Origin of the sequence: Micromonospora sp. NPDC000663, assembly GCF_042898105.1 — a bacterium.
Taxonomy (GTDB): Bacteria; Actinomycetota; Actinomycetes; order Mycobacteriales; family Micromonosporaceae; genus Micromonospora.
Genome location: NZ_JBIAYR010000004.1, coordinates 115,344 through 171,448, shown reverse-complemented (window position 1 = coordinate 171,448; position 56,105 = coordinate 115,344). Strand labels below are relative to the sequence as shown.

The following is a 56,105-nucleotide window of genomic DNA, read 5'->3' as shown; positions in this document are numbered from 1 at the left end:
AGTGGGGCACGCCGTCGATGATCGAGGACGGCATCATCGGCGAGCTGCTGCTGGGCCGGCGGTACGGGCACGCCATCCACTTCTGGGACCTCGCGAAACGCCGACACGTGCAGCGGGTCGATCTCGGCGACCAGTACCAGATGCCGCTGGAGCTGCGCCCGGCGCACGACCCGTCGAGGTCGTACGGCTTCGTGGGGGTGGTGATCAGTGTCGAGGACCTGTCCGCCTCGGTCTGGCTGTGGCACCGCGACGGCGACGCCTGGGCGGTCACCAAGGTGATCGACATCCCGGCCGAGCCGGCCGACCCGGCGAACCTCCCCGACCTGCTCAAGCCGTTCGGCGCGGTGCCACCACTGGTGACCGACATCGACCTGTCGGTGGACGACAGGTTCCTTTACGTCTCCTGCTGGGGCACCGGCGAGCTGCGCCAGTACGACGTCAGCGACCCGCTGCACCCGGTGCAGACCGGCTCGGTGCGCCTCGGTGGGATCGTCCGCCGTACGGCGCACTCGTCCGCGCCCGACGAGGCCCTCGCCGGTGGACCGCAGATGGTCGAGGTGAGCAGGGACGGGCGACGGGTCTACGTCAGCAACTCCCTCTACGGCTCGTGGGACGACCAGTTCTACCCCGACGGGGTGGGTGCCTGGCTGGCGAAACTCGACGTGGACGTCGACGCCGGAGGGCTCACCCCCGATGCGCGGTTCTTCCCGCACGGCGAGGAGTTCCGGGGTCTGCGGGTGCACCAGACCCGGTTGCAGGGCGGGGACGCGTCCTCCGACTCGTACTGCTTTCCGTGACCGTCGCGACAGTGGCGACGCTCGCGGCGCTCGGCGCGTTCCACGGCCTGAACCCGGCGATGGGTTGGCTGTTCGCGGTCGCCCGGGGATTGCAGGAGCGCAGCAGGTCGGCCCTGCTGCGCTCGCTGCCGCCGATCGCGGCGGGGCACCTCGCGTCGGTGGGGATCGTCGCCGCGCTGGTGACGGCGACCCGGTCGGTGACGGCGAGCACCGCCCTGGCGGTGGCCGGCGGCGTGCTGCTTGTCGCGTTCGGGCTGTGGCGGCTGCTCTCCGAGCGCCACTTCCGGTGGGCCGGGATGCGGCTGTCCGCGGCGCAGCTCGCCGGCTGGTCGTTCCTCATGTCGTCGGCGCACGGCGCCGGGCTGATGCTCCTGCCGGTGCTGGTGGCCGAGCCGGTGCCCGGGGGTCACTCCGGGCACCTGGCCGCCGCGCCGGTGGGTGCGCTGTCCGGTCTCGCGGCGGCCGGGGTGCACACCGTGGCCATGCTCGGCACGGCCCTGGTCATCGCGATGCTGGTCTATCAGGTGTTCGGGGTCGGTGTGCTGCGTCGGGCCTGGTTCAACGTGGACCGGCTCTGGGCCGGGGTGCTGGTGGCAGCGGGGTTGGTGACGCTGATCCGGGCGTGACAGTCCATCGTGGAAGCGTCCGGACTGTGCTTTCATGTCGGCATGATCACTCCCACTCCCCTCATGCGCCTGGTGGCCGGTGTGTGGGGGTTTCAAGACCCTCGCGGTCGGCGTCGAACTCGGTCTGTTCACCCGGCTCGCCGGCGGCCGGACGATGACAGTCGAGCAGGCCTCCGCCGAGTTCGGGCTGCCGGACCGGCCGGCGGACCTGCTGCTGGCCGCCAGCGCCTCGCTGGGGCTGCTGGAGAAGTCCGGCGACGGCTACCGCAACACCGAGTTGGCCGAGCAGTTCCTGGTGGAGGGTCGCCCGTACTACTTCGGCGCGCAGGTCCGCTACTCGGACCTGCGCACCTACCTGCCCTGGCACCGGATCGGTGAGGCGCTGCGCACGGACCGGCCGCTGACCTGGGACCCGAAGGCCCAACAGTCGATGTTCGACACCGCCGACCCGGAGATGCTCGCGCAGTTCTGGGACGCGATGTTCTCCACGTCGAGCTTCACCGCCAGCGCGTTGGCCGACGCGTACGACTTCTCCGCGCACCGGCGGCTGCTCGACGTGGGCGGCGGGGCCGGCGCGTTCCCGATCGAGTTCTGCCGCCGCCTGCCGGAGTTGCGGGCGACCGTCCTGGACCTGCCGCACGTGTGCGTACGGGCGCGCGAGCGCATCGCGGAGGCCAACCTGAGCGGACGGATCGACGCGGTGGCCGGGGACTTCCTTGCCGACCCGGCGCTGCCCGACGGGCACGACGTCATCCTGCTCAGCATGATCCTGCACGACTGGGACGAGCCGACGAACCGGGCGCTGCTGGCCCGGTGCCATGCGGCACTGCCGCCGGGCGGGGCGATTGTCGTCTGCGAACTGCTGCTCAACGACGAACGCACCGGCCCACCGGAGGCCGCCCTGATGGGGATGAACATGCTCGTCGAGACCGAGGGCGGCCGGAACTATTCGGGCGCCGAGTACACCGCCTGGCTCACCGACGCCGGCTTCGTCGACGTGCGTACGGTGCCGTTCGACGCGCCCGGCGCCAACGGCGCGGTGGTCGCCCGCAGGCCCTGAATGCGGACGACACCCGGCCCCGGTGCGAACCGGGGGCCGGGTGTCGCGGCGCCGTGACGGCGCCGGCGTCCGATCGGCTACCCGTACGGGTCAGGCGCGAGCCTTGGCCGGCTGCTTCATGAAGTCCATGATCGCCTTGTTGACGTCGTCGGCGTGGGTCCACGGGATGCCGTGCGGCGCGCCCTGGAGCGTGATGAGCTGGCCGGTCGGCATCATCGGTCCGAGCCGCTGACCGGTCACCGGGTAGGGCAGCACCCGGTCCTGGTCACCCTGCACGATCAGCACCGGAATGTTGATCTTCGGCAGGTCCTGGCGGAAGTCCTCCTGCCAGGCGTCCACGCTGTCGTGGGTGCCCTTGGCGGAGGCCATGGCGCCGATCTGCCAGTGCGCCCGGTACGCCTCCTCGCTGACCCGCTTGCCCTTGTTCTGATCCGGGTTGAAGAACGCGTCACAGAACGACGTCAGGTACGCGAAGCGGTCCTTGATGATGGCGTCCTGGAAGCCCTTGAACAGGCTCCTTTCGACACCCTCCGGGTTGTCCTTGGCCTTGGCCAGCATGGGCTGCAACGGGCTGAGCAGCACCGCCCGGCTGACCCGCTGGGAGCCGTAGTTGCCCAGGTAGCGGACGACCTCACCGGTGCCCATCGAGTGACCGATCAGGGTCACGTCGTTGAGGTCCAGCTCGGTCATCAGCACGTCCAGGTCCGCGGCGAACGTGTTGTAGTCGTACCCGAACGTCGGCTGGGCGGAGTTGCCGAAACCGCGCCGATCGTAGGTGATCGTCCGGTATCCGGCGTTGAGCAGCGCCGTGGTCTCCTTCTCCCAGGTCGCCCCGTTGAACGGGAAACCATGGATCAGCACCACCGGCTTACCGGATCCGTGGTCCTCGTAGTACAGGTCGATGGGCGCGGAGTTTTCCGTACCCACGGTGATGAAAGGCATGTTCGTCTCCTGCTCCGGTTCGGGCTGTCGGACGCCTGCCGCTTTCCCGCCGGGTCGGCGGATATGCCGGTCATGGACGCCACCCACCCCTGTCGCCTGACGACCGGGCGCCCCTTCTCGCATCGGCCCTGCGACTGTGGTCACGGCAGGACGGAGGTGTGCCGATCGCGCCCGGACCGCCTACTCTCGGGGTCGTGAGTGATCCGCCCCGGCTCCGGGCCGTCAGCGACCTGCACGTCGGCCATCCGGAGAACCGGGCGTTCGTCCAGGAACTCCGCCCGGGCCACGACGACGACTGGCTGCTGGTGCCCGGCGACGTGGGCGAGCGGTTCGCCGACATCGAGTGGGCGCTGGCGGTGCTGAGCAGCCGGTTCGCGAAGGTCGTCTGGGCACCTGGCAACCACGAGTTGTGGACACCCCCGGGCGACCCGGTGGCGCTGCGCGGCGAGGCCCGCTACCGCGAACTGGTGGCGATGTGCAGGCGGTTGGGCGTCGTCACCCCGGAGGATCCCTATCCGGTGTGGGACGGCGTGGGCGGCCCGGCCACGATCGCCCCGCTCTTCGTGCTGTACGACTACACGTTCCGGGTGCCCGAGGCGCGCACCCAGCAGGAGTCGCTGGAGCTGGCGTACGAGGCAGGGGTGGTGTGCACCGACGAGGTGCTGCTGCACCCCGACCCGTACCCAAGCCGCGAGGCGTGGTGCGCCGCCCGGGTCACCCAGACCGAACGGCGGCTCGCCGAGCGTGACCCGGAGCTGCCGACCGTGCTTGTCAACCACTATCCGCTGGTGCGCGAGCCCACCGACGTGCTGCGGTACCCGCTGTTCGCGCAGTGGTGCGGCACGGTGCGCACCAGCGACTGGCACCTGCGGTTCGGGGCGTCCACAGTTGTCTACGGGCACCTGCACATCCCCCGCACCACGTTTCACGACGGGGTGCGCTTCGAGGAGGTCTCGCTGGGCTACCCGCGGGAGTGGCAGCAGCGGGGGCCGGTGCCGCGCGCGGTAAGGGTGATCGACCCGGCGGACGACCTGCGGCGGCGCTCGTCCGTCAGCGGCTGAGGTCGACGAGCGTCGCCTGTCGCGCCACGCCGGCCGGCCCCTGCGACGCGCGGGCGACACCGCGATGAGGGTACGCGCCAACGGCCGCCACCGGACCTCGGCCCGCCTCGATGCGGCCGGTCTCGACCGGGCCCATGCCCGAGTGAACAACCGATTTGGGCCAGGCAGGCTGGGCGCCCGCGCCGACATCACGGTCGGTCAGTCGGTGCCCTCGACGATGCGGAAGTCGCGCTCGACGCCGTCGGAGAGGGCGGCAAGCGCCTCCTGGTAGGCCGCACTCTCGTACGCCGCGACGGCCTGCTCGAAACTGTCGAACTCGATCAGGATGGTCCGCTCGGCGATGCCGGCGTCATGTGCCACGACCCGACCGCCACGGACCAGGACCCGACCGCCCCCGGCCGCAACGGCCGGACCGGCCAGCGCGTTGTAGGCAGCCAGCTTCTCCGGGTCTGAAATGGTGCGGTAGGCGCTGACCCAGTAGCCCTTGGGCATGGAACCTCCAGTGTTGGGGTGAGTAAATCTGTTGCCCGGGCGCCTGTCGACAGTACCGCCCACCGTGCTCACGCCATCGCGCTTGACACTCGACGTCAAGTACTTGACGATGGGCGTCAAGTAGCGGAGGAGGCAGCATGGCGCCAACCGACGAGGAACTGACCGAGCATCTCATCCGATTGATCGACATCCGCCTGCTCGACCCCCTCGAAATCCTGGTCGACGGCCACGACGCCATTGACCCGCTGCGCGCCGTCATCCGGGAGCGGGCCCGATCCTGGGCCACCACGATCGTCAGCGGCGACGACCGGGCCGCCGTCGGCGTGGTCATGCGCGCGATTTCCACCCTCTACCCGGGGGACGGACCGTTCGACCCACCCATCGACTGGTGGCGCAGCCCTCTCGGCCAGGCCGTCGCGCGACGGGTCGGCCACCCGACCGCCGAATCCGTGTCGTACGCGGTAGCCGGGGCCATGCTCGGCATCACCCGCCAGGGCGTCCACGACCTGGTCTCCCGCGACAAGCTCGCCCGCCACCCCGAAGGCGGCGTGCGCTCCGCCTCCGTACGCGACCGACTGCTCAACGAAGGAACCCGACGTGCCTGAGACCATTGTCGACTCCGGGTCCGTGCCCATCGCGATCCGCGACTTCGGCGGACCCGGACAACCGCTGCTGCTCCTTCACGGCGCCGGCGGCAACCTCGCCCAGATGGCCACCCTCGCCGAGCACCTGCGCTCGGCCCACCGGGTGGTCACCGTCGATCTGCGTGGTCACGGCCGGTCCGGGGACGGCCCGTGGCGCTGGGACGACGTACTGGCCGACCTGGCCACCGTCACCGATCACCTCGGCCTCACCTCCCCAGCGGTGGTCGGCGTCTCCCTCGGCGGCATGCTCGCCACCCTCTGGGCGCAGCGTCACCCGGAGTGCCCCGGTGCCGTCAGCTTCGACGGCAATCCGCCGCTGAACCGTCTGGACCAGCTCGCCGGGCTGGCCCCGGAGCAGGCCGAGACCGAGCTGGCCAAGCTGCGGGCCGTCTTCGACGGGATGGCCGCGATGCTTGCCGAACCGCTGACCGCCGAACAGGTGGCCGCCATGCTTGCGGGGCAGCGGGCCATGGCCCAGCGCTACGGCGCCGCCCCCGAAGACTGGGTGGCGGCCTTCGAGCGCAACCTCGTGCCCGGCGACGACGGCAGCAGCCGGCTGCGGCCCGCCCCGGACCTCACCCGGCAGCTCCGGGACGCCATGGACTCCCTCGACCTGATGCCCGCCTACCGTGACGCCCGCTGCCCGCTGCTGCTCGTCCTCGCCACCGAGGACCTGCCCGAACAACAGCCGTTCCACGGCCTGTACGAGGCGTACCGCAAGGCCACCGCCGAACGGCTTGCCACTGTGGACAACCCGTCTCTGCGGGTGCGGCACCTCGCCGGCGCCAGCCACGCGATGGTCGCCGAACGCCCACAGGAGCTCGCCACTCTCATCACCGACTTCCTCAGCCCGCACAACTGAGGGCGACCCGCAGGAGCCCGCCTCCTGGCGAAGGTCGAGACGGCGTGGCGGACGGAAGCCGACGCACGTCCGTCACCGGGTAAGCCCGACCAACGTCGCCAGTCGCGCCACGCCGGCCGGCGCCGGCTGCGCCCTAGCGACATCGGCGATGAGAGTACGCGCCAACGGCCGCCACCGAACCTCAGCCGGGGCGACACTGTCCGCGTCGACGAGCGCTCGCGCCGCCCCGCGCAGATCACCGGCGTGCAGGTAAATCCGCGCGGCGTCGAGCAGGTAGGCGCCCCGACACTCGGCCGACAACCGCCGCCACACCTCCCGCCGAACGATCGTCGTGTGCCGTGCCAGTGCGCTGTCGGCGTCACCCCGCTGCGCCGCCACCAGCACCCGAGCCATGTCGACGGCGACCGGCCCGAAGCTGGTGCCGCACGAGTCGTCGTACCCCCGCAGGTCGACGGCGACGCCCGCGGCCCGGTCGATCAGCTCGGTTGCGCGGCGGTGCTCGCCGCAGCCCGCGGCGGCCAGCGCGGCCTGGACCAGCAACGTCCCACCGACCGCCCACGCTCGACGGTCCCCCCGGCGCTCTCCCCCGCCCCGGTGATCAAGAGGTTCGCGTCGACTTTGATCTCCAAAAGTCCCGCAAACCTCTTGATCACTTAAGTGGAGTGCCGGTGGAAGAGTTCGGTCAGCCGCTGTGAGGGTCGCCGACAGGGCCAGGCGGTCCCGGCCCGACGCGCGCAGCGCCTGAGCCACTGCGACAGTCGCTGTCGCCGCGAAGACTGGATCGTCTTGGGCAGCAGCCATGGCGCGGTCGGCGGCCAGCCAGGCGAGGCCGGCCTCGTCGAGCTTGACCAGCAGCAGAGCGGTGATGCGGTACGCCTGCGTCAGCACCTCCGGCGACCCCGCGCCCTGGGCGGCGTCGAGCAGGTTCGGCACCGCCCGCACCAACTGCGGGTAGTGCGCGTGCTGGTAGGCCAACCAGGCATGCCCGACCTGCCGCCTCAGCTCGTGCATGTGTGGCGACGTCGGCGGGGTGTCGTAGCGGGCGAGCGCGGCCCGGATGTCGTCCACGCCAGCCGGCGCGCTCGCCGGGGTGCTGGGCGGCTGGCCGAGCAGCACCTCCGGATCGACCCGCAGGACGCGGGACAGTTCCTGGATCACCGAGTACCGGTCCAGAGGCCGGACGCCGCGCTCGATCTTGTCCACCCAGCTCTTCGACCTGCGTAGGCGATCGGCCAACATCTGCTGCGTCATCGACCGCCGCACCCGCCAGCCGGCCACCCGACGGCCGATCGGGAGGTCATCGCTGCTCACGCCGCCACCGCCGGTCCGGGACCGCACGGGTCATGTCGTCCACGGGTACGCGCTCCGCCTCGGCCTGAGCCAGAATGCGCTGCTTGGCAGCCTCCCGCTCGGCCGCCTCAGCCTGCCCACCCTTGCTCGCCGTCTCGTCACCGCGCATAGCCACCTCCATCAGGCCACCGGCGCGGCGTTCACGTTGGCTCGTCGCGTCCTATCTGGATGGCACGTGTATGAATTCAGGCTCTGCGAATTCGTGATGACGACTTCACCGCGAGTGACGGACGGGTGGGGACGTCCTTGCTAGGGTGAGTCGTCCCCGATACCGTCCCCAAGCCACAGTGAGCAGGAGACGCGATGCCGAACGACCGTCTTCGCAACGGGATGCTCAAGAATGGCCTGACTGCGACGGCGTTGGCCGAGACGGTCGGTGTCGACCCCAAGACTGTCGAGCGGTGGGTGACCCAGGCTCGTACCCCGTACCCGCGCTATCGCCACTCCATCGCCGAGCTGCTGAATGAGAGCGAGTCGTACCTCTGGCCGGACGCGCTACCGACGCAGCGGGCCGCGCAGATCAGCCAGTCAGAACTGGTCCACATCTACCCGCGTCGCGGAGCCGTTCCTACCGATCTCTGGCAGCGGCTTCTGGAGCAGGCCATCCGGCAGGTTGGTGTCCTGGTCTACGGAGGGCTGTTCCTGCCCGAGTTCAACCACCGCTGGATCGCGACCCTCCGCGAGAAGGCGTCGGCAGGAGCGCAGGTGGAGTTGCTGTTCGGCGATCCGGAGGGCGTGCACATCGCCGAACGCGGAGACGCCGAGGGCATCGGCCCGGCCATGTCCAACAAGATCCTGAACGCGTTGGCCTTCTACAAGGAGCTTCGGGATCTGGACAACGTGGGGATCTACTTCCACGACACCATCCTCTACAACTCTATCTACCGCTTCGACGACGAGATGCTGGTCAACACGCATCTCTACGGCACCCCGGCCGCATACTCGCCGGTGCTGCACCTGCGGCGCATCGGCGGCGGGGACCTCTTCGACAGCTACGTAGCCAGCTTCAACCGGGTACTCGGGCAGAAGCGGGCTGTGTGGCCTGAACACTGACGGGCTGAAGGCATGGCGCGGATCGAACACTTCAACAACCCGCACGCTCCGAAGCCGAACAGGATCGTCGTAGCGGTGACTGTCTTCGTCCAAGACCGCCAGGGCCAGGTGCTGCTCATCCAGCGAACCGATAATGACCTCTGGGCGTTGCCGGGCGGTGCTCAGGACTTCGGCGAGGCCATCACCGACACGGCCGTGCGGGAGACGCGCGAGGAGACCGGTATCGAGGTTGAAGTGGCCGAGATCGTCGGGATCTACTCCGACCCCAGGCACCTCGTGGAGTACAGCGACGGCGAGGTACGGCAGCAGTTCTCGATCTGCTTTCGCGCCCAGTACCTCTCCGGCGATCCGACGACCAGCGATGAGTCCTCGTCGGTGGTGTGGATAGCCCGTGACGAACTGAACCGGCTGCCGATGCACACGTCAATGCGGCTCAGGGTCGACCACGGATTCCAGCGACGTCCGGTCCCCTACATTGGCTGAGCTGACAAGCGACGTTCGGTCCTGCGTACGGCCTCTCGTAGCATCGGCTCAGCTCTCTGCCAAAACCGCGTCACGACGTCGTCCGGCCCGTAGCGCTGCCGGATCTCCGCCAGCCTCTCGTCCACGGTGAGGTCCTGGCCATCCGGGCCGGTCGTCATGTCCGCGTACCAGAGGGCATCTGAGACAGCCGTCTCTTCACGCGGGAACTCGCTGGCCAGAGCGTGTCCCAAACCGCGCTCATCTGCTTCGTGGACAGCGCAGGAGTGATGGGCGACCAGAGCCGCGATCCGATCTGGAAAACCCTGCTGCCGAACCCATCGGGCCCCGTCCAGCGCATGGAACCCCGTATCGGCGACGTCTGGGGCGTACCCGATGTCGTGCAGCCAGGCCGCCGCCGTCAGCAGCTCCGCATCGTCTCCCACCAGGCGCGCAAGCCCTTCCGCCTTCGCCACCACTGCCTGGACATGAAGCCAGCGACGGGGTAGGGCATCTTGGAGATGACGCTGAGACGTTGTCTCGGCTAATTGGGAGGAGGAACCCACACCAGAAGTCTAGAGCCCAAGCCCACCTCAACCTGCCCGCTAGCCTGACAGGGCTGACCTGGACGGAATCGCCACCTTGTACGCCAACATGGCGTCCTACGCCGCCGCCACGGCCCAATAACCGGCCCGAGCGACAACCTGCTCTTCAATATCCCGACCATTAGGCCTTCCCCCGGCGGCTGGGTGGATGGGGGCGAGTACCCACACGAGCCCTGCGCCCCCGCCCGTCACCCGCCAGGTCGCCACCTAATCAAAGCTGCGACCTCGGCGTATGTCTTGGCACCTACGGGTGCTGGCCGTCGTTTTGGTCGCTGTTGAAGCCCTGTTGGGGCGCTGACGCCCTGGCACACCCTGACCTCGATGCCGGTCGGGCGACCCTGAATATTAAAGATCAACCATCTCGGCATCGCTCTGACCTAGACTCCTCAAGGGCCCAGCACGCTGGTCTTGCGCCCCGTTAGGGTTAGGGGAGGTTAAGGCGCCACTTTGCGTCACGCCGGTAGCCAAGAAGATGCTGCGGGATCTCCTCGTTCTCTAGATTTATCGGCTCTCCATTTCGAGTCCGTACTGCATTCACTAAGTTGGTCGATTCAAGCCGCAAGGGAAGCCCCGTCTCTCGCCTCGCTGCCAGCAAGCGTCCGACCCAGCAAGCGACAGCATGGAGCGGTGTCGGATGGCGGACAGGATGATCACATGCGGATTAGGGACTGGTATAAAGCCCTGACGTGAACGGCGATCGAGCGGAAGGACCTGCCGGTGCCACAGTCGGCCAGTGAGCAGCAACGCGGATCAGCAGGCCGCGTAGAGCAGCTACTCGCGCTGACACGGAAAATTATGTCCACCGAGAGTAGGCTCCGGGAAGCTCGACTGGTGAAGTCCCTGACCACAGTCGGACTTGCGCTGGGCCCCGGCCTGTTCCTTAGCCTCCTTATTCCGATAATTGCTACCTACGGCGAATTCGACATGGGTGAGATCTTTCGCCCCCTGATTCCGGTGATGATCGTCGCCACCGCTGGAACCATAGCGGCCACAATCTATCAGGATAATACAAGACTCCCCTCAGTGGGAGAACTGAGGCTGGAACTGTCACTACTTCGCGAACAAAGACGGCTTCGCGCCGCCGAAATGACACTCGACTCACGCTATGCGAGGAGCAGCTACAAGGACGAGATTACCGGCGACGTCGAATCGTTCCGGAGGGAAAGCAGACGCTACCGTCGAATTCACAACGGAATGCAATCGGTGATCATTGTCGGCTCTCTCGCAACAACGACGGTTTCTGGGATCGCGCTCGATAGCAGCCCTCTCCAATGGGTGGTCGTTGGAAGCAGTTTCTCGGTCGGACTCGCGGCGGGTTTCACTGGATACTTCAAGTATCGAGAGAGGGGCTTCTATCTTCAGCAAACCGCCGATGCCATTGAACAGGAGTACCTGGCCTCTGAGCTCTCGATCTTCCGCTACAAGAATTTGACCGAGAGCGAGTCGCTAGCAGCGTTTGTTGAGGAAGCTGAGCGACTAAAATCAGAGCAACGTAAGCGCGAGCAAAGCTTGGACCAGCCCTCGGGTCATGGTCGCGATGCTTTGTCAACTGGCTGAACTCACCCCCCCTCCCCCGACGGCTTGCCGGTACCGTCGCTGTCCAGCCTGCGAATCTCCCTGGAGACATGCGTCCGCTGGCGGCCGAAGAGAGCGTCGGGTGAGGACGGCAGCGCTGCACAATCATCTGCAACAGCAGCTCGGCTGCGTGCTCGCTCGCTGGGACGACGTGCTGCACTCCGCCGGCCAGAGGCTTCCGGGCACTCGTGTAAGGGTCTTCGTCACTATAGTGGCAGAGCCTGCCAGGTAGCCCAGCCAAGGAGTCCGACATGCCTCCAGAGGACGTTAGCGAGGAAGCACCGCCCGGGAGCGAATTTCCCGACATCGACCTTGAAGGCGAGCCGCTTAAGAAACTGGAGCGGATGGCAGCTCTCGCGGTCGGCCTCCTTGCTGGCGGCGCAGGAGGGTGGGCAGTCTTAAATACAGAGAACCAAGTTGGATCTGCATCCCTGGTTGTCATCGGTGCTGCTTTCCTGTTGATAGCCGTTCAAGGAACGCCACTCGCCCGATTCAGCAATGGCTCAAACAGCATCGAGCTCCGGAAACGGCGGGCTCGTGCTCAAATGGTGGTCGAGCGGGCACAGCAGGAAGAGGATCCGGACGTGGCGGCAGCCGTCACTGAAGCTGCCTCTATAATTGAGCCTACCCTGCTCCAGCACCCGCATTTCAGAGCGGATCTATATTTATCCCGCCTAGAGGTAGCAGTCAAAGCATTGGGGCTCGGCGTAGCCCGGACGACACGAGACCAGTACATTTACGACTTCATAGCGTTCACTGGTCCAGCAGATAACGAGTCTTCGGTGGCTATAAGTGTAAAGTATCGCGATAGTGGCCCATTGCGCCTAGCGGGAATGGAACGATTTCTTGCCCGAAACGGCAATCGAAATATTCTACCGATGCTTGTGGTCACTAACGCCGAGATAGAGCCATCCCTACAAGAGCATGCAAAAGAATCATACCCGTTGCTGCGTATCGTCAAGTGGTCGGATGGCACCGACACACCCTCGCTCTCCCAAGCAATTCGCGACCTCTTGTCGTGACACTGCGCCGGTAGAGGCGCGGAGCGCCCGGAGGGTACCTGGCCAGCCTCGACTCCCAGGGCTTGACGGGTGAAGCGGCCGCCGGTCGGCGTCCGGCGGCCGCCCCACGCCCGGTCAGCTGGCGTACACCTCCAGTGCCGCCAGTTGCCCGGCCGGCCAGCCGGTGTTACTGGTAACGGTGATCCGCACATAGCGAGCCTGCGCAGCACCGAACGTCAACGACACCGAGTTACCCGTGGACGGGTCGAACGTCCGCCCCGCCGCGCCAATGAGCGTCCCGAAGCTCGAACCGTCCGTGCTGCCCGTGACGGCGACCGTCTGCGTCCGAGCACCCCACGCCGATGACGGTGGCAGTTTGAGCACCACCCGTCCGACAGTGCGGGTCGCGCCCAGGTCGACCTGCACCCACTGGGGAAACGCGTTGTTGGCGCTCTCCCAGTAGCTGTTCGCGTCGCCGTCGCCACGTTGCCCGAGCCGTAGCTCTGGACATGGCTGCTCTCGCTGGTGGACCGCCCTCGGGCCAGGTCGGCGTTGGCCGGGGCGTCGGTGGTGGCGGTGACAGCGTTCGAGGCCGCCGAGGTGTTGCCGGCGGCGTCGCGCGCGGTGACGGTGAAGGTGTACGCGGTGGACGGGCTGAGTCCGCTCACGGTCGCCGTGGTGCCCGTGACAGTGCTGACCGCTGTGCCGCCCTGGCGTACCTGGTAGCCGGTCACGCCGTTGTCGTCGGTCGACGCCGCCCAGGCCAGGGACACGGTGCTCGCCGTCCGGCCGGTCACCGTGAGGCCGCTCGGGGCGGTCGGCGGGTTGTCCGTGGTGCCGCTGGCGGCGTACACCTCGACCTGGGAGAGCTGGCCCGCCGCCCAGCCGGTGTTGCCGGCGATGCTCAGCCGGATGTGGCGGGCCGTGGTGGTCGTCAGCGTGCGGGTGACGGTGTTGCCGGTCGCCGGGTCGAAGGCGAAGGCGGAGGCCGCGGCGATTGTCGAGAAGGAGCTGCCGTCGACGCTGCCCTGCACGGTGATGGTCTGGGTACGGGCTCCCCAGCCGGCGGGCAGCCGCACCACGAGTTTGTTGACCTGGTGGCTGGCGCCGAGGTCGACCTGCCACCAGTGCGGGAACGAGCCGCCGCCGCTCTCCCAGTAGGTGCCGGCGTCGGAGTCCACCGCGTTCGACGCCGGGAACGGGCCGTTCTGGCTGCTCGCCGAGGTGGATCGGCCGGCGGCCAGGTTCCCGGTGGCCGGCGGCGGGGTGCCGAGCGTCGGCGACGTCGGGCGTACGGCGGTGAGCGCGAGCTGCCCCTTGAGCATCCGCCCGCCGTCGGCGGTGATCCGCAGGTAGTAGTCCGAGGAGCAGGCCACCCCGTCCTCGTCCAGGGCCCGGATGTTCGCGCCGGCCGGGGTGGTGGCCTGGGTCTCGGACGTCTTGGCGATCTGGTTGCCCTCGTTGAACTCGTCGAACATGGACACGTACAGGCCCTGGGAGCCGAGCCGGACCATGTTGTAGATGTGCCGCCAGTAGAAGTCGCCGTGTTTGCGGTGCCCGCCGGCGAGGTCACCGGGCATCACGCAGGGCAGGTAGTCGATGCCGCGCGCCGCACAGTCGGCCATGTCGCCGACGTTGACGTTGTTGTAGTACGAGTCCAGTTCCTCCACGGTCCTGGCCCGGTAGACCATCCACGGGGAGATCGCGTGGAACGCGTGGTAGACGTCGAGGAAGCCGGGGCGGGAGTCCTCGATGCCCTGCCGCCAGCAGGTGGGCACTCCGCCGATGACGTAGCAGCCCTGCGCCTTGAACCAGTTGATGACCTCCAGGCACGGCCCCGGGGTGAAGGGACGGCTGGGCTCGCTGAAGCCGAACCCCCAGATGCAGACGACCGGCTTGCCGTTCTGCCGGGCGTACGCGCCAGAGGCGGTGTGCGCGGACATCTTCGTCGTCCAGTCGGTCTTGATGTCCGTCTGGAAGCTCAGCCAGTCGGTGACGTCGTACATGATGTAGAACTTGCGGCCGTAGCGCTCGGCTGCCGCGCGGACCTTCTGCGTCATGGCGTCGCGCGTCGGGCCCTCGTCGCCCGTCGGGTTGAACCGTTGCAGGGCGGCGGTGTCGCAGCCGTACTCCTGCATCCAGCGGAAGTGCGTGTCCACCGTCTGCTGGTCGTAGGACGAGAAGAGGGTGGCCGGCGAGCCGTTGCCGAGGTTGGGGTACGCGGTGGGATAGCTGCGCGTGTACTCCCGCATGTCCGGCCAGGACACGATCGTGGTGTTGGCAGGCGAGGGCGGCTGGAACCGGTCGCGGCTCCAGTGCCACCAGCCGCCGATCGGTGCCGAGTCACCGGGGCAGCTGAACCAGCCCTGGTATCCGACGGTCACCTTGCCGACCACGTCCCCGGGAGGGCTGGCCGCGTGCGCGGGGCGGGCGAGGAGATCGGTGGTGGAGGCGGCGGCCAGGGCGGACCCCGCCAGCACCGACGTGACGAACCTGCGGCGGGAGACCGCCATGACTACCACTCCTTCGGGACGGAAGGCATTGACGGCCATCGTGGCAGCAGCGACCACCGCCCCGCAAGAGTGAGACTGATCGATGAAATTATCCGCCATACACTCGGAAGTAGTCGAGCGCCCCGCCCTTCGGTGTCGCGGGGCGGGGCACCCGATCACGTCGAGAAGCCGCGGAACAGCACTGACGCCAGGGCGAGCGCCAACGCCAGGTTGAACACGGTGGCGCTGGCGAACACCGCGACCGGACGCCAGCCGGCCTCCCGCAGGGACGCCACCCGGACCTCCAGGCCGATGCTGACGAAGGCCAGGATGAGGAACCAGACACGCAGGTCGTTGACGATGGCGATGGTGGCCTTGCCGTCCGCGCCCGCCGTGTCGAGGTACCAGGTGGCGATGACCGAGGCCGCGATGAAGCCCAGGACGAACTTGGGGAAACGCCGCCACAGCTCGCCGAGGCCCGGTCGGGCGGCGCCGGGCCGCCGCTCCACCCGCAGCGTGAAGTACGCGGTGAGCGCCACCGCCACCACACCCATCAGGGCGTTCTGGGTGACCTTGACGATGCTGGCGATCTGGAGGGCCTCCTCGCCGGCGAGCGCCCCGGCGGCGGTGACCGCGGCTGTGGTGTCGATGTTGCCGCCGATCCAGGCGCCCGCCACCGCGTCGGAGAGCCCGAGCACGTCGGCCAGCCAGGGCAGGATGAAGATGGACGGCAACGCGAAGACGATGACCAGACTCGCCGTGTAGGCCAACTGCTCCCGGCGGGCCCGGACCGCGCCGGCGGCGGCGATCGCGGCGCTCACCCCGCAGATCGACACCGCCGAAGCGAGCAACGCGCGCAGCTTGTCATCGAGCCCGAAGCGGCCGGCCAGCCACCAGGTGAACAGGAAGACCCCGCTGATCAGCAGGACCGCCTGGGCGATGGCCGGGCCCGCGGCGCTGGCGATGACGGCCAGGTTGATCGACGCCCCGAGCAGCACCAGACCGGTCTTGATGAAGAACTCGGTCCGGAACGCGGCGGCGATCCGGTCCCGCCAGCCGAGCAGCGTGACGGCGACGTTGCCGAGCAGGCCCAGCAGGATGGCGTAGACCGGATACTCGATCGCGGCCCCGATGTCCTCGACGGCGGTGCCGTCGGCCCAGGCGGGGACGTTCTGCTCCAGGTAGCGGGTGAGCGCGGCGAGACCGACAACGATCACCAGGCCCACGGCCGTCCAGGCCCAGAACCTGCCGTCGCGCACCACCACCGCAGCGGCGGGGTCGTCGGTGGCCGGTGGCCCACTGTCGGGGGACGTCTCGACAGCGTCGGTGGCGCGGGTCGTGTCGTCGGCCCGGGTCGCGTCGGCGGTCATCAGGGCACCAGCCCGGCGGGGATGGCACCGAGCAGGACAAGGGCCAGCAGGGCCAGGCCGAGGATGGTCGCCACCCAGTCCTCGTTGAACGCGAGCCGGGACTCCCCGGCCGTTGGTGTGGTGGCCGGTGGCTGATCGGTGGTCATGACGTACCTCCAATGGGGGTGAACCGATCCGGCCAGGCCGGATCGGTGGAGAGTGACGTGGGGGCGCGCACGGTGGCGCCGGGTGACCGGACAAGGCCGCGCGGCATGCGGTGTGGAGGGTGCTCAGTCGGTCGCTGGGGGGCCCGGACAGAGCTCGGAGGCCACCCGCATCAGGTCCACGACCCGACGCGAGGTGAGGAACGGACCGACAGGCATTCTCCGATTTTCCTACTGACACAGTAGGAATTCAAGTGCGAGGGCGTGGGTTCTCGCGCAGCGGGACAGGACAGCGGGGGTTGGAGCCGCACCGGCTCCAACCCCCGCCTGGGACGCCCCGAGAGGTTACGGAGTGGGGTACTGCGCGAGGTAGACCGGTACGCCCACCTTGGTCATGTCGGCCGGTTCACCAACGCCGTTGACCACGTGGTCGATAGTGCCGGCACTGAGGTTGACGGTCATGATGTGGTGCAGCCGCACGCCCGGCCGGTTCGGCACCTCGAAGCCGTTCTCGGTGTGGATCGACGGGTTGTTCTGGTTGAAGACGTAGACGCCGCCGCCGTACAGGGTGTGGTGCCGCACCCGGTCGCCTACCTTGTACCCGGCGAAGCCCTCGACCAGGCCGTTCATCCAGTCGGCCTGCGTCGGCGGGTCGTACGGCAGCTCGTTCTGGTACAGGATCGTGGTGCCGTGCTCGCCGTTCCAGACCGTGTTGTAGCGCTGGAAGTGCTCGACGAACAGGCCGGTGGCGGTCACGTGGTCGCCGTTGATGACGGCGCCGTACCGACCGGTGTTGGTACGCCAGCGGTCGGTGTCCCCGTTGACGCCCTCGGTGAAGCCCTCGACGCCGTGGTCACCCCGCCACACCCAGGTGTGGTCGATGAGCACGTTGTCGCTGTTGACCTCCAGCGCGGTGTCGGTCCGGCCGATGTGCGGGCCGCCGACCCGGAAGTACACGTCGGACAGCGTGGTCGGGTTGCTCGGGCTGCTGGCGTTGCGGCCGTGCTGGCGACCCACCCGCAGCAGGACTGGCGACTCGACGGTGCCGGCGTCGATCGTGACCCCGGCGACGATCACGCCGGGGACACCTGCGACGTCCAGCGGGATGGCGCCGTTGACCGCCGTGAGGGTGGCGTGCCCGATCCCGAGCACCACCGTGTCGGGGCGTCGCACCTCGATGCTGCGGGCGATGTCGTACGTCCCGGGGGTCAGCAGCAGGTGCTTGCCCCGGGCCAGCTGACTGTTGATGACCCGCACGGAGTCGGACGGCTTGGCGACGAAGAAGTCGTGGATTCCGATGGTCCGTCCCGGCGTCATGCCGTCCGCCCAGGAGATGCCCCTGGTGTCGCGGCGCGCGGCGGGCACCCGCACGTTGTACCGACCCTTGCCGTCGACGAACAGGTACGGCTTCTCCCGGCTCACCGGAGTGGTCTCCAGGGTGGTGTACGGCGGGTCGGGGAACGTGGCGTCGTCAGGGGCGCCCTCGACCCCGGCGAAGACCTGGTTCCACACGGCGTTGGACCAGCTCGCGACCTCACTGTTACGGGTCAGCCACTGCTGCTGCGAGCCGTTGGTGGTGGCCGGCAGTCGCGAGTCGGCGATGAACCCGCCGCTGGCGAACTGCGGGCCGGCCGTGCAGTAGTCCATCAGCGACAGACCGCCGCCGGTGATGTTGAGCCGGCGCATCGACACCGCCTGGGACACCGCCCAGAAGTTCGCCGTCGACCGGCAGTCGTCCTGGCCGGCGGCGTTGACGGTGAGCGAGAGGTTGGACAGGGTGCGCCAGAAGTTCACAAGGGCGAGGCAGTTGCCGGTGCCGCTGTCGGCCAGGCAGCGGTTGTACACCTCGAGCTTGCCGTTGACGGCGACGTCGGTGGGCGAGGCGCCCAGGCCGGAGACCTCGGTGTAGTAGCCGACCTTTGCCTGCAACGGCTGCTCGGCCGTGCCGTACGTGCCCGGCTTGAACAGGTACGCGTGCCGCTCGGTGCCCATCTCGTTGTCGACCTGGCGGGCGTGCGCGGCGTCGAGGGTCCGCTGGATCTCGCCCACCGGCATGGACGGGTCGAAGATCGTCACGTTCGGGCCGAAGTCGGGAGTGTCAGGCGTGGGGCGCCCGGCGGTGGCGGCGGTGCTGGTCATGGTGACGGCGGCTGTCACCAGCAGGGCAAGGGTGAGGGTACGTCGGGACGGGCTTGTCATGTGGTTCGTCCTCTCCGCTGGCCGGACCGTTTCGTCAGGCCAGCTGGGGGCGGCGTGAGAGCGCTCTCTGATCCCTGCGGACAAAGGTGGGGTCGAGCCGAAGGGGTCGACATGTTTCTACCCGGTGAACCGGCCACGCGCCATGCCGGAGACGGCGAACTTCGCATCGGCCGGGCGCGAAGCTCCTGATCCGACGGCACTCAGTCCGGCAGCACCGGCGCCAGCATGTCCACCAGGGCCTGGTGGTGGCGTCCGGTGCTGAGCAGCGCGGTTCCGTTCCCGCCCAGGAGTGGGCCGCCGTGAAGGTCTGTCGCTCTCCCGCCGGCTTCCTCAAGGATCACGGGAAGGGGCGCCAGGTCCTCGTAACCCATCTCGGAGCCGGCGATGACCATGGCGTCCACCAATCCGGTCAACAGGCCACCGAGGCCACCCAGATGGCCGGTGATCCGGGTGTGGCGATGCAGCGTGAGCAGGACATCAGCAGGCCAGCCAGCGGGGTTGACGAGTTCCACCCGGGCCGCGGCCAGTTCGGCTGTGTCCCGCAACACCGGGGCCGCATCGGTGCCGTCGGTACGGATGCGGCAGCCCCGGCCCCGGCCCGCGTAGATGATCTGCCGAGCCACCGGCTGATTGATCACGGCGAGAGCCACGCCATGCTGATCTTCAAGAGCGAGGTTCGTGCCGAAGATGGGGATGCGGTGGGCGAAATACGTCGTGCCGTCGATCGGGTCGATGACCCATCGTCTGCCCGACGTACCGGCCGTGGCGCCCGTCTCCTCGCCGTATATCCCGTCAGCGGGGAAGCGATCGGCCAGCTCACCGCGGATCAGCGCCTCGACGGCGAGATCAGCCTCGGTGACCTCGGTCCCATCAGCCTTGATCGCGGTCGCGAAGTCCGCCGCGAAGAACCGTTGGGCAGCCAGGTTGCCCGCGCGTTCAGACAGGCCGACCGCGAACTCCACCAGGGCTGGGTCAGGCCGGGGCGCAGTCATCGATGGATGATAGTCGCAGCATCGGTCGTCCGTCCGGAGTCCGGACACGTCGCGGCCCGCCCTCCTGGGGAGGGCGGGCCGGCACGGTCGTGTGAGGGGTCAGCGCACCCGGCGGCGGCCGTAGGCACCGGCGGCGATCGCCACGCCGACAGCGGCGAAAGCGACCTGGATGATCAGCTCGATCCAGTCGATCCCGCTGGTGTCGTCGACGCCGAAGACGCCTGCGACGAGCGTGCCGAGGATCGCCGCGATCACACCGATGAGCAGGGTCAGCCAGATCGGAATGTTCTGCTTGCCGGGCACCACCAGCCGGCCCAGCGCGCCGATGACCAGACCGATGATGATGGCGGCGAAGAAGCCGGAAACCTCCACGGGGAGCCGTCCTTCCAGAGGGGATGTCGTCGACGGTTAATTGCCCCAAGCAACTAGCCACGAAACACCCAGGTACCACTAGGCCTCCGGCCCGCAGTCGCCCAGGAACTCGTCGATCATCGGGGCCAGCCAGTCGGCGCGCTGCGGGATCGTGGTGTGGGTGGTGCCGGGCAGGACGGCCAGCCGACAGGCCGGCAGGCCGGTCAGGTCGCCGGGCACCGCGCCGCCGAGCAGCCGGAACATCCGTACCGCGTGTTCGGGTTGGACGATGTCCGCGTCGGCCAGCACGATCATGGTGGGTGCGGCAAGCGCGCGGATCTGCTCGGGCGTCCAGCGCGGCAGGTTCGCGTCGAGGACCTTCATCTTGGTGACCAGGGTGGCCCAGCCCGCCGGGTCGGGCGCGGTCCGCAGGTACTCCTCGTGGAACTCCGAACCGTGCAGATGCTCCGGTCGCAGGTCCTGGATGCCGTCGAGCAGTCCGGGGTGCAGACCGTCGTCGTCGAAGCTCACCGAGGCGAGCACGAGCCGGCCCACCCGCTCACCGTGGTGGGTGCCCAGGCGCAGCGCTACCGCCGCGCCCATGCTCCAGCCGTACACGTCCGCCCGCGCCACGCCCAGCCGGTCGAGCACCTCCACCACATCGGCGGCGAAGTGCTCCACGGTCAGCGGGCGGTCCACGTCGGGGGTGCGCCCGTGGGCCTGCAACTCCACGGCGATCACCCGCCGGTTCTTCGCCAGCAACGGCAGGATCGTGCCGAACGACGTACCGATGCCGGAGAGCGCGCCGTGGATCAGCAGCAGCGGCCGGCCCTCGCCCGCGCCGTGCGTCTCGTGGTAGATGTCCATGCCCACACGGTGCGCCAGCGCGCTTACGGTCCGCTTCAGGTCGGCTTACCGGCGCTAGGATGTCCGCCGTGCAGTTCGGGGTGCTCGGGCCGCTCGCCGTGACCACGGACGCCGGCGAGCCGGTGGTGGTGCCCGGCACCAAGGTACGCGCGCTGCTGGCCGACCTGCTGACCAACCGCAACCAGGTCGTCTCGGCGGACCGCCTGATCGACGACCTGTGGGGCGACGACTCCCCCGCCAACCCGGCCGGTGCTCTCCAGGTGCGGGTGTCCCAGCTGCGCAAGGCGCTCAACGACGCCGAGCCGGGCGCCCGCGAGCTTGTCGAGTCACGGCCCCCCGGGTACCTGCTGCGGGCCGACAGCGTCGACGCCGACCGCTTCGTCGAGCTGACCCGCAGCACCGACGTCGACCGGCTGACCGCGGCTCTCGCGCTGTGGCGCGGCGACGCGTACGCCGATGTGGCAGACGCCGAGTTCGTCCGCGCCGAGGCGACCCGCCTGACCGAGCAGCGCCTCGCGGCGCACGAGCGACTGGCCGAGGCCCGGCTGGCTCGGGGTGAGCACGACCTGATCGCCGCCGACCTGGCCGAGCTGGTCGCCCGGCACCCGCTGCGGGAGGGCCTGCGGGCGGTGCAGCTGCGCGCGCTGTACGCGGCCGGCCGACAGTCCGAGGCGCTGGACAGCTACGCCGACCTGCGCGACCGGCTCGCGGACGAGTTGGGCCTCGATCCCAGCCCCGAGCTGGTCGCGTTGCACCGCAGGATCCTCGAACAGGACGCGGGCCTGAACGCGCCGCCGAAGGCAGCGATCATCCGCAACAGCCTGCCGGCCCAGCTCGACGAGCTGGTCGGGCGGGCCGAGACGCTTACCGAGCTGCGCGGACTGCTGCCCCGGCAACGACTGGTGACGCTTGTCGGGCCGGGCGGTGTCGGCAAGACCCGGCTGGCCACCGAGGCGGCCCGTACCCGGTCCTGCCCCGACGGCGTCCACCTGGTGGAGTTGGCTCCCCTGCCGGCCGGCGACCCGCGTGTCGCCGAGCAGATCCTCGGCGTGCTTGACGTCCGCGAGGCCGCCGGCACGGCCCTGTCCGCGGCCGACCACCTCGTGGCTGCCCTGCGGCACCGGCAGCTGCTGCTCGTGCTCGACAACTGCGAACACGTCGTCGAGCCGGTGGCCGCGCTCGTCTCCCGACTGCTGCGCGACGCGCCCGAGGTGAGCGTCCTGGCCACCAGCCGCGAACCGCTCGGCCTGACCGGAGAGCTGCTCTGGGAGGTACCCCCGCTGTCGCTGCCCGAGGACGGTGACCTGGACGCGGTCCGGCGCTCGGCGGCGGCGCGCCTGTTCGCCGCCCGCGCCGCCGCGCAGCAGCGCGGCTTCCGGCTGGACGAGCGGACCGCGCCGGCCGTGGCGCAGCTCTGCCGTCGCCTGGACGGTCTCCCGCTGGCGCTGGAGCTGGCCGCGACCCGGATCCGCGCGCTTGGCGTGCGGGGCGTGGTGGATCGGCTTGACGACAGGTTCCGGCTGCTCACCACCTCCCAGCGGGACGTGCCGCAGCGCCAGCGGACGTTGACCGCGGTCATCGCCTGGAGCTGGGACCTGCTGGACGAGCCCGACCGGGCGGTGCTCGCCCGGCTGGCGGTGTTCCCCGACGGCTGCACCCTCCAGGCCGCCGAGCGGGTCTGCCGCACCGACCTGGACACCCTCGCCCGGCTGGTGGACAGGTCACTTGTGGTGCTCGACGACTCCGGGGCGGCCCCGCGCTACCGGCTGCTCGAATCGGTCGCCGCGTTCTGCCAGGACCAGCTGACCGACGCGGACGACGTGCGGGCGCGGCACGCCGCCTACTACACCGGGTTGGCCGAGCAGGCCGACCCGGAGCTGCGCGGCGCCGACCAGCAGCGGTGGCTGGCGCTGCTGGACGCGGAGGCGGCGAACCTGCGCGCCGCGCTGGTCCACGGCGGCGGGCTGCGGTTGGCCGTGGCGCTCAGCTGGTACTGGTACCTGCGCGGCCGGCTCACCGAGGCGCGGCGTGCCCTCGCCCTGCCCGGTGACGCGGCGCAGGAGGCTCGCGCCGGGGCGTGGCGGGCCGGTTTCGCGCTGGTGCAGGGCGAGGCGGTGGCGCCGGCCGACGTACGCGCGGCGGTGGCCGCCGACCCGGACGGCCGCGGCGCCTGGTTCGCGGCGAACGCGCTCATCGACCACAGCGACCTGACCCTCTCGGCGGAGCTGCTGCCGGCCGCCACCGATCCGTGGACCGAGGCCGCGGTGCTCGCCTCCCGCGCCAAGATCGCACACGTGGCGGGTGACCAGGCGACGCTGGAACGCGCCGCGACCCGCAGCGCCGCGCTGTTCGCCCAGGTCGGCGACCGGTGGGGCAGGCTCCAGGCCGCCGAGTGGACGGGTGCGCTGGCCGAGATGCGCGGCGAGCACGAACGCGCCGCCGGCCTGCACTCCGAGGGGCTGCGCTGGGCCGAGGAGCTGGGGCTGTGGCCGCAGGTCGGCACCGAGCTGTCCTGGCTGGCGTGGCTGGCGGTGCAGACCCGTGACTACCCGCAGGCCCGGGAACTGGCCGAACGCGCGTACCGGTTGGCCACGGAGCAGGGCTCCCCCAGCGCTCTGGTCTTCGCCGAGATGAGCCTCGGGCTGGCCGCCCGCCGCGACGGCAAACTCGACCTGGCCGTCACCCACCTGACCCGCCTCGCCGAACGGGGACGTGCCGAGGCCCAGCCGGCGCTCTACCTGCCGCCGGTCCTGGTCGAGCTGGGCCACGCGGTCGAGCAGGGCGGTGACGAGGACGCCGCACTGGCCCTGCACGTCGAGGCGTTCGAGGTCGCCGAGGCGATGGCCGCGCCCCGCGACGCGATCTACGCCCTGGAGGGGATGGCGTCCGCGGTGCGCGTACCGGAGGTCGCGGCCCGGCTGCTCGGCGCGGCGGCCGCCGCCCGGCTCGCCGCGCGCGCGCCCTGCTCCCCGGCCGAACGCGACGAGACCGACCGGGTGACCGAACGCGTGCGGGCCACCCTCGGACGGGACCGGTTCGACGCGCTTGTCGGCGAGGGCACGAAACTGAGCCCGGGCGAGGCCCGGGCCCAGCTCTGATCGACGGGTCAGGCGGCCGTCTTCGGCCGGTACGAGGCGACGATGACGCCGCTCTTGTGCACCCGGGTGTCGACCAGGTCGAACGACGCCTTGAAGTCCGTCAGCGGCACCGTCAGGCTGGCCGTGCCCTCCAGCACGGGGTGGATCCAGAACCGGACCTCGTCCACCAGGCCCGCGGCGATCAACTGCGCGGTGACCGAGCCGAAGCCGTACTGGATGATGTTCCTGCCCTCCCGGGCCTTGAGCGCGGTGACCGCCTCGACCAGGTCGCCCTGGAGCACCTCCGTGTTGTTCCAGGTGGGGTTGGTGAGGGTGGTCGAGGCGACGTACTTCTTGACGTTGTTGAAGTACGCCGCGCCGGTGGTCGGGTCGCTCTCGTCCTGCTGCGGCCAGGCGACTGACATCCCGTCGTAGGTGGCCCGGCCCATCAGCATCGCGTCCGCCTCGTCGGTCTGCTCGCCGGCGAGGCCCATGGCCTCCTCGTCGAAGTACGGCCCGGTCCACATCGGGTTCTCGATGACGCCGTCGAGGGTGATGTAGGTCGAGTTGATGAGCTTGCGCATCGGAATCTCCTGGGTGTTCGTCGTGTGCTCCGGTGACACCCAGAACTCTGCCGAGCCGCGCTTACGATTCGCTTCAGGTGCGCTTGCGAGGGTCCGAAAGGTCGGTCAGGGGAATCGGCAGCGCCTGCGGGGCCACCGTTCCGCCGCCCGCCGAGTGCGCGGGCGCGGGGCGGTCGCCGGTACGGCTGTGCAGCCGTCCACGCCCCGCCGGGCCAGCGCGCCTGGTCACCTCTACGGTCACCATCCGCACCGGCGGCGGGGGCGCGGAGAACCGCCCGACGCCCCAGCGCACCCAGATCGGGATCCGGCCGGCGTCCGCCTCCGCGGTGAGCTTCCGCACCGTACGGGCCCGGTCGGTGTGGTCGACCTCCACCACCACGGGCGGACCGTCCGGGCGGGCGCACGCCACGTCGAGGACCGAGTGCCGCTGTTCGAGGGGCGGCGGCAGCGGCAACACGCTGGGCGCGCGCCGGTACACCCGCCAGCCCTGCGCCTGCGCCCACCGCTCCACCGCGTCGATGACCCGCGCGGTGACCTCGTCGGTGTCCAGGTCGACGAACGTCAGGTCGGCCAGCCACCGGCCCAGGTCGGCGGCCAGCCGCTCGCCCTGCGCCGTGACGTCCACCGGCGCAGGATAACGCCTCAGCCGCGGATGACAGCCGGCGCGGCGAGGTGCCGGGTGAGCCAGGCGGTGGTGGCCGTACGCGCCGTCGCGGCGTTGTCGCGGGCGAGGAAGTCGTGCCCCTCGCCGGTGAGCACGAGGTGCCCGTGCGGCACGTCCCGGGCGGCGAGGGAACCCGCCACCTGCGCCGACTCCCCGGCCGGCACGTTCGTGTCGTTCGCGCCGTGGATGAGCAGCACCGGCACGTCGAGCCGGTCGATGTGGGTCATCGGCGACAGGTCCCGCAGCAGCTCCGCGTCGCGCACCGGATCGCCGTACTTGCTGACGGCCGCGGCGGCGATCCACGGCTCGGTGCCGGCGTAGAACGTGTGGAAGTCGGAGATGCCGCACTCGGCAACCCCGGCGGCGAACAGGCCGGGGAAGTTCACCAGCACCGCGAGCACCAGGTAGCCGCCGTACGAGCGACCCAGGCAGCCGAGCTGGCCGGGCCGGGCGACACCGCTGTCGAGCAGGTGCTCGGCGCACGCCGCCACGTCGGCGATGGCCCCGTACCGGCCGGCGAGGTTGTCGGCGGCGACGAAGGAGCGGCCGAAGCCGGACGAGCCGCGCACGTTCGGCGCGAACACCGCGACGCCCTGCGCGACGAGGGCCTGGAACAGCGGGTTGTAGCCGGGACGCTCCTGCGCCTCGGGACCGCCGTGCAGGCTGATCGCCGTCGGCCAGGGGCCCGGACCGGCCGGGCGGTACAGCCAGCCGGACAGCGGCAGCCCGTCGCGGGCACGCAGGTCGACCAGTTGCGGAGCGACACCGCCGTCGCCCGTACGCGCGGCGCCGGTGTCCGGCCGCAGCGGGCGTGGCGTACCTGTCGCGGGATCGACAAGCCAGACCTCGCGGGGCTGCACCGGCCCCTGCGCGGTGACGCAGAGCAGGTCCCCGCCCGCGGCGAAGACGGCGCCGTCGAGCACCTCCCCGGGGGCGGCCACCGCCCGCTGCACCCCGTCGGCGAGGTCGAGCAGGCTCAGCTCGCTGCGCCCGCCGTAGGTGTTCCACAGCAGCGCGGCGCTCCCCCGGTCGGCGCTGAGCGTCACGTGCTCCAGCTCGGCGTCCGGCCGCGCGGCGAGTCGCGCCGGGGGCAGCGCCTGTCGCGTCGGATCGACGCGCACCAGCGCGGCCAGCTCCGAGAACGCGTCGGTACGCGCCAGCACGCTCGTCCCGTCGGGGCCGAACCAGCCCTGGTCGGTGCTGCCCCGGCCGGTGTCCGGCAACAGTCGTACCCGGTCGCCGGTGGCCACGTCGAGCAGTTCCAGCCAGCGGGCGTTGCGGGGGCCGCGGCGCAGCAGGGCGGTCCCGCCGTCCGGGGTGACGTCCAGGAGGGTGAGGAGGTCGTCCTCGGCGAGCACCCGCCGGTGCCCGGTGCCCGTGTCGACAAGCACGGCGGCACCCCGCTCGGCGGTCTCGGTGACGGCCATCAACGCGCCGCCGGGCAGCCAACAGGCAAGGGCCGCGCTGCGGCGGCCGAACCCGGCGACCTGGCGGCGCCGCGTACCGTCCGGGCGCAGCACCCACAGCTCGGTGCGGGGCGCGCCACCGGGCGCGACGACGCAGGCCAGCCACTGCCCGTCGGGGGACCAGCTCACCGCCAGGACCGGTTCGTCGCCGCAGGGCAGCGCGACGGCCTCGGCGGCGTCGACGTCGCGGACCCACACGGCAGGGGTTCCGGCCCGGTCGGACACGTACGCCACCCGCCGGCCGTCCGGCGACGGCGCGGGCGCGAAGTCCTCGCCCGGGGGCAGGGTCACCGACGGCCGGTGACGCACGGGTCGGACCCGGCGTGGCACCTCGATCCGTACGCTCATCTAAACCCCGATCTGCTGCAACCAGAGCTCCAGCAGCCCGAGCTGCCAGAGCGCGTTGGAACCCAACGTGGTCCGTCGGGCGTTCGGCGCCTCCAGCAACTCCTCCAGGTAGTCCTTGCGGAACAGGCCGCGCTCGCGCGCCGGTGCCGCGGTCAACGCCTCGCGGACGTCGTTCAGCAGCGGGCCGGACAGGTGCCGGATGGCGGGCACCGGGAAGTAGCCCTTCGGCCTGTCGATCACCTCGTCGGGCACGATGCCCCGACTCGCGGTCTTCAGCACGCCCTTGCCGCCCTGGGCCAGCTTGAGCCCCGGTGGGCAGGCGGCGGCCAGCTCGACCACCTCGTGGTCGAGGAACGGCACCCGGGCCTCCAGCCCCCACGCCATCGTCATGTTGTCGACCCGCTTGACCGGGTCGTCGACGAGCATCACCAGGCTGTCCTGACGCAGCGCCGCGTCCAGCGCGGTGTCCGCGCCGGGCGCTCCGAAATGGTCGGTGACGAACTCCAGGCTGGCGTCGTGGTCGAGCATCCACTCGGGCGCCAGGTGCCCGGCGAGCGCGTCGTGCCGCCTGTCGAAGAACACCCGGGCGTACGCCTCGACGGCGTCCGCGCGGGCCACGTTCGCCATCGGCGGGTACCAGTCGTAGCCGGCGAAGATCTCGTCGGCGCCCTGGCCGGACTGCACCACCGTGATCCGCTGCGAGACCTCCTCGGAGAGCAGGTGGAAGGCCACGCAGTCGTGGCTGACCATCGGCTCGCTCATCGCCGCGATGGCCTCGTGCACGGCGGACACGAACCGGGCCGCGCCGATGCGGATCTGGTGGTGGTCGGTGCCGTACTCGCGGGCCACCAGGTCGGAGTAGTGGAACTCGTCGCCGCTCTCCCCCGCCGCCGCCTCGAAGCCGATGCTGAACGTGGCCAGCCCGGTCTGGCCCTGCTCGGCCAGCAGGGCGACGATCAGGCTGGAGTCCAGGCCGCCGGAGAGCAGCACACCCACCGGCACGTCGGCGACCATCCGGCGGCGTACGGCGGTGCGCAGCGCCCCCATGATCCGTTCCTGCCACTCCTGGGCGGACATGGCTGGCGCGGAGGCGCGGGTGAACTCCGGCCGCCAGTAGACGGTGTCGGTGCTGCGGCCGTCCGCGGTGATCACGCGCACGGTGGCCGGGGGCAGCTTCCGGACGCCGGCCAGGATGGTGCGCGGTGGCGGCACCACCGAGTGGAAGCTCATGTAGTGGTGCAGCGCCACCGGGTCGAGGTCGGTGTCGACGTCACCGGCGGCGAGCAGCGCCGGCAGGGTCGACGCGAAGCGGATCCGGCCCGGTGTCCCGGCCAGGTAGAGCGGCTTGATGCCGAGCCGGTCGCGGGCCAGCACCAGGGTGTGCGTGGCCAGCTCGACAAGCGCGAACGCGAACATCCCGTAGAACCGCTCGACGCAGGCCGTCCCCCACCTGTGGTACGCCTTGAGGATCACCTCGGTGTCCGAGGTGGACCGGAAGGAGTAGCCGGCGGTCGTCAGCTCGTCGCGCAGCTCCCGGTAGTTGTAGATGCAGCCGTTGAAGACCAGGGCGAGGCCCAGCTCGGTGTCGACCATCGGCTGGGCGCCGGTGTCGGACAGGTCGATGATGCGCAGCCGGCGGTGCACAAGCGCCGCGTTTCCGTGCTGCCACCGCCCCTCGCCGTCCGGGCCCCGGGAGGACAGGACGGGGAGCATCCGCTCCAGCGCCGCCATGTCCGGTGGCGCCCCGTCGAGGCGGAACTCGCCGCCGATACCGCACATGGCACGCACCTCTCATCGGCTCGGACCGCTGACCGGTCCAGGCTTGGCGGACCGGGTTGCGCCCCGATGACATCCGGGTCAAGCGTGAGTTACGCCGTGGGCTGATCGGTTCCGCCGAGCAGCCAGGTGTCCTTCGACCCGCCGCCCCGCGACGAGTTGACGATCATGCTGCCGGCCGGCGCGACCCGGGTCAGCGCCACGGGTGCCACCTCGGCCGTCTCGCCGAGGAAGACGAAGGCCCGCAGGTCGACGTGGCGCGGCGCGAGGGCCGTGCCGTCGAAGACCGGGTGCGTGGTGAGCGCGACCACCTCCTGGGCGATCCACCGGTGCGGGGCGGCGAGGATCTGCTCGCGGACGGCGTCCAGCTCCTCGGCCTCGGCGCGCGGGCCGATCACCACCCGGTCGCCGCCGTACCCGTCGACCGGCTTGAGCACCAGCTCGTCGAGTCGGCCCAGCACCTCGGCGCGCTGCTCGGGCAGCCCGCACAGGTACGTGGGCACGTCGCCGAGCAGCGCCTTCTCCCCCAGGTAGTACTCGATGAGCCGGGGCACGTACGCGTACAGCGCCTTGTCGTCGCCGACTCCGTTGCCCAGCGCGTTGGCCAACGTGAGCCGCCCGGCGTGCACCGCCGCGAGCAGCGGCCAGCCCAGCGGAACGCCGTCGGCGCCCGGGGCGTGCAGCAGCGCCTCCTCGTCCATCCGCAGGTAGATCACGTCGACCTGGCTGCGGCGGCCCTCCCGGACCAGGTGGACACGGCCGTCCTGCACGAGCAGGTCGCTGCTCTCGGTCAGCGGCACGCCCATCTCGTCGGCGAGCAGCCGGTGCTCGAACCAGGCCGGATCGCCCGGCCCGCTGCTGAGCACCACGACGGCGGGGTCGCCGGCGGCGGCGGGAGCGGCGGCGAGAAGCGCCCGGCGCAGCATCGCCGGTGTCTCGTCGGCGGGCAGCAGGTCGTCGGGCACCGGCAGCTCGGGCAGCACCGCCCGGGTGAGCCGGCGGTTCTGCACGGCGTACCCGATACCCGAGGGCACCCGCAGGTTGTCCTCCAGCACGTACCAGCCGCCGTCCGGGTCGCGGACGAGATCGGTTCCGGACACCTGGGCGCGCGTACCACGCCGGCCCATCAGCGCCCCGGTCGGGCGCAGCCCCGGGGAGGACTCCACCACCCAGGCCGGCACGACCCCGTCGGCCACCACGGCCCGGTCGGCGTACACGTCGCGCAGGAACGCGTCGAGCGCGCGGGCGCGCTGCACCAGGCCGGTGCGCAGCACCCGCCAGTCGTCGGCGGGCACCACCCGGGGCACCAGGTCGACCGGGAAGAGCCTGGTGCTCGCCTCGCCGGCCACGCTGAACGTCACGCCCCGGGCGCGCTGTTCCTCGTCCCGGTCGTGCTCGCGTCGACGCAGGCCGGCGGCGCCGAGCGTGCGCAGCGCCGCGAGCAGCGGACGGTACGCGGGCGCCGGCCCGCCCGGCCCGAAGACCTCGTCGCCGGCATCGGCGTAGGTGGACAGCGCGGGTGCCGGCGGCGTACCCGGCAGGGGTGCGCGCGCCAGGCCCCGGGTCTCGTCGAGCAGCAGGTCGACCACGTCGGCGAGCCGGCCGCGCCGCTCGTACGCCCGCCGCTGCCGGGCGGCCGAGCTGCCGCGTTCCAGCGCGTACCGGGTCAGCTCGCGGACCTGCTCGGCGTCGCCGGTCGCCTCCAACTGTGGGCGCAGGTCGGCCACGAGGCGGCGGACCGCCTCGGCGGCCGGCACCGGCCGGGCCGAGCGGGGCAGGTCCAGCAGGTCACCCTCCAGCCCGGAGCGGGCGGCCCGCCACACGGCGGCGCGCAGCACCGGCGGCCGGACGGCCGTGCGCTCGACCCCGGCGCGCAGGGCGGCGACCTCCCGCCGTACGAGCGCCCGGAACAACCCGGTGAGCAGGACGATCGTCTCCACGTCGGCGTTCGCGTCGGTGATCCGCAGCTCCACGGTGGGCACGTGCGCCGACGGCCGGACATCGAAGTAGATCATGGCCGGGTCGGTGATGGTCTCCGAGGAGATCAGCTCGGCGACAAGCGCCTCGTGGTCGGCCGCACTTGTCACCTCGCCCGGGTCGCCGGCCGTGGGCCACCGCTGCCAGACCAGCGAGCGGACGCTTGCATAGCCGCTGTCCTGACCCATCCAGTACGGCGAGCTGGTGGACAGGGCGAGCAGCACCGGCAGCCACGGCTGGACGCGTCGGGTGACCGCCACCGCCAGGTCCCGGTCGGACACTCCGACGTGCACCTGCGCGCCGCAGATCAACTGCTCGCGGGCGAGCATCTGGTACTCGTCGAGCATCCGTCGGTACCGCGAGGTGGGGGTGACGCTCGGGTCGCCGTTGGCGCGCAGCGGCACCGTGCCGGCCGCGACGATGCCCAGCCCGGCCCGGTCGGCGACCTGGACCGCCGACCGGCGCAGCCGGGTCAGTTCGGCGCGGATCTCGTCGAGGGTGCGGCAGACCTCGGTGTTGGTCTCCACCACGCTGCGGTGCAGCTCGGCGGTGAACGACGTGGCCGGCAGCCGGTCGAGCAGCTCCCCGGCCCGGGGCACCAGTTCCCGGGTGTGCAGGTCGACGACGTGGAACTCCTCCTCCACACCGATGGTGGCGAGGTCCGCCGGGTCGTCGTCGTGCACCGGCGCGGCCGGGGCGGGGCGGGGCCTGGGCACGGCCCGGCCGTTGCCGGATCGGCCCACCGGCCCGTCGAATGTCGCCGCGTTCGTGGTGTTGTCGGCCATGGTCACCCCGGTTCGCGTGTCGGTGTCTCGACTGTCCGACGAGCGTTCCCAGGCTTGGTGCCGGGGGTGTTTCCGGCGCGTTAAGGTGACGCGCCGTTCTGCCGACTGATCGTCTTCGGACACAGCGGCCTCGTCGGGTCGACCTCGTCGCGGTTGACCAGCGCTGTCGCCGTGTGGTCGTCCGGTGACGGTCAGCAGCGCACATGCAACATCCGGAACCACGAAGCCCTTGTTGTGCATTGACATTCGCCGCTGCACCACGTAGGTGTTGCAGGGCGGCGTGACGCAGCGTTGCGGCATGAAATCGGGGAGTGTGCAAATGGCCGAGGATGTTGGATCGACCGTGCCGCGCCGGCAACTCGGCCGGCTGCTGCGGCAGTACCGCAACGAGGCAGGGGTGACACTCGACGCCGCCGCCGAGGCACTGGAGTACAGCAGGCAGAAGATCTGGCGCATCGAGTGCGGCACCGGGTCCGTCCGGGTGCTCGACGTCAAGGCGATGTGCGAGCTGTACGGGGTGCCGCCGGAGATGACCGCCGCGATGCGCGGCCTAGCCGTCGAGACGAAGTCCAAGGGCTGGTGGCACGCGTACGGTGACGCGGTGCCGAGCTGGTTCGAGCTGTACGTCGGCCTGGAATCCGCCGCCTCCCGCCTGCGCGAGTACGGCGAGACGCTGATCCCCGGACTGCTCCAGCACCGCAGCTACGCCGTCGCGCTCTACCAGACGGGTAGCCGGATCAGCGCCCAGGACCGCGAACGGGCGGTCGAGGTGAGGCTGCAACGGCAGGCGTTGCTGAGGCGTCGCCTGCCCCAGCCTCCCCACCTGGAGGCGGTGCTCTCGGAGGCAGCCCTCCGCCGTGTCGTCTCCGGTCGCAGCGTGATGACCGCGCAGCTCACCCACCTGCTCGAGGTGTCCGCACTCCCGAACGCGTCGGTGCGGGTGGTCCCGCTCGCCGCCGGGCCGCACCCGGGGGCGACAGCCGGTTCCTTCGTCATCCTCGACTTTCCCGCAGGCGACGGCGGCCGGGCGGTTCCCGAGCCGTCGGTGGTCTACAGCGAATCCCTCACGGGAGCGCTGTACCTCGACAAGCCGGACGAGCTACGCGCCTACGAGGACGCCTGGCGGGGTCTGGAGAGGCTGGCGCTGCCCGAGGCAGAATCGAGCGACATGATCAAGACCATCATCGGGGAGATGCGACATGACTGATCTGAGCAACGCCATCTGGCGCACGAGCACCCGCAGCGGCGACAACGGCGGTAACTGCGTCGAGGTCGCCACCAATCTCCCAGGCGTGGTGCCCGTGCGGGACTCGAAGGACCGGCGGGGTCCGGTGCTGCTCTTCCCACCCGCGGCCTGGCGGGCGTTCGTCGCGTCGGTAGGCGTCGAGAGACCCCCGGTTGGTTGACCCGCGGGCGTCGACGCGAAACAGTGCCGGTGGAGCGGCGATGTTGGGGCATCCCACTGACCCGGATACCCCGACATCGGCGACCTGAAGGCGATCAGGCGCGGGGCCGTGTCACCTCATGTTGGCGACCACGAACGGCGCGTGGCCGTGCAGGTAGTTGGTCCATCCTCCGGTCACCGGCGCGCCGGGGCTCAGCAGGTTTGTGGTGTCCGTGCCGACGTCGAGCTTCCAGGCCGTCCAGGAGATGCCGTTCGACGTCATCCAGTCGATCCAGGACTGCGCCTCCGGCAGGCAGGCCCGGCCGTCGAGTCCGCCGTCGGCGTTGCTGGCGCCCCACTCGGTGACGAACAGCGCCAGCCCGGCGCGGATCGCCGCGTCACCCTTGGCGCGCAGCGACGCGCCGTGCGTGCACGAGTAGAAGTGCAGTGTGTACATGAGGTTGGTGCCGGCGACCGGGCTGGCCGCCGCCGCGTCCACGTCCTGCGACCACGTGGGCGTGCCGAGCACGACGATGTTGTCCGGGTCGGCGGCGCGGATCGCGGACACCACCGCCTGGTGGTACGGCTTGATGACGCCGGTCCAGCTGAACTGCAGCGGCTCGTTCCACGGCTCCCAGATCACGTTTGGCAGGTGCCCGTAGCGGCGGGCCAGGTCGCCGAAGAACGCCACCGCCTGGGACTGGTTGTTCTGCGCCTCGTGGGCGTGCCAGTCGACGATCACGTACACGCCGGCGGTGACCGCGTTGTTGATGATGGTCTCCACCTGCGCCCGCGCCCTGCCCGGGTCACTCAGGTACGCCCCGGCGGGCTCGACGCCCATCGCCGCGCGGATCACCTGGAGGTTCCAGTTGTCCCGCATCCAGGTCAGCGCGGAGAGGTTCTCGGCGTACGGGGCGGTCTCCCAGTTGAGCCACATGCTGCTGATGCCGCGCAGCCGCACCCGTGACCCGTTCTTGTCGCACATCGTCGTGCCGCAGACGCGCAACTGTCCGTACCGCTCGACGGGCGTGCCGGTGGTCGGCGGCGGAGTCGTCGGCGGCGGTGTGGTGGGCGGCGGAGTCGTCGGCGGCGGTGTGGTGGGCGGCGGGGTCGTCGGCGGCGGGCCGCCGGCGCAGGAGGCGCCGTCGACGGTGCAGTTCACAGGCGTGCCGGAGCCGTTGACGAGGAAGCCGAACGACGTCGAGGCGCCGGCCCCGAGGGTGCCGTTCCAGGACACGTTGGCGAAGGTGTGGTGGTTGCCGGAGGTCGTCTGCTGCGCGTTCCACGACTGGCTGATCGTCGTACCGGCCGGCAGGTCGAACTCGACCCGCCAACCGCTCATCGGTGCGGAGGTGTCGTTGGTGACGGTGACCTGGCCCTGATAGCCGCTGCCCCAGTTGTTCGTCACGGAGAAGGCGGCTGTCGCCGCGCTGGCCGGCGTGGCGGACATCGCCATCGCGCCGGCGAGCAGGCCGGCGACGGCCAGCGATGTGACAAGTCTCAGTGTGCGCATGCGGAACCCGCTTCGGATCGACGGTGACGGTCTGAGGCGGGGCGGCGCCTTCGCGCACAGTATCGATCGACTGCTATGTCTTGCAAGCGCGGGTCAGCGCCGCCGCCAGCCCCAGCGACGTGGGGTCCCGCCCCTCTCCCGGGCCAGCATCTCGGTCGCGGTCCGCAACTTCTGGGCGGGCACCTCGGCGGCCGGGCCCAGCGTCTCCACGAACCGGTTGCCCATCGCCAGCACCATCGCCGCCCGGTCGAGGTCGCCGATCAGGACCAGGCACTGCGCGTACACCCCGTAGGTGTTGGCCATCTCCCAGAAGGTCAGCGGGCGGGCCAGGTCGAGCAGCCCCTGCCGCAGTTCGCACGCTCGCGACGCCGCGAGCGCCGCCTCCTGGGCGCCGTCCGCCGACGACGGCCGGGTGAGGTGCCGGTGCAGCAGCGCCGTCGCCTGGTTGTGGTAGGCCGTACCCATCGCCTCCCGGGTGCGCGGCCCGGCGGACGGCGGGTCCCCGGCCGAGGCCAGACCCACCGCCACCGCCCGTTCCAGCAGGTCCCGACGGGTGGCGGGCTGACCTGCGGAGAAAGCGATCTCGGCGAGATCCACGAGCGCGGTGACCAGTTCCGCGAGCGCGTCGTCCCGGGGCGCGACCGTCACGCTCCCACCCTCGGCCGCCACCGCGTCGTACACCCGCTCGAAGATGGCTACCGCCTCACCGCCTGGGGCCATCGCCTCGGCGGACCGGCCACGGGCGGACAGCAGCATCCCGCGCCGCCACAGCGCCCGCGCCAACTGCTGGTGGTCGCGGCGGTCGGCCCGACCCGGGTCGCGCACCGCCTGCCGGTAGGCGTCGATCACCCGCACCCACAGGCGGTCGGCCTCCGCCCAGGCGTCCTGCCGCTGCGACAGCTCCCGCGCCTGCTCGAACAGCCTGCCCCGCTCGTCAGGTCCCAATTCCCGCACCCCCTTCGCGCCGACCACCTACGACACCACACCGCAGACAGTCAAGGCTATCGATTCTAAGGGCGTGCACCGGGCGTCCCCGGCGACGAACGCGGCTCGACACTACCGGCTGAGCGGCTTGGAGCAGAGAACGTCGGGCTGGGGCACGTACCCCAGTGCCTGCCAGAACCGGAGCGCGGCGGTGTCCTCCGGCAGGACCAGCAGGTTCACCCGGGGGCACCCCAGCGCCGCGAACCGCCTCTCCACCTCGGCGACGAGCGCGGTGGCGACGCCCCGGCGACGGTACGCCGGAGCCACGGCCAGCCGCAGGATCATCCCCCGGCGCCCGTCGTAGGTGCCGAGCACCACTCCCACGACAGCGTCGGCCACCTCGGCGACCAGGAACAACTGCGGATCCCGAACCAGCTTCGCGGTCAACTCCGCGCGGGACAGCACGTCCCGTCCCGACCCGGTCCACAGTGCCGCCACGTCGTCGTAGTCGGGCCAGGCGAACTCGCGGACGCGCACCGTCCGACGATACCGACCGGCACCGCGCGGCGGGCGGAACGGTCGTAGCGTAGGGCGCATGCGAACCACCACACTGGGCAGTGCGGGGCCCGAGGTCGGCGTCATAGGTCTCGGGTGCATGGGCATGAGCCACGGCTACGACATCAGTGGCCCCCGAGACGACGACACCTCTATCTCGGTCATCCACCAGGCTCTCGACCTGGGCGCCACCCTGATCGACACCTCAGACGTGTACGGGCCGTACACCAACGAGGAGCTGGTCGGCCGGGCGCTGGCCGGCGGGCACCGGGAACGGGCCGTCCTGGCGACGAAGGTCGGGCTGGTGGCGACGTCCCCGACCGGCGGCCCCGGCAACTCGCCGAAGATCGGCAACAACGGCCGTCCCGAGCACATCCGCGCGGCGATCGACGCCAGCCTGCGCCGACTCGGCACCGACCACGTCGAGCTCTACCAGCTGCACCGGGTCGACCCGGAGGTGCCCATCGAGGAGTCCTGGGGCGCGATGGCGGAGGTCGTGGCGGCCGGCAAGGCGCGACAGATCGGTCTGTCCGAGGTGAGCGTGACCCAGATCGTGCGGGCCCAGGCGGTCCACCCGGTGGCGTCGGTGCAGTCGGAGCTGTCGCTGTGGACCCGCGACCCGCTGACCGAGGTCTTGCCGTACTGCGCCGAGCAGGGCATCGCCTTCCTGCCGTTCTCGCCGCTGGGTCGGGGGTTCCTCACCGGCCGGTTCACCTCGTTCGACGACCTGCCCGCCGACGACTTCCGCCGCGGCCTGCCGCGCTTCCAGCAGGACGCGTTGCGGGCCAACCTCGCCATCGTCGCGCGGGTCCGCGAGATCGCCGACCGGGCCGGGTTCAGCTCCGCGCAGGTCGCCCTCGCGTGGGTCGTCGCCCAGGGCCGCCTCGTCATCCCGATCCCCGGCACCAAGACGCCGACGTACCTGGTGGACAACTGCGCGGCAGGCGACGTGCGGCTCAGCGCCGAGGACCTGGCCGACCTGGACGCGCTCCCCGCGCCCGAGGGCGGTCGCTACTGAGGGCCAGGCGGCCCGGCCCCGTCCGGCCGGGCGGCCACGGGCGCACCGAACGCCACAGGCACACCAGGCGAGTACAGCACGCTTACCGGCGGCCCGACCGGCGCCGGCAGCCCGGCGGCGGCGACCAGCTCGTCGTCCAGACCCAGCAGCTCGGCCCGGTGCAGCGGCCAGCGCGGATGCCAGTTCGGCAGGTGCAGCGTGCGCCCGTACGCCCGGGTGTGCAGCCCCCAGCGGGCGGTGACGAAATGCTCAAGGGACGTCGGCTCGTCGATCCGCTCCCCCACCCGCACCACCATCCGGCTCGTCGTACCCGCCGGGCCCGGCCAGCGACGCCGGCACCGGTAGGTGCGCAGGTCGCCGTCGCGGTCCAACCGCATCGACGACCAGAGGTACGGCAGACCCAGCGTCACCCTCGCCACGAGCACCGGCACGAGGCGGGACGCGTCGAGCGAGCGGAACACGACGGCCCGGCGGCCGGTGTCGTCGACCGAGTAGAGCCGCACGTTCGTCTCCCAGAACGTGCCCAGGTACGGGATGCCCGGGCCGCGACCGAGGCCCAACCCGACCATCCGGAAACCGATGAGCCCGACGTAGCTGACACCGTCCAGGGTGTCCGGCCGGGTCCCGGGCGGCAGCAGCGGTGCGACGAGGGCCGGATCGACGGCCCAGTGCAGGAACGTGAGGTCCTCCCAGCGTTGACGCAGGACCGCCCAGGAGAACGCCTGTCGGGGCGAGTGGTCGACCGGTTCGATGTGCACCGCCTCATCGTGCCCGGCGCAGACGGGCGGGCCAACACCGACCGTGCCGATGGTCGACGATACCGGCCCGTCGGGCGGCGCAGTCACAGGTCGTAGGCTGGCACGCGTGGTTGGGCACCCGGAAATCGTCTGTAAACCCGCATAAAGGGTGAAGCGGGACGCGCGGGAGGACGTACACATGACGCACAGTGACGCCGATCTGGTAGTGCTCGCGCAGGCCGGGGACGCGGGGGCGCTCGGTGTGCTGCTGGCCCGCCACGAGGCCGGGATGCGGGCCGTCGCGCTGAGCCTCCTCGGCTACGGGCCGGACGCCGAGGACGCCGTGCAGGACGCGATGGTGGTGGCGGTTCGGCGCATCGGGGAGGTCCGCGACCCCGCCGCTGTCGCCCCGTGGCTGCGCACGATCGTGCGCAACAACGCCCGCATGACGCTGCGCGGCCCACGGCCGGTCCCCGTCGCCGAGCCGGAATGGTTCACGCCTCCCTCCACCACCCCCACCCCCGAGGAGGCGCTGGACCGCACCGCCCTGCGGGACTGGGTGTGGCACGCCGTCGGGCAGTTGTCCGAGTCCGACCGGCTCGTCACCCTGCTGCGGTACTTCAGCGACGCCTCCTCGTACGAGCAGATCGCGGCCGTCTGCGGCGTGCCGGTCGGCACCGTCCGCAGCCGCCTCAGCCACGCCCGTCGCGCGCTCGCCGGCGGCCTGCGCACCTCCTCGGCGTCCGCGTACGCCGACTCCACGGCGGCCGACGACGCCCGCTGGCGCGAGGGCCGCGACATGATCGACACGGCGATGCGGGGCGACTTCGACCGGGTCGTGCGGGAGCACTGGTGGCCGGACGCCGAGATGATCGTGCCGGGTGGCCGGCGCGGCGGTCGTGATCTGGCGGTCCGCGGCATGAACGGCGACCTGGAGGCCGGGGTACGCCAGCGGCTGCGCAACGTGGTGTCCAGCGGGAACGTGCTGATCTGGGAGACCGACCTGCTCAGCCCGCCGGATGATCCGGAGCACTGCCCGCCCGCGGCGCTCTGGTTGCAGCAGCTGTACCAGGGCCGGGTGTGGCGGTTCACCCTCTTCCACCCCCTCCCGGCGCGGGTCTGAGAAAAGGTTCCGAGCCGAGCGAACTTTTCCCCCGGTCCGCGCATCTGGTCCGTGTCAGTCACCAGTCGCCGTCGCGGCACCAGCCGCACGGGTCACGGATCGGGAGATAGTTCATGGGTTCCACCCGCCACGACGTCGGCGCGCTCGCGCCGGGCAGCCACACCCTCACCGTCGACGGGGTCCGGCAGGTGTACCACGTCGCCGGCACCGGACCGGTGTGTGTGGCGCACTCCGGCGGCCCCGGCATCGAGTGGTCGTACCTGCGGGCGCCGGGCCTGGAGGAGCACTTCACGATGGTGTACGTCGAGCCGGTCGGGACCGGCGCCTCCGGACGCCTCGACAACCGAGACGACTACCGTCTCGACACGTATGTCCGGTTCCTGGACGCCGTTGTCGGCCACCTCGGCGAGCCCCGGGTGTATCTCCTCGGCCACTCGCACGGCGGCTTCGTCGTGCAGCGGTACGCGCTGGCGCACCCGGACCGGGTCGCCGGTCTCGCCCTGTACGACACCTCGCCCGTCACCGGTGCCGAGTTCTGGGCCGAGGCGATGGCCAATCTCGCCGCGTACCCGCAACGGCACCCCGACCGGCCGGAGGCGGCGGCGGTCCCGACCGCCTTCGCGCAGATCGGCGCCGCCACCGACGACGAGTCGTTGTCGGCCACGCTACGCGCGGCCCTCCCGGTGTACTTCGCGGACTTCTGGGGTCGGCGGGACGAGTTCGCGCCCTTCCAGGCCGCGGTGCGCGTCTGGTCCGCCCCGGCGGGCGCGCAGGACCCCACGCCCTTCGACGTGCGCGGCGACCTCGGCGAGATCACCGTGCCGGTCGTGGTGATCGTGGGGGCGTACGACTTCATCTGCGGGCCCCGCTTCGCGGAGGAGCTGCACGCGGGCGTCAAGGACTCGCGCCTGGTGGTGCTGGAGCGCAGCGGGCACTTCGCGCACATCGAGCAGCCCGCCGAGTTCACCGAGGCCGTGGCGGAGCTGCTGCGGCGCTGACGCGTACGCCGCGCCCGAGGTCCGTTCGTCACAGCGGGCAGGCCTCGGGAGGCGGCGGCGTTGCACGGTCATAGGCTTGGCACTTCGCTGCGCCGTGACGAAGGAGAGACCGCCGTGAGCCAGACCGAGCGGATGGATTCCGTCGACGAGTGGAACGTGGCCGAGGACGACGGCGTCCTGGACGCCTCCGACACGCTTGACGACGACCGGGTCGGCGACCCGCTCGACACCGGCATCGTGGCCGAGGACCACTGGACGGCGGCGAACCGGTTCGGCACCACGCCTGCCGAGGAGCGGGCCGGGGAGTCCCTGGAGCAGTACCTGGCCCAGGAGGAGCCGGACGTCGACCCGTACGCCGAGGGCGGCGACGACGAGGACGAGCTGACCCGACGCGGGTACGAGGCCGAGGGCCGCGCGGGGCGTCTCGTCGCCTACGACGAGGGTGTCCGCGAGGACGACGAGGCCGAGTCGGTGGCCTGGGACGCCGGGATCGACGCGGGCGCCGCCAGCGCCGAGGAAGCGGCGATCCACCTGGTCGACGACCCGAACGGACCCGGCGACGGCCCGCTTCGCTGACGTCGGGCCGCCGCGCTCAGCGCGCACGGGGAGCTGAGCGCGGCGGGACGCTCAGTGCATGGCGATGGGCGTCTTGAGCTGCTCGACCTGCTGGTCGTCGAGCTGTGCTGGGGGACGCCGACGCGGCAGCAGGGCGGCCGGGATGAACGTGAGCACGACGAGCGCGAACGCGACCCAGAACGTGTGGGCGAACGCCGTGGCGGCGAAGTCGAGCCCGCGTTCGATGAGCGACGGATCCACTGGCGTCTGCTGGAGCAGTTCCGGTCGCTGCTGGGCGGCGATGGCCAGCCCGGCCTCGGTGATCGGCTCGCCGCTCGGGTCCACCGCGCCGGGGATCGGCCGGGAACCGTTCAGCTCGTTGGTGAGGATCACCGACATGACGGCGGCGCCGACCGAGCCGCCGATCTGCTGGAGGATGTTGACGAGCGTCGAGCCGCGGGCCACCTCCTGGGCCTGCAACGTCCGCAGCGCCGAGGTCATGATCGGCATCATGGTGCCACCCATGCCGAGGCCCATCACGAACAGCGACCCGCCGAGCAGCCAGTACGAGGTCTGCGGGTCGACCTGGGTGAAGCTGAAGAACCCGGCCACGATGAGGGCCAGCGCGAACGGGACGGTACGCCCGATCGGCACCCGATCGGCAAGCGTGCCGGCGATCGGCATGGTGATCATCGCGCCGATGCCCTGGGGGGCCATCAGCAGGCCGGCGGCCAACGTGGACTCGCCGCGCACCTGCAGGAAGTAGCTCGGGAACAGCAGGCCGGCGCCCATGAACGCGATGATGAACACGAACAGCGTCACCGAGGCGATGGTGAGGTTGCGGTTGCGGAACAGCCGCAGGTCGAGCAGCGGGTGCCGGGGCTTGAACGAGTAGAGCACGAACGCCACCACCAGCGCGCCGCCCACCAGCATCGGGGCCCACACCTTGGCCTCGGTGAAGGTGCCCGCCTCGGGCAGTGACGAGACCCCGTACAGGAACAGGGCGAGGCCCGGCGAGAGCATGAGCATGCCGACGAAGTCGAACGACTCGGACGGCTCGGGAGCGTCCTTGGGCAGCGCGAGCTGCGCGTAGACGAGCGCCACGACACCGATCGGCAGGTTGATCAGGAAGATCCAGTGCCAGCTCGCGGTGTCGATCAGCCAGCCGCCGAGGATCGGGCCGCCGATCGGCCCGAGCAGCATCGGGATGCCGAGGACGGCCATCAGCCGGCCGATCCGGTGCGGCCCGGCCGCGCGGGTCATGATGGTCATGCCCAGCGGCATGAGCATGCCGCCGCCGAGGCCCTGCAACACGCGGTAGCCGATCAGCTCGCCGATCGTGTCGGCGGTGGCGCAGAGCCCGGACCCGATGGTGAAGAGCGCCAACGCCACCATGTAGAGGCGTTTGGTGCCGAACCGGTCGGCCGCCCACCCGCTGAGCGGGATCACGGTGGCCAGGGCGAGGGTGTAGGCGGTCATCGTCCACGCGACGCGGGCGTAGGACGCGTCGAACTCGGTCTGGAACGTGGGCAGCGCGACGCTGACCACAGTCACGTCGAGGATCGACATGATCGCGCCGAGGACCACGACGCCTGCCACCTTGAGCACCGCGGCGTCGAGTTTGTCCGATGTCGCGACGGATTGCTGTGTCACAAACTCTCCTGAGGTCGTATGAGCCGGCCAGTGGTGGGCGGTGGCGGCGACGCCGCGCCGACCAGGCGCGGGGCGCGGCGTGCCGGGGCAACGACGCGCGGAGGCAGAGTAACCGCCAGTTGTGACGGTTCGCCGCCGGATTTCGTGACCGCCCGCTGCCGCATCCGAACGGCCGTGCGATGACGACCAATCGTCGGTGTGGCGATCAGCCTGCGGGTCGCCCGAGGTCCACCGGCGACGAGTCGGCAGAGCAGTGCCCGTGTCGAGGGTCAACGCGGCCCCGGTCCGGAACCCCCTGACGCCGTCCTTTGAATAGTCAGCTCGTCCGACCCTGGGGCGCGGCCGGGTAGCGGGCCGGGCTGACGCCCAGAAAGCGCCGGAAGTGACGGCTCAGGTGCGCCTGGTCGAAGAACCCGGCGGCCGTGGCGGCCTCGGCGGGGCGCTGACCCGCGAGGAGCAGGCGACGCGCCAGCTCGACCCGGCGACCGGTCAGGTACGAGTGTGGTGGCAGCCCGTGCGCGCGTGTGAAGGTCCGGACCAGGTGGGTCGGGTGGGCGTGCAGCAGGTCGGCGGCCTCGCGAAGCGTGACACCGTCGACGGTCCGGGCGTCCAGCAGCTCACGGAGCCGGTCGGCGAGGCCGGGCACGGCCGGCACGGTGCCGACCGGCGTCCGTCGGAACAGTTGCGCGCGCAGCCGGTCCAGGATGAGCGCGAGCCGGCTCTCGGCCTCGAACTCCTCGCCAGGCGTGGCGAGCACGTGGTGCAGGTGGTGGATCCGGTCCCGCAGGCGCGGATCGGCCAGGTCCGGCTCGTCCACCGCCCGGCCGACCAGGTCGGGGGCGAGGGCCGAGGTGTCGAGGTACAGGACCCGTTTGCGAAAGCCGCCAGGGGTGGCGGAGCGGCCGTCGTGCGGCACGTACGGCGGCAGCAGGGTGACCGATGTGCGCAGCGCGCCGTGCCGGTGCCGGTCGAGGTCGAAGCGGACCGCGCCGTCGTCCACGATCAGCAACGTCCACACGTCGTGGACGTGCCGTGGGTACGCGTGGTCCACGAAATGGGCGTGGAAGACCTCGGCGACCCCGGCGACGGCGGGTCGCCACGCGCTGACCTGCGAGCCGGCCGGGCGGGTGGCCACGCTAAGAACGTACAAGACCGGTGGGTGCCGGCACCGGCAGGCTCGGCGCCATGACCGAACCGATCCGCTTTCCCACCAAGATCGCCGTGCTGCTCCGCAACGACCTGGTCGGCTGGCAGCGACTCAACGTCACCGCCTTTCTGGTAAGTGGCATCGCGCACGCCGAGCCGGAGCTGCTCGGCGAGAAGTACCGCGACGCGGACGGTACGGCGTACCTGCCGATGTTCGGCCAGCCGGTGCTGGTCTTCGCCGGCGACCGGGCGACCCTGACCAACGCGCACTCGCGGGCCCTCGCCCGCGGGCTGCGGCTCGCCGTGTTCACGTCCGAGCTGTTCGCCACAGGCAACGACCGGGACAACCGGGCCGCCGTGCAGGCGGTCGGCCGGGAGAAGCTCGACCTGGTGGGGTTGGCCCTGCACGCGGGGCGCACGGTCGTGGACAAGGTCCTCAAGGGAGCGACAATGCATCCCTGACGGCGGCAATTGCGGCGAAGACATTGATATCGATGCGCATGACTGTAATAATTAACAGACTTTACAGTTGTTTCGCCGCCCGGAAGGACCCCGACATGGCGCGACGAATGGCCGGGCCCACACCACGCCCTGCCCGCATCAGGTTGACCGCCGCCCTCGCCGCGGCCCTGCTCGCCGTACCGACCGGCCTGACCGTCGGCGCCCCCGCAGCGATGGCCGCCGGGACGGGCGCGATCACCGGGTACGGCGGCAAGTGCGTCGACGTGGCCGCCGCCAACCCGGCCAACGGCACGCCTGTGCAGCTCTACACCTGCAACGGGTCGACCGCGCAACAGTGGACGGTCGGCGACGACGGCACCATCAGGGCGCTGGGCAAGTGCCTCGACATCGCCGCCGCCAGCACCGCCAACGGTGCCCGCGTGCAGATCTACGACTGCAACGGCACCGGCGCGCAACAGTGGTCGGCCAGCGCCGGGCAGCTGATCAACCCCACCTCCGGCAAGTGCCTCGACGCGACAGGCCCCAGCTCCGCCGACGGGACACCGCTCCAGATCTGGAGCTGCACCGGCACCGCGAACCAGACCTGGACACTGCCCACCGGCGGCGACACCCCACCGCCGTCCTCGGGCGGCTTCGCCCACCCCGGCGTCCTGGTCAGCCGGGGTCAGCTCGACTTCGTCAGGGGGCGGGTGCAGGCCGGCGCGCAGCCGTGGGCGGCGGCGTACAACCAGATGATGAGCAGCCGGTACGCCTCGCTGGCGCGTACCCCGGCACCCCGCGCGGTCGTCGAGTGCGGGTCGTACTCCAATCCGAACAACGGCTGCACCGACGAACGCGAGGACGCCATCGCCGCGTACACCGACGCGCTCGCCTGGTACGTCACAGGCGACGCCCGGTACGCGCAGAAGTCCATCCAGATCATGGACGCCTGGTCCTCGACGATCACCTCGCACACCGGCAGCAACGCGCCGTTGCAGACCGGCTGGGCCGCCTCGGTCTGGCCCCGGGCCGCCGAGATCATCAGATACACGTACACGGGCTGGCCCAACGCCAACCGGTTCGCCACCATGCTGCGCACCGTCTACCTGCCTGTCGTGCGCAACGGGTCGAACAGCAACGGCAACTGGGAACTGACGATGATGGAGGCAGCGATCGGTATCGCCGTCTTCCTGGAGGACCGTGACGCCTACGACGCGGCCGTCACCCGCTTCCTCAACCGCGCGCGGGCCTTCGTCTACCTGCCCAGCGACGGCGCGCTGCCGTACACGGTGCCCGGCAGCGGCCTGGACACCAGCTCCGAGATCATCAGCTACTGGCAGGGCCAGTCCACGTTCGTCGCCGGCCTCGCGCAGGAGACCTGCCGGGACTTCGTGCACACCGGGTACGGGATCTCCGCCATCTCGCACGTCGCCGAGACCTCCCGGATCCAGGGACGGGATCTCTACCCCCAGGTCGGTGAACGACTGCGACAGGCGCTCGGCTTCCACTCCCGCTACCAGCTCGGCGAGGCGCCGCCCTCCTGGCTCTGCGGCGGCAGCCTCACCCGTGGCCTCGGCCCGATCACCGAGGTCGGCTTCAACGCGATGAGCAACAGGCTGGGCAACGTCATGACCAACACGCAGGCCCTCACGCTGCAGCAGCGGCCGGCCAGCACCAACAACCTCTTCGTCGCCTGGGAGACGCTCACCCACGCCGACAACCCGAACTGACCGGACGACTGTGGGTCGGCGCCGCCGCGCGCCGACCCACAGTCGTGCTCAGCCGTCCACCCCGAGCGCCACCACCGGGCTGACCCGCGCCGCCCGCCGCGCCGGCAGCACCCCGGCCAACGCGGTCAACGCGACGAGCACCAGGAACAGCGCGACCAGCGACAGCACCGGTACGGTCAGGGGTGCGTTGATCCCGAGCGTCCGCACCGCCAGCCACGCGTACGGGACGCCGAGGAGCAGACCGATCGTCGCGCCGATCACCCCGTAGAGGCCCGCTTCGGCGGTCAGCATGGTGCGCAGGCCCACCCGGGACAGACCGATCGCGCGGAGCAGACCGGACTCGCGGATGCGCTCCACCACCGAGAGCGCGGTGGTGGATCCCACGCCGACGACCGCGATCAACACGGTGAGGCTGACCAGGCCGACCGCGATCCAGACCAGGGTGCCCAGCACCTCGTCGTTGCGGTCCCGCTCGTCGGCGAGCACCGAGAGCCCCACCCCCTCGCTGCCCTGGATCGCCTGCCGCAGCGCCCGTACCCCTGCCGTGCGGCCCTCCTCGCCGGACCCCGCCGCGTCGGCAAGCAGACCGGTGTACGCCGTGGGCACACCGAGCCGGTCGAGGTCGCCGCGGTCGGCCAGGATGCCGGCGTGCAGCGGGCCGTGGTCGGGCAGGACCGCTGCGACGCGTACGTCGACGGTCCTGCCGCCGAGGGCGAGCGCGGCCGTGTCGCCGGCGCGCAGGCCGGTGTCACGGGCCACCCAGCTGCCGAGCACGACGCGGCCCGGCCCACGGTCGGCAAGGGAGCCCTGCGCCACGTCCAGGCTCCGGGTCGTCGGCAACGCGGCCATGTCCAGGTCACTCGTCGGGTAGCCGGACTCGACATCGCCGAGGCGGTCGGCACCGCCCGTCAGCGTGACGTCGGCAACCCGCCGGTACGGCATCACCCGGGCCAGCGCCCCCCGTGCCGTCTCGGCCCGGGTCACGACCGAGGCCGGCAGCGTTCCGCCGTTCGTGGTGACCTCGAAGTCGGTGGGCGCCGAGAGCGCCATCTCCCGTTCGGCGAGCACTCCCATCGACGCGCCCCCGATGACCACCCCGGAGATCAGGGTCACTCCGAGCGCCACCACGACGGAGACCGCGGCGGCACGGCGCGGCGTACCGCCGATCCCGCCGACCGCCAGCCTGCCGTGCGGGCCGAGCTGACGCAGCGGCCAGCCCACCACGGCCAGCACCGGCCGCACCAGCAGCGGACCGAGGGCCACCAGCGCGAAGAACGCCAGCGCGCCGGAGCCGACCAGCAGGAGCAGAGGCATCGTCGGGTCGTACGACTCCTGCTCCGGCGTGGGCAACCGGTGCCACGTCCCGACGGCGGCCAGGACCGCGCCCACGGCCAGCAGCAGGCCCGCGCCGAGGCGCAGCGGTGCGATGCCGCGCTGGCCGGCGGTGGTGCTCGCCGTGCGCAGCGCCTCCAGCGGGGAGACCCGGGAGGCGGAGAGCGCCGGCGCCAGCACGGCCAGGACGGTGATCACGACGGCGCCGACGATCACCGCGACCGCCGCCGCCAGCGGCAGGCCGGGCGACGAGACAGCCATGCCCGCCGCGCGCAACACCGCCGGCAGGGCGTACCCGAGGGCGAGCGCGCCGCCGACGCCGACGGCTCCGGCGACGAGCCCGGTCAGGGCTCCCTCGGCGGTCAACGCGCCCACCAGGGTCGCGCGCCCGGCACCGACCGCGCGCAGCAGCGCGAGGTGCCGCATCCGCTGGGCGAAGACGATGCGGAAGGTCGAGGTGACCACCAGCGCGGCGGCGATGACAGCGATCGCGACGAACACGCCGACCAGCACGAAGAGCCTCCCGACCTGCTCGGCGGCCTCGTTGGCCTCGGCGTCGCGCACCTCGGCCCCGGAGCGGACCTGCTGCTCGGCACCGACCACGGCGCTCACCCGTTGGCGGACGGACTCGGCGGACTCGCCGGGGGCCACCCGCACGTCGATGCGCTGCACGGTGCCCAGGCGCGCCCAGGCGGTCACGGCGCTGTCCGGCGCGTACGCGTCCAGGCCGGCGTCGTCGGGGGTGTCGACCAGGCCGGTGACGGTCAGCCGGGCGGGCGTGGTGAGTTCGCCGCCGGTGCCGCTGGTCGAGGTGCCCACCGCGAGCCCGAGCCGCTCGGCGGTACGCGGGGTGATCGCGATCTCGCCTGGCTGGTCCGGGTAGCTGCCCTCGATCACGTGCACGGTGGCCAGCGGGCCGGCACCGGGGTCGCCCTGGAGATTGAGGTACCCCTCGCCGAAGGCGACACCTACCGACGGCCGGCCCACCGCCTCGGCCACACCGGGCACGGCCCGGACCCGCTGCAACTGGGCCGCGGTGGGTGGCGGCTGCTCGTTGTCACCGATCACCAGGTCGGTGGCGGCCGGCGTGCCGCTGAGGTTGTCCCGCACGGTCCGTTCGGTGATCTCCTGTACCAGCACGGTGCCGAAGACGACGAAGGCGGCGACCAGGATGGCCAGGCCGGTCAGGATCAGCCGGCCGGGGCGGCGGGCGGCGGCGCTCACCTGGGTGCGCAGCACTGTCGCCCTCATGCGCGGGCCGCCAGTTCACGAAGCGCGTCGGTAACGGAGCCCTGGTCCGGCTTGTCGATCTCCCCGGCGACCCGTCCGTCGGCGAGCAGGACGACCCGGTCGGCGTACGCGGCGGCGATCGGGTCGTGGGTGACCATGACGACTGTCTGGCCGAGGTCGCGTACCGATTCGCGCAGGATGGTGAGCACCTCCGCCCCGGATCGGGAGTCGAGGTTGCCGGTCGGCTCGTCGGCGAAGACCACCTCGGGCCGCGACACCAGCGCCCGCGCGAGCGCCACCCGCTGCTGCTGGCCGCCGGACAGCTCGCTGGGCCGGTGGCCCAGCCGGTCGCCCAGGCCCAGCACCCGCACCAGGTGCTCCAGCAGTTGCCGGTCGGGCTCCCGGCCGGCGAGGTCCAGCGGCAGGGTGATGTTCTGCGCGGCGGTGAGCTGCGGCAGCAGGTTGAACGCCTGGAAGACGAACCCGATCCGGTCGCGGCGCACCCGGGTCAGCGTCCGGTCGGACTGACCTGTGAGTTCCGTGCCGCCGAGCAGGACGCGGCCGGAGGTCGCCGTGTCCAGGCCGGCGAGGCAGTGCATGAGTGTCGACTTGCCGGACCCGGACGAGCCCATGATCGCGGTGAACTCGGCGCGGCCGAAGCCGACCGAGACCCCGTCGAGCGCGCGGACCGCCGTGTCGCCGCTGCCGTACACCTTTACCAGGTCGACGGCGGCGACCGCAGCATGCGTGGTCCGCGGCGGGGCGTGGGGTGTCATTGTTCCTCCAGTGGCTGCGATGTGACAGGGGAAGCCTCGCCGCCACCGGCGGGTGGGCGCATCGGTCCGGGGCCGGGTATCGCCGACGCCGGGTCTGTCTTTCGGCTGATCTGCCGTCGACACGCCGCTGGCTACGCTGGGTCATCATGAGCGCGCGGGATCTTCGACGTTGGTGGGTACGCCTGGCCCAGGCCGCCGGCCTGGTGGCCTTTGGTTTGCTCGCCCTCTTCGACTTCGCGTCCAGCACGCAGGACATCCCCAGAGTCACCGCTCTCCTGTTCCTGCCGGTGCCGATGGGCCTGGCGGTGGCGACGGTGCCGCTCTGGCTGCCGGTCCACCGGCTGGGTTCCCGCCGGCTGCCGCTGGCCGCGCTGCTACTCGCCACGGCCTCACTGGCCGTGACCGCGGCGATGGTGTTCCTCTCCGGGGGCGGCGTCCTGCTCGCCCGCACCTGGGGCCTCGCCGAGTCGGCCGGGCTGATCGGTGTGGTGTTCGTGGTGACGCGCTGGGGCGCACCCCGGCCCGCTCTGGGGGCCGCGGTGGCCGCCGGGCTCGCCGTCGCGGCGATGCCGCTGCGTCTCGGCACCGACAGCCTGCTCGTGATCTTCGGTCTGCTCCAGGCGCTCGCGGCGGCCGGCGCCGCCGGGGTGGGGCTCTACCTGCGGGTCGTCGCCGCCGGTCGGGAGCGGGCGATCGCGCTGGTCAGAGCCGAGCAGCGCGCGGAGTTCGCCAGGGACCTGCACGACTTCATCGCCCACCACGTGACGGGCATCGTGGTGCAGGCGCAGGGCGCCCGGTTCGTCGCCGAGCAGGACCCACGGCGGGTGATCGTCGCCCTGGAGCAGATCGAGCGGGCCGGTGCCGAGACGATGGCCTCGATGCGGCGGATGGTCGGGATCCTGCGCAACCCGGATGCCCCGCCGGACGCGCCGCTGGCCCCGCTGGCCGGAGTGACCGACCTGGTGCCGCTGTTGACCGGGTTCAACGGGACGGCGAACGCGCCGGCTCGGCTGCACGTCGACGGCGACCTGGACGGGCTGCCGGTCGAGGTGTCGACGTCGGCGTACCGGGTGGTGATGGAGGGGCTGACCAACACCCGGCAGCACGCTCCGGACGCGCGGGCGGTGGACGTGTCCGTGCGTCGTACCCCGGACTGGCTGCTGGTCCGCGTCGCCGACGACGGCGCGACCCCGCGTACCGCGCCGGCCCGCGGGCACGGCTTCGGCCTGATCGGCCTCACCGAGCGGGTACGCGCCCTCGGCGGAACGATCACCGCCGGACCGGGCGTCGCCGGTGGTTGGGTTCTCGATGCCGCGTTCCCGCTGCGCTCGGCGGTGGCCCGGTGATCCGGGTGCTGGTCGCCGACGACCAGGCGATGGTCCGTACCGGCTTCGGCATGATCATCGGCGCGCAGCCGGACATGGCGGTGGTCGGCGAGGCGGCCGACGGCGTCGCCGCCGTCGAGCTGGCCCGGCGGCTGCGGCCGGACGTCGTGCTGCTGGACATCCGGATGCCGCGCCTCGACGGCCTCGAGGCGCTGCGGCTGCTCGCCGGGCCGGGTGTCGCCGAGCCCATCCGGGTCGTCGTGGTGACGACCTTCGACCTCGACGAGTACGTGCACACCGCGCTCGCCAACGGCGCCTGCGGTTTCCTGCTCAAGGACTCCGGCCCGGCGCTGCTGGTGGAGGCGGTCCGCGCGGCCGTGTCGGGTGACGCGCTGATCAGTCCGTCCATCACGGTACGACTGCTGGAGCATCTCAGCTCGCCCGCTCCGGCGTACGACGACGCCGGACTGTCGCCTCGGGAACTCGACGTCGTCAAGCTCGTGGCCCGGGGCCTGACCAACGCCGAGATCGCCGCCCGGCTCTTCATCGCCGTCGGCACCGTCAAGACCCATCTGGCGAGCGTGCAGACGAAGCTGCCGGCCCGTAACCGGGTCGAGATCGCCGCCTGGGCCTGGGAGCGCCGCCTCGTCGGCTAGGTCGCGCCCGACCTGGCGGACCGGCCGACGCCTCGTCGCGCGGCATATCCCCGCTCGGCCGCAACTGCCGCAGGAGTCACGTTGAACTGCGGCGTCCGCGCGGTGGCGGAAGAGTAACGCTCACGGCCCAGCTCTGGCGCGCGCCCCGACATCTTGCGACGCTGACCCTCGTGTATGACTACGACCTGGTGGTGCTGGGCTCCGGGCCCGGCGGGCAGAAGGCCGCGATCGCCGCCGCCAAGCTCGGCAGGCGGGTCGGCATCGTGGACCGCCGCGACATGATCGGCGGGGTGTGCATCAACACCGGCACGGTCCCGTCCAAGACGCTTCGCGAGGCCGTGCTCTACCTGACCGGCCTGAGCCAGCGCGACCTGTACGGCAGCAGCTACCGGGTCAAGGAGGAGATCACGGTCAGCGACCTGGCCGCCCGCACCCAGCACGTGATCGCCCGCCAGACCGACGTCATCCGCAACCAGCTCGCCCGCAACCGGGTCGCGATGATCACCGGAACGGGACGCTTCGCGGACGCGCACTCGATCTGGGTCGACGGCGGCTCCGGCCGCGAGTCCAGAGTGACCTTCGACAAAATCATCATCGCGGCCGGCACCCGTCCGGCCCGACCGGACAGCGTCGACTTCGACGACCGCACCATCGTCGACTCCGACGGCGTCATCAACCTCCAGGCCGTGCCCCGCAGCATGGTGGTGGTCGGTGCCGGCGTGATCGGCATGGAGTACGCGTCCATGTTCGCCGCACTCGGCACGAAGGTGACGGTTGTGGAACGCCGCGACCGGATGCTCGACTTCTGCGACGACGAGGTCGTCGAATCGCTCAAGTACCACCTGCGCGACCTGTCCGTGGCGTTCCGCTTCGGCGAGGAGGTCGCCGCGGTGGAGAAGCACCACACGGCCGCGCTGTGCATCCTCAAGAGCGGCAAGAAGATCGTCGCCGACACGGTGATGTACTCGGCGGGCCGGCAGGGCCAGACCGACGACCTGGCGCTGGACGCCGCCGGGTTGGAGGCGGACCGGCGGGGCCGGATCAGCGTCGACGCCAACTACCGCACCTCGGTCGACAACATCTACGCCGTCGGTGACGTGATCGGATTTCCGGCGCTCGCGTCCACCTCGATGGAGCAGGGTCGGTTGGCCGCCCAGCACGCCTGCGGCGAACCGGTCCGCGAGATGCACGGCCTGCAACCCATCGGCATCTACACGATCCCGGAGATCAGTTTCGTCGGGCAGACCGAGGCGCAGTTGACCGACAGCTCGACACCGTTCGAGGTGGGCATCGCGCGCTATCGGGAGCTGGCCCGGGGCCAGATCGTGGGTGACTCGTACGGCATGTTGAAGCTGCTCGTCTCCCCCGACGACGGCCGACTGCTCGGGGTGCACGTGTTCGGCACCGCCGCCACCGAGATCGTCCACATCGGCCAGGCGGTGATCGGCTGCGGGGGCACGATCGACTACCTCATCGACGCGGTGTTCAACTACCCGACGCTCGCCGAGGCGTACAAGGTGGCCGCCCTGGACGCGTCCAACAAGATCCGCAACATCAGCCGCATCGACGGCTAGCGGCTGTCTTTCCGCCTGTCGTTGGTCGCTCAGGGCGTCCCCGGGCGCGGGCCGGCCGGTGCGGAGGTTCCGGGCACCCTCCACACCGGCCGGTGTCTACGTCAGCCCGCCGCGCAGGTCGGGGTCAGCGTGCCTGCGGTGCCGTTGGCCTGGAAGCCGAACTCCGTGGACTGTCCGGCGCCGACCTGGCCGTTGTAGGACACGTTCCGGAAGTTGGTCGTGCCTGTGTTGCCGCTGCGGTCGGCGCTCCAGGCGTTGGTGACAGTCGCGCCCGAGGGCAGGGCGACCGTCACCGTCCAGCCGTTGAGGGCCGACGAGCCGGCCGTCACCCGGACGTTCGCCACGAAGCCGCCGGTCCACTGGTTCACGGTCACCGTCGCGGTGCAGCCACCCGTGCCCGGAGGCGGGGTCGTCGGCGGGTCGGTGGGCGGGTCGGTCGGCGGTGGGGTCGTGGGCGGTTCGGTGGTCGGCGGGGTGGTGCCGTTGTTCAGCGCCGCGAGCACGGCGTCGTACGCGGGCTTCTTCGCACCGCTGCTGTCGAACAGCAACGGGGTCTGCGAGGAGCGCCACGAGTCGCTGTCCCGGATCCCCCACACCGTGATGCCGTTGCAGCGGGCGACCGCGAGGCAGTCCTCCACCACGCTGCGGTACGTCGTCGCCGAGGCGCCCTGGATGTCCAGCTCGGTGATCTGCACGTCCACCCCGAGGGCGGCGAAGCTGGACAGCGTGGTGCGGTAGTTGCTCACGTAGGGCGACTCGTTGTTGAAGTGCGACTGGAACCCGACGCAGTCGATCGGGACGCCACGGGACTTGAAGTCCCGCACCATGTTGTACACGGCCTGGGTCTTGGCCCAGGTCCAGTTGTCGGTGTTGTAGTCGTTGTAGCAGAGCTTCGCGCCGGGGTCGGCCGCCCGCGCCGCCCGGAACGCCGCCTCGATCCAGTCGTTGCCGGTGCGCTGGAGGTTCGAGTCACGACGCGCGCCCGAGTTGCCGTCGTCGAAGGCCTCGTTCACCACGTCCCAGGCGTAGATCTGGCCCCGGAAGTGGGTCGCGACCTGCGTGACGTGGTTGAGCATCGCCTGACGCAACGCGCTCCCGCTCATGCCCTGCATCCAGCTGGGCTGCTGCTGGTGCCAGGCCAGGGTGTGTCCGCGTACCTGCATTCCCCGGCTGCGGGCGTGGTTGACGATCTGCTCGGCGGAGCTGTAGCTGAACCGGCCCTGCTGCGGCTCCGTCGCGTCGATCTTCATCTCGTTCTCGGGCGTCACCATGTTGAACTCACGGTTCAGGATGGTGGTGTACGCGCTGTCCGACAGCTTGAACGCCGCCACCGCCGTGCCGAAGTAGCGTCCCTTCTCCGCGGCGGACGCGCCGAGCGTGGTGCCCGCGGACGCGGGTGCCGTCAGCACCAGCGCCATCCCGGCGGCGAGCGTGCCGGCGCCGGTCAGCGCGATGGCGGCTCTCGTCACCGCTTTCCATCTCGCGTTTCTCATCGTGCGACTCCTTCGTGATGGTGGTGTGGAGAGGGGGTTCAGGCGACCGAACACGTGGCACCGTTGAGGGCGAACGACGAGGGCTTCGCGGTGTCGCCCTCGTGGGTGGCCTGGAACCCGATGTCGACAGACGTGTTCGGGGCGATGGCGGCGTTGTAGGAGACGTTGCGGGCCGTCACCGCGCCGCTGGTCGGGGAGTACTGCGCGTTCCAGCCGCCGGTGATGCGCTGCCCATTGGGCAGGGTGAAGGTCAGCGACCACCCGTTCACGGCGGCGGTACCGGTGTTGGTGATGGTCACGCTCGCGGTGAGACCGTTGTTCCAGGCGTTGACCGTGTATCCGACCCGGCAGGCGCCACTGCTGGGCGGCGGAGTGGTGGGGGGCGGAGTCGTCGGGGGCGGGGTGGTCGGGGGCGGGGTGGTCGGCGGCGGGGTCGTCGGCGGCGGGGTCGTGGGCGGCGGGGTGGTCGGCGGGGGCGTGGTGCCGTCCAGCCCGAAGAAGCGGATCACCTGCGCGGCGTCGACAGGCAGGTTGTGCGTGACGCCCTGCATGCTGATCGCCTCGACCGGCGCCATCGGGCCGCTGCTGCCGTACCGGGTGCGGGTGTAGCCGGACTGCGGCGAGTCGGTGTACGTCGGGGTCTGGCTCAACCCGTGCACGTTGGTCCACTGCTTGACCTGCTCGCCGAAGTTCGGGTAACGCAGGGTCTCGTCGTTGGTGCCGTGCCAGATCTGCATTCGTGGCCGCTGGCCTGTGTAACCCGGGTACGCCCCGCGGACCAGGTCACCCCACTGCTGTGCGGTCTTGATGAGCTGCCCGTTCGCGCATTCGCTGTTCCATTCCGAGGTGCCCCCGGTGGCGAAGCAGGCGAACGGCACTCCGGCGAAGGACGCGCCCGCCGAGAACACGTCCGGGTAGTCGCCGAGCATGACGTTCGTCATCATCGCCCCGGACGAGGTGCCGGTGGCGAAGATCCGGGCCGGGTCGGCGGAGTACCGCTGCTTCACGTAGTCGACCATCGACATGAGACCGACCGGGTCGCTGCCCCCACCTCGGCGCAGGGCCTGCGGTGAGGCGACGTCCCAGCACTTGCTGCTGCGGGTCACCGACGGGTAGATCACGATGAACCCGTACCTGTCGGCGAGGGACGCGTACTGGGTGCCGGAGTGGAACGCGGGGCCCGATCCGGTGCAGTAGTGCAGGGCGAGGAGGACGGCCGGCCGGGTGGCCACCCGGTCTGGGACGTACAGGTGCATCTGGAGGTTCGTGGGGTTGGTGCCGAAGCCGGTCACCTGTGTCAGCGTCGCCGCCGATGCCGGCGCGGCGAACGTCAGCGCGGCGGCGGCCAGCGTGAGGACCGCCAGGAGGGCGCCGAACAGCCTTGTCTTGAATGTCATCGTTCGCGATTCCTCGGGGAATTGGCGCATGGAAGGGGAGTAAGTCGAGGACTGCCCTTCGCCCGACCCTGACCGCGGCTCGCGTGACCACGTCAGCTTCGATCGAGCACACTCGATTGTCAAGACTTCCGGAATCTTTTCGGAACGTGAGATCGCGCGCGAGCTGGCCATGAGGAGCCATGACCGGACATCGATGACCGGGCTATCATCGGGGCGTTCTCGAAACGTGTCGGGCTTCCCACATCCCTCGCGTCACCCCCCTGCGCGCGTCCACACAGGACCCGCCGGCACGAAGGAGATCGAGTGAAGATCGTCGACGCCCGGATCATCGTGACCTGTCCGGGCCGCAACTTCGTCACCCTCAAGATCGTCACGGACGAGGGCGTCACAGGCGTCGGAGACGCCACCCTCAACGGCCGGGAGCTGGCCGTCGCGTCGTACCTGCGCGACCACGTGGCGCCGCTGCTGATCGGCCGGGACCCGGCCCGCATCGAGGACACCTGGCAGTATCTGTACCAGGGGGCGTACTGGCGGCGCGGGCCGGTCACGATGAGCGCGATCGCCGCCGTGGACACCGCGCTGTGGGACATCAAGGGCAAGGTCGCCGGCCTACCCGTCTACCAGTTGCTCGGCGGCCGTTCCCGCGAGGGCGTCACCGTGTACGGCCACGCCAACGGCGAGACCGTCGAGGAGGTGCTGGTCGAGGTCGCCCGATACGTCGACCTCGGCTACCGGGCCGTGCGGGTGCAGTGCGGGGTCCCGGGGCTGCCGAAGACGTACGGGGTCAGCGCCGACAAGCTCTTCTACGAGCCGGCCGACGCGGCGCTGCCCAGCGAGGCCACCTGGTCGACGCAGCGCTACCTGTCACACGTGCCGACGGTGTTCGCCCGGGTCCGCGACGAGTTCGGCCCCACCCTGCGGCTGCTG

General features: G+C 71.0%; 49 protein-coding genes and 2 pseudogenes (2 of these 51 cut by a window edge). 23 read left to right on the top strand and 28 right to left on the bottom strand.

Annotated features, from left to right (window positions below; translation table 11 throughout):
• The 3 genes and pseudogenes from ACFY1S_RS16280 to ACFY1S_RS16270 form a co-directional block, all read left to right on the top strand.
• Positions 1-797: the 3' portion of a selenium-binding family protein gene (locus tag ACFY1S_RS16280; RefSeq protein WP_387118126.1), read on the top strand. 610 nt of this gene lie to the left of the window's left edge; only the last 797 of its 1,407 coding nucleotides appear in the window; its start codon lies beyond the left edge, outside the window; the stop codon is at positions 795-797.
• Complete coding sequence (locus ACFY1S_RS16275; protein ID WP_387118123.1) at positions 794-1,423, top strand: hypothetical protein; 630 nt, start codon at positions 794-796, stop codon at positions 1,421-1,423. The genes ACFY1S_RS16280 and ACFY1S_RS16275 overlap by 4 nt, the downstream gene beginning before the upstream one ends.
• Before the next feature lie 42 nt (positions 1,424-1,465).
• Positions 1,466-2,483, top strand: a pseudogene (locus ACFY1S_RS16270) (methyltransferase).
• A 90-nt stretch (positions 2,484-2,573) separates the two neighbouring features.
• Here ACFY1S_RS16270 and ACFY1S_RS16265 read toward each other — a convergent pair.
• Complete coding sequence (locus ACFY1S_RS16265) at positions 2,574-3,425, bottom strand: alpha/beta fold hydrolase (RefSeq protein WP_387118120.1); 852 nt, start codon at positions 3,423-3,425, stop codon at positions 2,574-2,576.
• Between the two features lie 194 nt (positions 3,426-3,619).
• Between ACFY1S_RS16265 and ACFY1S_RS16260 the strand changes: the two genes are divergently transcribed.
• Positions 3,620-4,486, top strand: coding sequence for a metallophosphoesterase (locus tag ACFY1S_RS16260; RefSeq protein WP_364363994.1), 867 nt, complete (start codon positions 3,620-3,622; stop codon positions 4,484-4,486).
• A 198-nt stretch (positions 4,487-4,684) separates the two neighbouring features.
• On the opposite strand, the gene ACFY1S_RS16255 is transcribed toward ACFY1S_RS16260, so the two are convergent.
• The gene (locus tag ACFY1S_RS16255; protein ID WP_387118118.1) at positions 4,685-4,978 is read right to left on the bottom strand and encodes a DUF1330 domain-containing protein; all 294 of its coding nucleotides are present in this window, start codon (positions 4,976-4,978) and stop codon (positions 4,685-4,687) included.
• A gap of 137 nt (positions 4,979-5,115) precedes the next feature.
• Here ACFY1S_RS16255 and ACFY1S_RS16250 point away from each other — a divergent pair, with 137 nt between their 5' ends.
• On the top strand, positions 5,116-5,583 hold the full coding sequence (locus tag ACFY1S_RS16250) for a hypothetical protein (protein WP_387118115.1): 468 nt from the start codon (positions 5,116-5,118) through the stop codon (positions 5,581-5,583).
• Positions 5,576-6,484 carry an alpha/beta fold hydrolase gene (locus ACFY1S_RS16245; RefSeq protein WP_387118112.1) on the top strand — a complete coding sequence of 303 codons (909 nt, stop codon included), beginning with the start codon at positions 5,576-5,578 and terminating at the stop codon, positions 6,482-6,484. The genes ACFY1S_RS16250 and ACFY1S_RS16245 overlap by 8 nt, the downstream gene beginning before the upstream one ends.
• A 72-nt stretch (positions 6,485-6,556) precedes the next feature.
• Here the strand turns inward: ACFY1S_RS16245 and ACFY1S_RS16240 are convergent, their stop codons facing one another.
• Both ACFY1S_RS16240 and ACFY1S_RS16235 read right to left on the bottom strand, forming a co-directional pair.
• On the bottom strand, positions 6,557-7,795 hold the full coding sequence (locus ACFY1S_RS16240; protein WP_387118109.1) for a helix-turn-helix domain-containing protein: 1,239 nt from the start codon (positions 7,793-7,795) through the stop codon (positions 6,557-6,559).
• Positions 7,782-7,943, bottom strand: coding sequence for a hypothetical protein (locus ACFY1S_RS16235; RefSeq protein WP_387118106.1), 162 nt, complete (start codon positions 7,941-7,943; stop codon positions 7,782-7,784). Before ACFY1S_RS16235 ends, ACFY1S_RS16240 begins: the two co-directional genes overlap by 14 nt.
• Positions 7,944-8,137: 194 nt before the next feature.
• On the opposite strand from ACFY1S_RS16235, the gene ACFY1S_RS16230 reads away from it, so the two are divergent.
• Together ACFY1S_RS16230 and ACFY1S_RS16225 are read left to right on the top strand one after the other, a co-directional pair.
• On the top strand, positions 8,138-8,887 hold the full coding sequence (locus ACFY1S_RS16230) for a helix-turn-helix domain-containing protein (protein ID WP_387118103.1): 750 nt from the start codon (positions 8,138-8,140) through the stop codon (positions 8,885-8,887).
• A gap of 12 nt (positions 8,888-8,899) precedes the next feature.
• Positions 8,900-9,370: an NUDIX hydrolase gene (locus tag ACFY1S_RS16225; RefSeq protein ID WP_387118100.1), complete on the top strand. Its 471-nt coding sequence runs from the start codon at positions 8,900-8,902 to the stop codon at positions 9,368-9,370.
• Here ACFY1S_RS16225 and ACFY1S_RS16220 read toward each other — a convergent pair.
• The gene (locus ACFY1S_RS16220) at positions 9,358-9,912 is read right to left on the bottom strand and encodes an HDIG domain-containing metalloprotein (protein WP_387118097.1); all 555 of its coding nucleotides are present in this window, start codon (positions 9,910-9,912) and stop codon (positions 9,358-9,360) included. The two genes, ACFY1S_RS16225 and ACFY1S_RS16220, sit on opposite strands and share 13 nt — an antisense overlap.
• 870 nt (positions 9,913-10,782) lie before the next feature.
• On the opposite strand from ACFY1S_RS16220, the gene ACFY1S_RS16215 reads away from it, so the two are divergent.
• The gene (locus ACFY1S_RS16215; protein ID WP_387118094.1) at positions 10,783-11,508 is read left to right on the top strand and encodes a DUF4231 domain-containing protein; all 726 of its coding nucleotides are present in this window, start codon (positions 10,783-10,785) and stop codon (positions 11,506-11,508) included.
• Positions 11,509-11,777: 269 nt separating this feature from the next.
• Positions 11,778-12,548, top strand: a complete 771-nt coding sequence (locus ACFY1S_RS16210; RefSeq protein WP_387118091.1) for a hypothetical protein — start codon at positions 11,778-11,780, stop codon at positions 12,546-12,548.
• Between the two features lie 114 nt (positions 12,549-12,662).
• Here the strand turns inward: ACFY1S_RS16210 and ACFY1S_RS16205 are convergent, their stop codons facing one another.
• From ACFY1S_RS16205 to ACFY1S_RS16170, 8 genes and pseudogenes are all read right to left on the bottom strand, one after another.
• Positions 12,663-12,953, bottom strand: a complete 291-nt coding sequence (locus ACFY1S_RS16205) for a discoidin domain-containing protein (protein WP_387118088.1) — start codon at positions 12,951-12,953, stop codon at positions 12,663-12,665.
• A 209-nt stretch (positions 12,954-13,162) separates the two neighbouring features.
• A pseudogene (locus ACFY1S_RS16200) lies at positions 13,163-13,852 on the bottom strand (discoidin domain-containing protein); the annotation flags it as partial.
• A 1,343-nt stretch (positions 13,853-15,195) separates the two neighbouring features.
• Positions 15,196-16,389, bottom strand: coding sequence for a YeiH family protein (locus ACFY1S_RS16195; protein ID WP_387118084.1), 1,194 nt, complete (start codon positions 16,387-16,389; stop codon positions 15,196-15,198).
• A complete protein-coding gene (locus tag ACFY1S_RS16190; RefSeq protein WP_387118081.1) occupies positions 16,389-16,535 on the bottom strand; it encodes a hypothetical protein in 147 nt (48 codons plus the stop codon). The genes ACFY1S_RS16195 and ACFY1S_RS16190 overlap by 1 nt, the downstream gene beginning before the upstream one ends.
• Positions 16,536-16,877: 342 nt before the next feature.
• Positions 16,878-18,731: an adenylyl cyclase gene (locus tag ACFY1S_RS16185; RefSeq protein ID WP_387118078.1), complete on the bottom strand. Its 1,854-nt coding sequence runs from the start codon at positions 18,729-18,731 to the stop codon at positions 16,878-16,880.
• A gap of 200 nt (positions 18,732-18,931) precedes the next feature.
• On the bottom strand, positions 18,932-19,723 hold the full coding sequence (locus ACFY1S_RS16180) for an inositol monophosphatase family protein (protein WP_387118075.1): 792 nt from the start codon (positions 19,721-19,723) through the stop codon (positions 18,932-18,934).
• Between the two features lie 99 nt (positions 19,724-19,822).
• Positions 19,823-20,095, bottom strand: a complete 273-nt coding sequence (locus ACFY1S_RS16175; protein WP_387118072.1) for a GlsB/YeaQ/YmgE family stress response membrane protein — start codon at positions 20,093-20,095, stop codon at positions 19,823-19,825.
• A 78-nt stretch (positions 20,096-20,173) separates the two neighbouring features.
• Positions 20,174-20,941: an alpha/beta fold hydrolase gene (locus tag ACFY1S_RS16170; RefSeq protein ID WP_387118069.1), complete on the bottom strand. Its 768-nt coding sequence runs from the start codon at positions 20,939-20,941 to the stop codon at positions 20,174-20,176.
• Positions 20,942-21,000: 59 nt separating this feature from the next.
• Here ACFY1S_RS16170 and ACFY1S_RS16165 point away from each other — a divergent pair, with 59 nt between their 5' ends.
• Entirely contained in the window at positions 21,001-24,039 is a 3,039-nt protein-coding gene (locus tag ACFY1S_RS16165) for a BTAD domain-containing putative transcriptional regulator (protein ID WP_387118066.1), read from the top strand.
• Between the two features lie 8 nt (positions 24,040-24,047).
• On the opposite strand, the gene ACFY1S_RS16160 is transcribed toward ACFY1S_RS16165, so the two are convergent.
• The 5 genes from ACFY1S_RS16160 to ACFY1S_RS16140 all read right to left on the bottom strand — a co-directional run bounded on the left by ACFY1S_RS16160 (position 24,048) and on the right by ACFY1S_RS16140 (position 31,618).
• Complete coding sequence (locus tag ACFY1S_RS16160; RefSeq protein WP_387118063.1) at positions 24,048-24,602, bottom strand: dihydrofolate reductase family protein; 555 nt, start codon at positions 24,600-24,602, stop codon at positions 24,048-24,050.
• A 73-nt stretch (positions 24,603-24,675) separates the two neighbouring features.
• On the bottom strand, positions 24,676-25,227 hold the full coding sequence (locus tag ACFY1S_RS16155) for a hypothetical protein (RefSeq protein ID WP_387118060.1): 552 nt from the start codon (positions 25,225-25,227) through the stop codon (positions 24,676-24,678).
• Between the two features lie 17 nt (positions 25,228-25,244).
• Complete coding sequence (locus ACFY1S_RS16150) at positions 25,245-27,080, bottom strand: S9 family peptidase (RefSeq protein ID WP_387118057.1); 1,836 nt, start codon at positions 27,078-27,080, stop codon at positions 25,245-25,247.
• On the bottom strand, positions 27,081-28,859 hold the full coding sequence (locus ACFY1S_RS16145; RefSeq protein WP_387118054.1) for an N-acetylglutaminylglutamine amidotransferase: 1,779 nt from the start codon (positions 28,857-28,859) through the stop codon (positions 27,081-27,083).
• Positions 28,860-28,948: 89 nt separating this feature from the next.
• Complete coding sequence (locus tag ACFY1S_RS16140; RefSeq protein ID WP_387118051.1) at positions 28,949-31,618, bottom strand: glutamate--cysteine ligase; 2,670 nt, start codon at positions 31,616-31,618, stop codon at positions 28,949-28,951.
• A gap of 319 nt (positions 31,619-31,937) precedes the next feature.
• Here ACFY1S_RS16140 and ACFY1S_RS16135 point away from each other — a divergent pair, with 319 nt between their 5' ends.
• Both ACFY1S_RS16135 and ACFY1S_RS16130 read left to right on the top strand, forming a co-directional pair.
• Complete coding sequence (locus ACFY1S_RS16135) at positions 31,938-32,825, top strand: helix-turn-helix domain-containing protein (RefSeq protein ID WP_387118047.1); 888 nt, start codon at positions 31,938-31,940, stop codon at positions 32,823-32,825.
• Positions 32,818-33,024, top strand: coding sequence for a DUF397 domain-containing protein (locus ACFY1S_RS16130; protein WP_387118044.1), 207 nt, complete (start codon positions 32,818-32,820; stop codon positions 33,022-33,024). Before ACFY1S_RS16135 ends, ACFY1S_RS16130 begins: the two co-directional genes overlap by 8 nt.
• A gap of 111 nt (positions 33,025-33,135) precedes the next feature.
• On the opposite strand, the gene ACFY1S_RS16125 is transcribed toward ACFY1S_RS16130, so the two are convergent.
• From ACFY1S_RS16125 to ACFY1S_RS16115, 3 genes are all read right to left on the bottom strand, one after another.
• Entirely contained in the window at positions 33,136-34,515 is a 1,380-nt protein-coding gene (locus ACFY1S_RS16125; protein WP_387118041.1) for a cellulase family glycosylhydrolase, read from the bottom strand.
• Positions 34,516-34,608: 93 nt separating this feature from the next.
• Positions 34,609-35,460 (bottom strand): hypothetical protein, encoded by an 852-nt coding sequence (locus tag ACFY1S_RS16120; RefSeq protein WP_387118039.1) that lies wholly within the window; start codon positions 35,458-35,460, stop codon positions 34,609-34,611.
• 111 nt (positions 35,461-35,571) lie between these two features.
• Complete coding sequence (locus ACFY1S_RS16115) at positions 35,572-35,976, bottom strand: GNAT family N-acetyltransferase (protein WP_387118036.1); 405 nt, start codon at positions 35,974-35,976, stop codon at positions 35,572-35,574.
• A 58-nt stretch (positions 35,977-36,034) separates the two neighbouring features.
• Here ACFY1S_RS16115 and ACFY1S_RS16110 point away from each other — a divergent pair, with 58 nt between their 5' ends.
• Positions 36,035-37,012, top strand: coding sequence for an aldo/keto reductase (locus ACFY1S_RS16110; protein ID WP_387118033.1), 978 nt, complete (start codon positions 36,035-36,037; stop codon positions 37,010-37,012).
• Here ACFY1S_RS16110 and ACFY1S_RS16105 read toward each other — a convergent pair.
• Entirely contained in the window at positions 37,006-37,770 is a 765-nt protein-coding gene (locus ACFY1S_RS16105) for a YqjF family protein (RefSeq protein ID WP_387118030.1), read from the bottom strand. The genes ACFY1S_RS16110 and ACFY1S_RS16105 overlap by 7 nt on opposite strands.
• A 178-nt stretch (positions 37,771-37,948) precedes the next feature.
• On the opposite strand from ACFY1S_RS16105, the gene ACFY1S_RS16100 reads away from it, so the two are divergent.
• The 3 genes from ACFY1S_RS16100 (at position 37,949) to ACFY1S_RS16090 (ending at position 40,446) form a co-directional block, all read left to right on the top strand.
• A complete protein-coding gene (locus tag ACFY1S_RS16100; RefSeq protein WP_387118027.1) occupies positions 37,949-38,872 on the top strand; it encodes an RNA polymerase sigma factor in 924 nt (307 codons plus the stop codon).
• 113 nt (positions 38,873-38,985) lie between these two features.
• The gene (locus ACFY1S_RS16095) at positions 38,986-39,870 is read left to right on the top strand and encodes an alpha/beta fold hydrolase (protein WP_387118024.1); all 885 of its coding nucleotides are present in this window, start codon (positions 38,986-38,988) and stop codon (positions 39,868-39,870) included.
• Positions 39,871-39,984: 114 nt separating this feature from the next.
• A complete protein-coding gene (locus tag ACFY1S_RS16090; protein WP_387118022.1) occupies positions 39,985-40,446 on the top strand; it encodes a DUF5709 domain-containing protein in 462 nt (153 codons plus the stop codon).
• Positions 40,447-40,497: 51 nt separating this feature from the next.
• Here the strand turns inward: ACFY1S_RS16090 and ACFY1S_RS16085 are convergent, their stop codons facing one another.
• Entirely contained in the window at positions 40,498-42,078 is a 1,581-nt protein-coding gene (locus ACFY1S_RS16085; protein ID WP_387118019.1) for a DHA2 family efflux MFS transporter permease subunit, read from the bottom strand.
• Between the two features lie 316 nt (positions 42,079-42,394).
• Complete coding sequence (locus ACFY1S_RS16080; protein ID WP_387118016.1) at positions 42,395-43,213, bottom strand: AraC family transcriptional regulator; 819 nt, start codon at positions 43,211-43,213, stop codon at positions 42,395-42,397.
• A gap of 50 nt (positions 43,214-43,263) precedes the next feature.
• Between ACFY1S_RS16080 and ACFY1S_RS16075 the strand changes: the two genes are divergently transcribed.
• Positions 43,264-43,686, top strand: a complete 423-nt coding sequence (locus tag ACFY1S_RS16075) for a DUF2000 family protein (RefSeq protein ID WP_387118013.1) — start codon at positions 43,264-43,266, stop codon at positions 43,684-43,686.
• 95 nt (positions 43,687-43,781) lie between these two features.
• Positions 43,782-45,395, top strand: coding sequence for a ricin-type beta-trefoil lectin domain protein (locus ACFY1S_RS16070; protein WP_387118010.1), 1,614 nt, complete (start codon positions 43,782-43,784; stop codon positions 45,393-45,395).
• Between the two features lie 48 nt (positions 45,396-45,443).
• Here ACFY1S_RS16070 and ACFY1S_RS16065 read toward each other — a convergent pair whose 3' ends face one another.
• Together ACFY1S_RS16065 and ACFY1S_RS16060 are read right to left on the bottom strand one after the other, a co-directional pair.
• Complete coding sequence (locus ACFY1S_RS16065; RefSeq protein ID WP_387118008.1) at positions 45,444-47,978, bottom strand: FtsX-like permease family protein; 2,535 nt, start codon at positions 47,976-47,978, stop codon at positions 45,444-45,446.
• Positions 47,975-48,733: an ABC transporter ATP-binding protein gene (locus ACFY1S_RS16060; RefSeq protein WP_387118005.1), complete on the bottom strand. Its 759-nt coding sequence runs from the start codon at positions 48,731-48,733 to the stop codon at positions 47,975-47,977. Before ACFY1S_RS16060 ends, ACFY1S_RS16065 begins: the two co-directional genes overlap by 4 nt.
• A 146-nt stretch (positions 48,734-48,879) precedes the next feature.
• Between ACFY1S_RS16060 and ACFY1S_RS16055 the strand changes: the two genes are divergently transcribed.
• The 3 genes from ACFY1S_RS16055 to sthA all read left to right on the top strand — a co-directional run bounded on the left by ACFY1S_RS16055 (position 48,880) and on the right by sthA (position 52,288).
• Positions 48,880-50,079 carry a sensor histidine kinase gene (locus ACFY1S_RS16055; RefSeq protein ID WP_387118001.1) on the top strand — a complete coding sequence of 400 codons (1,200 nt, stop codon included), beginning with the start codon at positions 48,880-48,882 and terminating at the stop codon, positions 50,077-50,079.
• Positions 50,076-50,714 (top strand): response regulator, encoded by a 639-nt coding sequence (locus ACFY1S_RS16050; protein WP_387117998.1) that lies wholly within the window; start codon positions 50,076-50,078, stop codon positions 50,712-50,714. Before ACFY1S_RS16055 ends, ACFY1S_RS16050 begins: the two co-directional genes overlap by 4 nt.
• 170 nt (positions 50,715-50,884) lie before the next feature.
• Entirely contained in the window at positions 50,885-52,288 is a 1,404-nt protein-coding gene (gene sthA, locus ACFY1S_RS16045) for a Si-specific NAD(P)(+) transhydrogenase (protein ID WP_364363899.1), read from the top strand.
• A gap of 101 nt (positions 52,289-52,389) precedes the next feature.
• On the opposite strand, the gene ACFY1S_RS16040 is transcribed toward sthA, so the two are convergent.
• Both ACFY1S_RS16040 and ACFY1S_RS16035 read right to left on the bottom strand, forming a co-directional pair.
• The gene (locus ACFY1S_RS16040; protein WP_387117995.1) at positions 52,390-53,781 is read right to left on the bottom strand and encodes an endo-1,4-beta-xylanase; all 1,392 of its coding nucleotides are present in this window, start codon (positions 53,779-53,781) and stop codon (positions 52,390-52,392) included.
• 38 nt (positions 53,782-53,819) lie between these two features.
• Positions 53,820-55,178 carry a PHB depolymerase family esterase gene (locus tag ACFY1S_RS16035; protein ID WP_387117992.1) on the bottom strand — a complete coding sequence of 453 codons (1,359 nt, stop codon included), beginning with the start codon at positions 55,176-55,178 and terminating at the stop codon, positions 53,820-53,822.
• 303 nt (positions 55,179-55,481) lie between these two features.
• Here ACFY1S_RS16035 and manD point away from each other — a divergent pair, with 303 nt between their 5' ends.
• On the top strand, positions 55,482-56,105 hold the 5' portion of the coding sequence (manD, locus tag ACFY1S_RS16030) for a D-mannonate dehydratase ManD (protein WP_387117989.1). 585 nt of this gene lie beyond the right edge of the window; the window shows 624 of its 1,209 coding nt (coding positions 1-624); the start codon lies at positions 55,482-55,484; its stop codon lies off the right edge, out of view.

What these genes read in the sequence shown, in the direction of transcription:
- ACFY1S_RS16265 (WP_387118120.1), bottom strand. Translation starts at nt 3,425, where the DNA reads ATGCCTTTCATCACCGTGGGTACGGAAAACTCCGCGCCCATCGACCTG.
- ACFY1S_RS16255 (WP_387118118.1), bottom strand. Translation starts at nt 4,978, where the DNA reads ATGCCCAAGGGCTACTGGGTCAGCGCCTACCGCACCATTTCAGACCCG.
- ACFY1S_RS16250 (WP_387118115.1), top strand. Translation starts at nt 5,116, where the DNA reads ATGGCGCCAACCGACGAGGAACTGACCGAGCATCTCATCCGATTGATC.
- ACFY1S_RS16235 (WP_387118106.1), bottom strand. Translation starts at nt 7,943, where the DNA reads ATGCGCGGTGACGAGACGGCGAGCAAGGGTGGGCAGGCTGAGGCGGCC.
- ACFY1S_RS16230 (WP_387118103.1), top strand. Translation starts at nt 8,138, where the DNA reads ATGCCGAACGACCGTCTTCGCAACGGGATGCTCAAGAATGGCCTGACT.
- ACFY1S_RS16225 (WP_387118100.1), top strand. Translation starts at nt 8,900, where the DNA reads ATGGCGCGGATCGAACACTTCAACAACCCGCACGCTCCGAAGCCGAAC.
- ACFY1S_RS16210 (WP_387118091.1), top strand. Translation starts at nt 11,778, where the DNA reads ATGCCTCCAGAGGACGTTAGCGAGGAAGCACCGCCCGGGAGCGAATTT.
- ACFY1S_RS16195 (WP_387118084.1), bottom strand. Translation starts at nt 16,389, where the DNA reads ATGACCGCCGACGCGACCCGGGCCGACGACACGACCCGCGCCACCGAC.
- ACFY1S_RS16190 (WP_387118081.1), bottom strand. Translation starts at nt 16,535, where the DNA reads ATGACCACCGATCAGCCACCGGCCACCACACCAACGGCCGGGGAGTCC.
- ACFY1S_RS16185 (WP_387118078.1), bottom strand. Translation starts at nt 18,731, where the DNA reads ATGACAAGCCCGTCCCGACGTACCCTCACCCTTGCCCTGCTGGTGACA.
- ACFY1S_RS16180 (WP_387118075.1), bottom strand. Translation starts at nt 19,723, where the DNA reads ATGACTGCGCCCCGGCCTGACCCAGCCCTGGTGGAGTTCGCGGTCGGC.
- ACFY1S_RS16170 (WP_387118069.1), bottom strand. Translation starts at nt 20,941, where the DNA reads ATGGACATCTACCACGAGACGCACGGCGCGGGCGAGGGCCGGCCGCTG.
- ACFY1S_RS16165 (WP_387118066.1), top strand. Translation starts at nt 21,001, where the DNA reads ATGTCCGCCGTGCAGTTCGGGGTGCTCGGGCCGCTCGCCGTGACCACG.
- ACFY1S_RS16160 (WP_387118063.1), bottom strand. Translation starts at nt 24,602, where the DNA reads ATGCGCAAGCTCATCAACTCGACCTACATCACCCTCGACGGCGTCATC.
- ACFY1S_RS16150 (WP_387118057.1), bottom strand. Translation starts at nt 27,080, where the DNA reads ATGAGCGTACGGATCGAGGTGCCACGCCGGGTCCGACCCGTGCGTCAC.
- ACFY1S_RS16145 (WP_387118054.1), bottom strand. Translation starts at nt 28,859, where the DNA reads ATGTGCGGTATCGGCGGCGAGTTCCGCCTCGACGGGGCGCCACCGGAC.
- ACFY1S_RS16140 (WP_387118051.1), bottom strand. Translation starts at nt 31,618, where the DNA reads ATGGCCGACAACACCACGAACGCGGCGACATTCGACGGGCCGGTGGGC.
- ACFY1S_RS16135 (WP_387118047.1), top strand. Translation starts at nt 31,938, where the DNA reads ATGGCCGAGGATGTTGGATCGACCGTGCCGCGCCGGCAACTCGGCCGG.
- ACFY1S_RS16130 (WP_387118044.1), top strand. Translation starts at nt 32,818, where the DNA reads ATGACTGATCTGAGCAACGCCATCTGGCGCACGAGCACCCGCAGCGGC.
- ACFY1S_RS16125 (WP_387118041.1), bottom strand. Translation starts at nt 34,515, where the DNA reads ATGCGCACACTGAGACTTGTCACATCGCTGGCCGTCGCCGGCCTGCTC.
- ACFY1S_RS16110 (WP_387118033.1), top strand. Translation starts at nt 36,035, where the DNA reads ATGCGAACCACCACACTGGGCAGTGCGGGGCCCGAGGTCGGCGTCATA.
- ACFY1S_RS16100 (WP_387118027.1), top strand. Translation starts at nt 37,949, where the DNA reads ATGACGCACAGTGACGCCGATCTGGTAGTGCTCGCGCAGGCCGGGGAC.
- ACFY1S_RS16095 (WP_387118024.1), top strand. Translation starts at nt 38,986, where the DNA reads ATGGGTTCCACCCGCCACGACGTCGGCGCGCTCGCGCCGGGCAGCCAC.
- ACFY1S_RS16075 (WP_387118013.1), top strand. Translation starts at nt 43,264, where the DNA reads ATGACCGAACCGATCCGCTTTCCCACCAAGATCGCCGTGCTGCTCCGC.
- ACFY1S_RS16070 (WP_387118010.1), top strand. Translation starts at nt 43,782, where the DNA reads ATGGCGCGACGAATGGCCGGGCCCACACCACGCCCTGCCCGCATCAGG.
- ACFY1S_RS16065 (WP_387118008.1), bottom strand. Translation starts at nt 47,978, where the DNA reads ATGAGGGCGACAGTGCTGCGCACCCAGGTGAGCGCCGCCGCCCGCCGC.
- ACFY1S_RS16060 (WP_387118005.1), bottom strand. Translation starts at nt 48,733, where the DNA reads ATGACACCCCACGCCCCGCCGCGGACCACGCATGCTGCGGTCGCCGCC.
- ACFY1S_RS16055 (WP_387118001.1), top strand. Translation starts at nt 48,880, where the DNA reads ATGAGCGCGCGGGATCTTCGACGTTGGTGGGTACGCCTGGCCCAGGCC.
- ACFY1S_RS16040 (WP_387117995.1), bottom strand. Translation starts at nt 53,781, where the DNA reads ATGAGAAACGCGAGATGGAAAGCGGTGACGAGAGCCGCCATCGCGCTG.
- ACFY1S_RS16035 (WP_387117992.1), bottom strand. Translation starts at nt 55,178, where the DNA reads ATGACATTCAAGACAAGGCTGTTCGGCGCCCTCCTGGCGGTCCTCACG.